Genomic DNA, 54,458 nt, shown 5'->3' on the forward strand with positions numbered 1-54,458 from the left:
CATCTCAAGCGCTTCGGCGCGGTCGACGTGCCGCGCGACAAATACGAGAAGCTGCTGGCCAAGGCGCTGGTCGGCGAAGCCAATTTCGCTCCCTGAAGCGCTAGTTCCTGGCCTTGCTGCCTTCCGGCTGGAGCGGCGCATGGGCGTGGAACATCATTTTCCAGCCTTGCAGGCGATGGACGTAGCCGGTGCTGACAAGCGCCGAATACGGCTCCCCGTTCTCGCGGACGGCCTTGGCCTCATAGGTCAGCACGACGATGTCGCTGCCCGGCTCGACGATGCCTTGCAGCTTGATCTCGAGGTTTCGCCAGCGATTGGGTTTCTTGGCGGTGGCGGCCAGATCGGCATTGCTCATCACGCAAGCCATCTCGGGAAATGCGACGAGGCACTCCCGGTCGGCGTTTTCGGCAAAGAACTGCTCATCGCCGGTCCAGAATTCCCGCTCGAGTTCGAGGAGTTCGTCACGGTTAACGGTCATCACAGCATGATCCTCCGCTGGCGTTGCTCGTGACGACAAACGCCGGGCGGTGGATGCGGTTCCGATAGAGATCAGTTGGTCTTGGCGGCTTCCGGCGCCGGCACGTCCGACTTGCGCTTGCAGGCCTTCAGCCAGACGTCATAGACGGCGTGCTCGACGGCGTTCAGGCCAGGGCTTTCGGCGAACATCCAGCCGGTGAAGATGCGCCTGATCTTGCGGTCGAGCGTGATCTCGTCGACTTCGACGAACGAGTCCGTCTTCGGCTCCTCGTTCTCCGGCCTGGAATAGCAGACGCGCGGCGTCACCTGCAGCGCGCCGAACTGCACGGTCTCGTTGACATAGACGTCGAAAGTGATGATGCGGCCGGTGATCTTGTCGATGCCGGCGAACTCGGCGATCGGATTCTTGATGCGCTGCGGTTGGGCTGCGGCCTGCGGCGCCGGCTGAGGATCGCTCGGGGCAGGCTGGGCTTCGCCGGGCAAAGGCTCGAGATCGATGGCCGGGAGATCGTCGCCCTGCTGGACCTGCTCTTCGAGCGGCAGGCGCTGGATGCTGTCCTGGGCCGTCGCCTGGCCAAGGCCGGCGCACAGCGCGACAGCAGCAAGCAGGGCTTTCGCCTTCGATCGTCCGCTCGACGGAACCCGGCCAGGAAGTGTCATACAGTCGTTACCGCCGTTGCGCCCGGAGTGTTCTGCACTCGGTGATTCCCATGCGCCAAGGCTAAACGCCTGACACCAATGGGCAAGCAGTTAGCCGCCAATTGTGGCGACAAATGTCCGCGCCGAAGAGCTGTCGTCTTACGAGCCGGGCGTCCAGGCGTCGTAGTCGCCGGTAACCTGCGGGCGATGCGTGTTGCCGAGCACCGAACCCTTGGGACGGTATGCGCCGGAGGTGCCGGTAAGATTGGGCTGATGCCCCTTCTGCCACTCGCGCGGAATGTAGTTGTCGCTCGGCGGCGCCACGTCGACGCGGTGATGCATCCAGCCGTGCCAGCCGGGCGGAATCATCGACGCTTCCGACACGCCGTTGTAGATCACCCAGCGGCGCGTGCGGCCCTCGGAATCCTTGCCGCCTTCATAGTAGACGTTGCCGAATTCGTCCTGGCCCACCTTGGTGCCTTTGCGCCAGGTGTGGAAGCGGGTGCCAAGGGTCTGGCCGTTCCACCAAGTGAAAAACTGGACAAGGAATTTCTTCATCGGATCCTCGCGGCAGGCGCGTCGAAAGTCTCCTGCTTATGGCGTCAGGCTGGCGCGAAGGCAAGAGTTTAGAACACCCAACTTGCCTCCTGCGACGATTGGCAGGCGATCAATCACAACCTACTGTTCGTCCCAGGCGTCGGATGGGATGCGACAAATGCCCTTCATGCAAATCCTTGAAATGCTGAGCATGCTGGTGACGATCTTCGGCCTGCCACTGGCTATCTTCATCTTCGTCTTCGAACAGCGCAAGGAAAGGGTCAATGAGGAGGAAGAGATCTACCAGATGCTCTCCGACGGCTACACCAACTTCCTCAAGCTGTCGCTCCAGCACTCCGACCTTCGGCTGCAGTCCGAAAAGGCTACCGTCGGCCTGAACGACGAGCAGCGCGACCGGCTCCTGGCGATGTTCGCCATCCTCATCGCGTTGTTCGAGCGTGCCTATCTCGTGGCCTACGAGCCAGACATGCCGGAGCGCCGGCAGCGGCGTTGGGCATCCTGGGAGGATTTCATGCGCGAATGGTGCCGGCGCGAGGATTTCCGTAACGCCCTACCCCAGTTGCTGCCCGGCGAAGACCCCGAATTCGCCGTCTACATCCGCAGGTTGGCGCAGGAGGAAGCCGCTCGCAACCTGGCGTGACGACGGCCTCATCTCGCACTTGCTCACGGCTTGATCTCGCACTTGCAAAAATATTAGCCGGTCCGTAATGGACTCTGGCCCAATGCGGGCTCACGGACTGGCTTAGGCCGGCACCGGTCGAGGGAGGAAAAGACATGGCTTCTGACGCGCCTGTGGCTGCCAGCCGCATCACGCCTGCCGAGCTGTCGGCCCGCAAGGGCGGCGAACCCATCGTCTGCCTCACCGCCTACACCTATCCGATCGCCCGCCTGCTCGACCCGCATGTCGACCTGCAACTCGTCGGCGACAGTGTCGCCATGGTGTTGCACGGCCACCCGACGACACTCGGCGCGACGATGGACATGATGATCGCCCACGGCCAGGCGGTCATGCGCGGTTCAAGCCGCGCCTGTGTCGTCGTCGACATGCCCGTCGGCAGCTACGAGGACACGGTCGAAAACGCCGTCGCCTGTGCCCAGCGCATCGTGCGCGAGACCGGCTGCCATGCAGTCAAGCTCGAAGGCGGCGTAGCCATCGCAGCGCAGATCGCCGCCATCGTCGTCGCCGGCATCCCCGTCATGGGCCATATCGGCCTGTTGCCGCAGTCGGTCGAGAAGGAAGGCGGCTACAAGATCAAGGGCCGCTCCGAAGCCAATGCCGAGTTGCTCTACACCGACGCCAAGGCAGTCGAGGCCGCCGGCGCATTCTCGGTCGTCATAGAGGGCACTGTAGAGCCCGTGGCCGCCGAAATCACGCGACGCATCGCCATCCCCACCATAGGCATCGGTGCCAGCGCTCAATGCGACGGCCAGATCCTGGTCATCGACGACGCCATCGGCCTCACCGTCGACAGGGTACCGAAATTCGTCAAGGAATATGCGCTGCTGCGGGACACGGTCTCCAAGGCCGCCGAGGACTACGCGCGGGACGTCCGAAGCCGCGCCTTCCCCGGACCCGAGCACCTGTTTTCACTGAGCAAGGACAAGGCATGACCGTTGTCGTCGAAACCATTGCCGCCCTGCGCGCGCAAGTGCAGGCGTGGCGTGCCGAGGGCCTGAAAGTCGCGCTGGTGCCGACCATGGGCGCGCTGCATGACGGCCACGTCTCGCTGATGCGCGCGGCCCTTGAGCGCGCCGACCGCTGCGTCGTCTCGATCTTCGTCAATCCGCGCCAGTTCGCACCGACCGAAGACCTCGACAAGTACCCGCGCCAGCTGGTGCTCGACCTCGACAAGCTGAAGCAGGCAGGCGTCCACCTCGCCTTCACGCCCGGCGTCGACGAAGTCTACCCGCAAGGCTTTGCCACTTCGATCTCGGTCGCTGGCCCGTCGGCCGGTCTTGAAACGGCCTTCCGCCCGGCCTTTTTCGACGGCGTGGCCACAGTCGTCGCCAAGCTGTTCATCCAGGCGGCACCCGACCTCGCCGTGTTTGGCGAGAAGGACTATCAGCAACTCTGCGTGGTCAAGAAGCTGTGCCGCGACCTCGACCTGCCGGTGGAGGTCCTGGGCTCGCCGACGATCCGCGACGCCGAAGGCCTCGCCATGTCGTCACGCAATGCCTATCTCGACGCGGCGGAACTCGACATCGCGCGCAAGCTCAACAAGGTGCTGCGCAAGGCAGCGTCGCTGCTTCGGTCAGGCGCCAACGAGCAGGCGACCATGGCTGCCGCGCGCCAGCAGATCCTCGATGCCGGCTTCGACGTCGTCGACTATGTCGAGGCGCGGGAAAGCGTGATGCTGGCGCCATGGCGGAAGGACCGCGACGGCCGCGTTTTGGTCGCTGCCCGCCTCGGCAAGACACGCCTCATCGACAATATCGAGATATCGGCCAGCTAAACCTGGCCTGCCTCAGCCCAGCGTCTTCTCGAAGATCAGCGCCGGAATGCCGGACTGGTCGGCACCGCAATTGGCGGTCGCGCCCGCATGCACGAAACCATTTGCCCCGTAGAAGGCAATGGCGCCGGCATTCGCCTCCTCCACTTCGAGACGCAAAGTCCGCGCCTCGGGAAAGCTCTGCTCGATCTCTTCGAGCAAGCTGCGGCCAATGCCGGCGCCCTGATTTGCCGGGCGCACATATAGCTGATGGAGCACCACCACCTTTGGATCGCTGGTCGCCGCAGCATATGCCATGCCACCGATCTGCTTGCCGTCGTCCGCAACCAGGAACTCGGAATGCGGCCTTGTCAGCCGCGCCTTGAGCGAAGCCAGCGAATGCCACTCGCCGGTGATCTCGTTGACCCGATCGACGCCGTAGATGGCATCGTAGGTCGCGTGCCACGTCTCGGCGAGCAGCGCCTTGACCGTCTCGAGGTCGCGCTCGCTCGCCGTGCGTACGAACATCTCTATTCCTCGATGCCGAGCTTGGCCTTGACCAGGTCGTTGACGGCCTGCGGGTTGGCCTTGCCACCCGTCGCCTTCATCACCTGGCCGACGAACCAGCCGGCCATGGTCGGCTTGGCGCGGGCCTGGTCGGCCTTGTCGGGGTTGGCGGCAATGACGTCGTCGACGGCCTTTTCGATGGCGCCGGTGTCGGTGACCTGCTTCATGCCGCGGCTTTCGACCAGTTCGCGCGGGTCGCCACCCTCGTTCCAGACGATCTCGAAGAGGTCCTTGGCGATCTTGCCGGAGATAGTGCCTTCCTTGATCAGGTCGATGACCGCACCGAGCTGGTCGGGCGTCACAGGGGCATTTTCAATGTCCTTGCCGGCCTTGTTCAGCGCGCCGAGCAGATCGTTGATGACCCAGTTGGCGGCAAGCTTGCCGTCGCGGCCGGTCGCGACCTTCTCGAAATAGTCGGCGATCGACTTTTCCGAGACCAGGATCGAGGCGTCGTAGACCGACAGGCCGAGCGACTTGACCAGCCGATCCTTCTTGTCGTCGGGCAGTTCGACGATTTCCTTGGCGAGCGCATCGACATAGGCTTGGTCGAATTCGAGCGGCAGAAGGTCCGGATCGGGGAAGTAGCGGTAGTCGTGCGCCTCTTCCTTGGAGCGCATCGAGCGCGTCTCGCCCTTGTTAGGATCGAACAGGCGGGTTTCCTGGTCGATCTTGCCGCCGTCTTCGAGAATGGCGATCTGGCGCCGCGCCTCGTATTCGATGGCCTGGCCGACGAAACGGATCGAGTTGACGTTCTTGATCTCACAGCGGGTACCGAACTCGCCGCCGGGACGACGCACCGAGACGTTGACGTCGGCGCGCATCGAGCCTTCGTCCATGTTGCCGTCGCAGGTGCCGAGATAACGCACGATGGTGCGCAGCTTGGTGACATAGGCCTTGGCCTCGTCGGCCGAGCGCATGTCGGGCTTGGAGACGATCTCCATCAGCGCCACGCCCGAGCGGTTTAGATCGACATAAGACATCGTCGGGTGCTGGTCGTGGATCGACTTGCCCGCGTCCTGCTCGAGATGCAGGCGCTCGATGCCGATCTCGATGTCCTCGAACTCGCCCTTGCGGTCGGGGCCGACCGAGATGGTCATCGTGCCCTCACCGACGATCGGCTGCTTGAACTGCGAGATCTGGTAGCCCTGCGGGAGGTCCGGATAGAAATAGTTCTTCCGGTCGAAGACCGACTTCAGGTTGATTTGCGCCTTCAGGCCGAGGCCGGTGCGGATCGCCTGGCGCACGCATTCCTCGTTGATGACGGGCAGCATGCCGGGCATCGCCGCGTCGACGAGGCTGACATTGGCGTTGGGCTCGGCGCCGAACGCCGTCGAGGCGCCGGAAAAGAGTTTCGCTTCCGACGTCACCTGGGCATGGACCTCCAGGCCGATGATGACTTCCCAGTCACCGGTGGCACCGGGGATGAAGCGCTTGGCGTCGGGCGTGCGGGTGTCGATGAGGGTCATGGTAATCCGAATACGTCCGTGTCTGTTTTGTCGCCTGTCGGCGAACGACAAATCGTCCCGTTTCGCTAGATCAATCGTTGCCGCGTTGCAACTGTCGCCTGCCCATTAGGCGACAAAGCCGCGCCCTGGCTGGCATCCTGAGGACGGTCTGGCTATATAGCTCCTATCCCGATGGAGTGTGGATGTTTAACTCGTCTGAGTCCCGTTAAGGCCCCGACCTTCAGCTGAAGGCGGGGCGTGAAAACCAGAAACCCCGTGCCGTGAGTATTCGCGGCGGCGGCTTTTTGTTTTGGCTGTGCGGCCCACGGGCTGTCCGGCCAGGTTTTCCGGGACTCATCCACACATGGACATATCGCGCATAGAGCAGCGCATCCTGCACCTGCTCGCCCAGGGCGGGCGGATCGAAATCGAGAAAGACGACAACAGGAAGATCGAGGCCGTGATCTGCCTCACCCGCGACGGCTGGCGCTATCCGGGCTTTGATCTCGAACTTTTCAGGAAGCTGAAGCGGAAACGGGCGGTCGCGTCGTCGCAAGGCGGGCCTTACCGCATCACCAAGCGAGGGCTCAAACTCGTCCGCTCCGAACTCGACAACAGGTAGTGCCAGCGACGCCGGGTCCGCACTTTGCGGGTCCGGCGCATCGCCCAGCCGCGTCAGGCGGTGGCGATATAGGCCTTGATCTCCTCCGCCTCACGCTCGACATCCTCGATGCGGCGCTTGACGACGTCGCCGATCGAGACGATGCCGTAGAGATAGCCGTCGCGCTCGACGGGCAGATGGCGGAAGCGGCCGACGGTCATGATCTCCATGACCTGGTTGACGGTGTGGTTTTCGTTGCAGATCTTGACCTTGGGGGTCATCACCTCGCGCACCGTCTTTTCAAGGGCGGCGCCACCTTCCTTGCCGATGATACGGACCACGTCGCGCTCCGACAGGATGCCGACGATCTTGCGGTCGCCGTTGGTCACGACAAGGGCGCCGATGCGATGCTCGGCCAGGATGCTGACTGCCTCCGACAACTGCACGTTGGGCCCAATGGTAAAAACGTCGTGGCCCTTCCGTTCCAGAATAGCCTTCACTGTCATCGGGTCCTCCTGCTGCTGTCGGTCTGCGCAAACACTCCATGCGGCCCACGGAGCCAAGTGCATGGTGCTCTGCATTAGTCAGCATTTCAAGTACAACGCGCTCAGGCGTATTTTGGTCTGCGGTCGAAAAACCGGATGCCGAGGAACCCCGCCAGGAACCCGCCGATATGGGCCTCCCAGGCAATCTGGCTGTTGTCGCCGGGGGCAAGACCGACCAGCCCGGTGACCAGGTTGACCACCATCCAGACCGCCAGGAACGTCACCGTCGCGCGCGAACGGAACACATCGCGGATCGGCAGCGGCGCCCCGGCGAAGGCGGGCTTGCCATGTGAACGGTCGATCTGGAAGCTGAAGCGGGCTGCCGCACCCATCATGCCCGAAATGGCACCGGACGCACCGACCAGCGGCGCCTGATCGAGAGGGTGAAGCACGTAGTGCAACGCCACGGCAGCGAGCGTGGTCGCTGCAAAGAAGAGACAGAACCGCAAGACGCCGAGCCGGTTCGCCAAGGGCGAGCCGAAAGCCGCCAGCCACACCATGTTGATGATCAGATGGGCAAAGCCGCCATGCAGGAATGCGTAGGTCAGCGGCGTCGTAAAAGCATAGATATCGATATCAAACTGCCCCGAATAGCGGATCGGGATGAAAGCTGCGCGGACCAGCAGCCACAGGTCCTGGTCGAGGCTGAGCAGATAGACACGCACCAGGTGAATGGCGACGCAGGCGCCGATGACGGCAACGACGATGGCCGGCAGGTTGAACACCGGTTCGCGCTGCGGCGGCAGCGGCTCGTCCGTGTCGCGGGCATTGTCGATGGGATTGGGCTGTTCGCTCATGCGCCTCTGGTCCGGTGTCGTCGGGCCGATGGCGCCCGGTCCCCATCTAGAACAGCCGGACTGAAAGCGCAAAAAAGAAAGCCGCCCAAGGTTTCCCCTGGACGGCTGGTCGAGCCCCCCTGCCCGTCCCCAATAAACTTTGACTGAAGTGCTGCTGGCCGCGCCTGAGCGGCCACTTCATGGAGTGACTTGAACATCTCACGGATGGCCCGACCCGGCAACGTAAACCCTTTGTTAACCTTACCGACCCCCAAGCGTTAACAACTGTTACTGTGACTGGCACGCGTCCTGCTCCGCGCCTCATGTAGTCCTCAAGATTGAAGCGATTCTGTCCTCGGATGGCACATCAGGCACAGAAGCGCTCGGAGCGGAGCAATATGAAACAGAAAGGATCGCTGGCACTGTTCCAATACTGGAACCGCCTTCGCGACGGCAGACCCGCACCCAAACGCACGGAGGTCGAACCGGCCGACATCAAGGGCCTGCTTGCCGACACTTTCATCCTCGAACGCGACGCCCGCGGCGAAGCCGTCTTCCGCCTCGCCGGCACCCGGCTCTGCGCCACCTTCGGCCGCGAGCTCAAGGGCTTTTCCTTCCCCTCGCTGTGGCGCCAGAAGGACCAGCGGCTGATGGCCCGGCTCGCCTATGGCGTGTTCCAGCAAAAGTCGGTGGTCGTCATCACTTTCGAGGGCTTCACGTCCAGCCGGCGCGCCACGACCTTCGAGATGCTGCTCTTGCCGCTCGACGGCGGCATAGAGAACCCACGCAGCCTGGGCGTCCTGTCGAGCGTCGAGCGGCCGTTCTGGCTCGGTTCCGACCCGCTCACCGACGCCTCGATCGAAAGCGTGCGCGTCGTCGATCCCGACCTCGAGCCGATGTTCCTCAAGAACCGCCCGGCCGTCACCGTGCCGTCGCTCGCGCCGAGCGCCTCGGCGCTGGAGGGCGAGCCGAACCCGCTCGACGGCGCCCGCCGCATCCGCCATCTGTTCGTTCTCGAAGGCGGACGCGAGGAATAGCGCCCGCAACCTGACGCAAGGGTAGAAAACTACGCGTTTTGTTAACCTCTCCGGCGGTATTTTTCCGAGATAGCTCTCCGATGCTGTTCGATGGGAGCCTGCGGATATGAGGTTAGCATGAGGCCAGCGGCGATGGACTACGCGCCGTCACGGGCGGAGCGGCGGAATTTCCAGCGCGTCCGCGTGAAGATCTATGGCCGTTTCATGCTCGAGGATCGCACCGAGCATGCCGGCCAGGTGGTCGACATGTCGCCCGGCAACGTCGCCTTCCGCTCCGACCGTTCGGGTATGCCTGGCGAAAAGGTCATCGCCTATATCGATCACATCGGCCGCGTCGAAGGCGTCGTCACCCGCACCTTGCCGGATGGCTTTGCCATGACGGTCATTGCCTCGGACCGCAAGAAGGACAAGCTGGCAGCCCAGCTCACCTGGCTCGCCAACAAGCATGAGCTCGACCTGCCCGAGGACCGCCGCCACGAACGCGTGGCGCCGCGCAACCCGGTCAGCGTGCTGCAGCTCATCGACGGCCGCCAGTATCCCTGCCGCATCATCGACCTGTCGCTTTCAGGCGCGGCCATCGAGATCGAGGTCAAGCCGGCGATCGGCGTCCAGGTAACGCTGGGAACGATGCGCGGCCAGATCGTCCGCCATTTCGAGGACGGCGTCGCCATCGAATTCGCCGTCGTCCAGCGCCCCGAATCGCTCGACACCGAGTTCAACCGGCCGCGCACCTGACGGCCGACTGCCGCCTTTCCAGACAATAGGATTTTGCCTGACCTGGTCGGAGGTCAGGCTATTTACGTTCGGCCCCGACTAAAGCCGTACTGCACCCTCCGGCGCCGGCATGGCAGCTCGGTGAGCAAGCACTTCCACAAAAGCCAAAACGTGAGCACATCCGCGCACCAGAACGCGGCTGCGCAACCCCGCCAGCCGCTGTTTCATCCTCGGGTCCCTCCAGCCCCCCGAACGGCCAAACAATTGTGCGGCAAACCAACAGCCATGCCACATCGATAAAATTATAATCAAATTTTCTGCAAATTTTATTCTTATTCTCTTCTTTGTTTATAAGAGTTCTCTCCTGTTTTTACTCAACATCTACTTCGTTGCTTTGCGTGAAATAAATCCGACCCTGTCATTGTCCCCTCAAACGGGGAGACTAAAAAATGATCAAGCGTCGGGGATGGCTTCTGCTTCTGGCTGCGACACTTCAAGCCAGCGCCATCGGTAGCGCGCTTGCCGCACCGGTGGCCATGCAGACCAACGGCCGTACCACGCAGCCTGTCGGACACTATGAGCTGTGCAAGCGCTCGCCGATCGAGTGCAATGAAAAGACCGCCAGCAAGGCCCCCGTCGAGCTGACGCGCAGCCTGTGGAAAGAAATCGTCGCGATCAACGACGAGGTCAACACTGCGGTCGCTCCGCGCACCGACATGGAAATGTGGGGCCAGGAAGAGGTCTGGTCATACCCGACCACCGGCGCTGGCGACTGCGAAGACTATGTCCTGGAGAAGCGCCGCCGCCTGATGGCCTTGGGCGTGCCGGCCGGCAACCTGCTGGTCACCGTCGTGCGCCAGCCGAATGGCGAGGGCCACGCCGTGCTGACCGTGCGTACCAGCCTCGGCGAGTTCGTCCTCGACAATCTCGACACCCAGGTCATGGCCTGGAACGAGACGCCATACACCTATCTGAAGCGCCAGTCCGAGCGAAATTCGGGCGTCTGGATTGCCATCAACGATGGCCGCGCCGACGCTGTCGCGTCGGTTCGCTAGGCTTCGGCGAGAAACCCGGTCGCGTCCCCACCCTCCCCGTCCCCAACGACCGGGTCTAGGAGCCGGCCCAAGTCCCCGGGCCGGCTCCGCCTTTTTGCTGTAACCGGATAGTCAAGATGTCTCGGGGCACCGCCGTAGAGCTGAAAAAGCGGCTCAGATCACCCGATGAATTCCGAGCCGAGGATCGGATTGGCTATATCCCCCGCAGTCGCAAACCATGGAAGTTTGCGCTTTCGGTAGCTGTGCTGCTCGTAGTGTCCTTCGCCGCTGGCTACCTAGCCTAGTCCGCGATCTTCTTGAGGCCGGCGTCGAAGCGACGCTGGTTGGCGACATAGTCGTCCGCAGACTTTCGCAGCCGCTGGGCCGCGGCATCGTCGAGCGTGCGGATCACCTTGGCCGGCGAGCCGACGATCAGCGAATTATCCGGAAATTCCTTGCCCTCGGTGACCAGCGCGCCGGCGCCGACCAGGCAGTTGCTGCCGATCTTCGCGCCATTGAGCACGATCGCGCCCATGCCGATCAAAGAATTGTCGCCAATGATGCACCCATGCAGGATGGCGCGGTGACCGACGGTGCATCCCTCGCCGATGGTCAGCGGAAAGCCCGGATCGGTGTGCATCACAGTATGCTCCTGGACATTGGAGCGCGCGCCGATGGTTATCGTCTCGCGGTCGCCGCGAATGGCCGCGCCGAACCAGATGCCGACATCGCGCCCGATCCTGACATCGCCGACCACCGCAGCATCCGGCGCGATCCAATTGCTGGCGCGATCCTCGAACTGCGGCTCGACCCCGTCGAGTGCGTAAAGCGGCATCGTCACAATCCTCATTCGTTGGTGGCGCGCAAACTATTTAGGGAGCGGCTGCAAGGCAAGCGCGCGAAGCCGCTTAACGCGTCGTTAACCATGCTCGCGCAATGTCGGATGGATATAGGCCCATGGATGGCAAGACTTGCGACCCGGTCGCGGCGGCATCCAACCGGACAGATCCGGACGGCCGGCACCCTGGAGACGACGAATGAAACAAGAGGCAGCTGAAAGCTCCGGTTTCGAAATCGTCGATTCGGCGTTGATGATGAAGGTCTTCTGTGGCTTCGCCGTGCTGGCCGCGCTGTCGCTGGCGATCAGCTTCGGCGGCCGCTGGTTCGGCCACACCATCGCCATGGCCGGCTACACCGACGACACGACGACGCGCGAGGTCGTCATCGGCAACGACGTCGTCGCAGCCCCCGCCAACACGATCCGCTTCGAAAAGGCCCGGCGCGACGGCGTTGCCGGCCGCCTGGACCTTTATCTGCGTTGGCCCGAACTGGACGGCTACAGCGAGGCCGCGCGCCTAGCCTTCAACAATCTCGACGGCAACAAGCACATCATCTTCATGAGCCTCGAGCCGCGCGTGATGACGCGCGACATGAGCGGTCGTCTCGCACCGATCTACAACGCACTCACCGTCAAGCCCGGCGTGCCCGGCCCCGAGGGCATGACGCTGTTCGGTTTCAGCGAAACTTCAGGTTATCTCAACGAGGTGCTGGCGGTTGCCGCGCGCAGCGGCGAACCGGCCTTTGTCGCCCGCTGCCTCAATGGTACCGAAGCCGACGAATCCCTGGCACCCTGCGAGCGCGACGTCTTCGTCGGCAACGGCCTGAGCATGACCTACAGGTTTCCGCGGGAGCTTTTGGGAGACTGGCGTGCGCTGGATGCGGCGGTCGTCGCCAAGGCCAATGCCATGCTGCACGTGGAATGACGCCACGCGCGGAGCGCGCGGCGTCAGGCTTGATCAATAATCAGGCCAGGTCGATGTCGAGGATCGCCATCGAGAAATTGTAATCGCCATCGTCTTCGTCCTTGAAGACGATGCCAAGGAACTCGTCACCGATATAGACTTCGGCCGAGTCGTCCTTGCGCGGACGCGCCTTGACCTGAAGCGTGGGGTTCTGGAACTGGCGCTTGAAATAGGCGTCGAGTTTTCGGATTTCTTCCGGCTTCAACTGGCTTCTCCGGCTTGTCGTTAAGAGACGCGCTTCTGACACGCAAAGCATGGCCCTGTAAAGGCAAGGCTTGGCTTACCCCCGCGCAAATCGCGCGCGGCGCCCGTCAAGGGCGCCGGCGTCCAGCCTCAGATATCGAAGCTGACGACGTGATCCATGGTCTGCGACGGCAGGAGCTGGTCCATCTGGCTCGACGGACGGTCGCAGCCGGTTTCGCCGACAACGCGCGCGGGCACACCGGCGACCGTCTTGTTGTGCGGAACGGGCGACAGCACCACCGAGCCAGCCGCGATCTTCGAGCAATGGCCGACCTCGATGTTGCCGAGAATCTTGGCGCCGGCGCCGATCAGCACGCCGTAGCGGATCTTGGGATGGCGGTCGCCGCCGGCCTTGCCGGTGCCGCCGAGCGTCACGCCATGCAGGATCGAGACGTCGTCCTCGATGACAGCGGTTTCGCCGACGACGAGGCCGGTGGCATGGTCGATGAAGATGCCCTTGCCCATGCGCGCGGCCGGATTGATGTCGGTCTGGAAGACCGAGGACGAGCGGCTCTGCAAATAGAGCGCAAAATCCTTGCGGCCACGGTTCCACAGCCAGTGCGCCAAGCGATGCGTCTGGATGGCGTGGAATCCCTTGAAGTACAGCACCGGCATCAGGTAGCGGTCGCAGGCCGGGTCGCGATCGTAATAGGCCTGGATGTCGGTGCGAACGGTGTCGCTCCAGTCAGGGCTGTCCTCAAGCATGGCATAGAATGTCTGGCGGATGAGGTCGGCGCCGAGATCCTGATGCGCCAGCCGCTCGGCCAGGCGATGGATCACCGCCTCCTCAAGCGTGTCCTGGTTGAGGATCGTGGCATACAGGAAAGCCGCCAGCAGCGGGTCGCCCGCGACAGCGTCAGCCGCCTCGTCGCGCACCGACTGCCAAATCGGATCGACCGGCTTCAGCGCGCCGTGGCGCGCTGCGGATATGGTGTTCATCGACGTCTCCGTTCACTGCCGGCTTGTGCAATGCCGCGTCGGACATATAAGCCACATGCTAGCACGATTGAACTCAATTTTCCTTAGTGCTCGTTCAGATGGATTTGGTTCACGGATATTCAAGGCGCCATGGAAACTGAACCCTTGCTGCTCTCAACGAGCGATGGCGTGGCGACCGTCGTCATCAACCGCCCGGCGCGCAAGAACGCCGTCACACAGGCGATGTGGGTCGATCTGGCCGCGCGCGCGAACATCCTTTCGGCCGATCCCGACGTCAGGGTCATCGTCCTGCGCGGCATGGGCGACGATTTTTCCGCCGGCGCCGACATCGGCGAGTTCGACACCCTGCGCGGCGACGCGACAAGCGCGCGCGCCTATGAGGCGACCAACTCTGCGGCCTTCGCCGCCCTGCGCAACTGCACCGTTCCGGTCATCGCGGCGATCCGCGGCATCTGCTTCGGCGGCGGGTTCGGCCTTGCCGCCGCCTGCGACCTGCGCATCGCCACGGCTGATGCACAGTTCGCCGTGCCTGCCGCGCGCCTCGGCCTCGCCTATCCGCAGGACGCCATGGGAGACATCGTCTGGGCCGCCGGGCCGCAGATGGCGCGCTATCTCACCTACACCGCCGGGCGCATCGACGCACGGGCAGCGCTTTCGGCGGGTTTCCTGCTCGAAATCGTCGAAGCCGAACGTTTCGACGCGCGCATCGGCGAGATCGCCCGCACCATTGCCGAAAACGCGCCGCTTTCGGTCCGCGCCTCGAGGGCCGCCATCCGCGCGGCACTGAGCCACGATGCAGAGGAGGCCGCCCTTGCCCAGGCCGCTGGCGATGCCACCTTCCTGAGCGACGACTATGCCGAGGGCCGGGCCGCCTTCGCCGCGCGGCGCACACCGATGTTCAAGGGGCGCTGACGCCATGTCTCTCGTTGACGTTGCAACCAGGGCAGAACTGACCGAACTCTACCAGGCGACAGACCGCCATTATCACGGCATACGCCACATCGAGGCGTTGCTCGCCCTGCTTGAAGAGCATCGCACCACGTTCGCCGACCCCGAGGCGGTCGAGGCCGCCATCTGGTTCCACGATGCGATCTACGACAGCCGCCGCAAGGACAACGAGGCGCTGAGCGGCGCCCTTGCCGCCGACAAGCTCAAAGGTCAGATCGACGCCCGGCGCCTCGCCCGCATCGTCGCAATGATCGAGGCAACGGCGACACATGAGGTGCCGGTCTTCGATGATGCGCCAGCAAGGAACGATGCCGCCCTGCTGCTGGACATGGATCTGTCGATCCTAGGCGCCCCGGATGAGGCGTTCGACGCCTACGAGGCGGCCGTCAGGCGCGAATATGGCTGGGTCAGCGATGCCGACTGGCGCGCCGGCCGCGGAGCTGTGCTGCGCAATTTCCTGGCACGTCCACGCATATTCCACACCGACATTTTCGTGGCGCGCTTCGAGGCGCAGGCGCGCGCGAACATGGAACGGTCGCTGGCTGCGTTGGCCGGCTAGGCTAGCCAATCAGAGCGGGTTTTCTTCCAGGAACTCCAGCACGCGCTTCTTGAACGCCTTGTCGCCGACGGCGAGCATGTGGTCGCGGCCTTCGATGTCGAACGCGACCGCCTTGGGCATCAGCGCGGCCAGTTCCGCCGCCGAGCCGCCGATGTCGTCGGTGGTGCCCACCGCCACCAGCGTCGGCTGGGTGATGCGGGACATGTCGGCTTCCGTCAGCAGTTCGCGCGAGGTTGCAATGCAGGCGGCCAGCGCCAGCTTGTCGCTGCGCGTCTGGTCGGCGAATGCGCGGAACGACTTGCCGCGGCGATGGGTGATCGTCTCCGGATCCTCGGCCAGCAGCGCCGAGGCGATCGGATCCCAGTCGCCGACACCGTCGACCATGCCGATGCCGAGCCCGCCGAACACCAGCGTCGCCACCCGCTCCGGCGCTTCGAGCGCCAGGAAGGCCGAGATGCGCGCGCCCATCGAATAGCCCATGACATGGGCGCGCTCGATGCCGAGATGGTCGAGCAGCGCCAGCGCGTCGCCTGCCATCTTGCTCGGCGTGTAGTCGGCCTCGTCATAGCTCTTCGACGAGCCGCCATGGCCGCGATTGTCGAAGGCGATGGCGCGGTAACCGGCCTCGGTCAGCGTCTTGAACCAACCCGGGGACACCCAGTTGACGAAGTGGCTTGACGCAAAGCCATGAATCATCAGCACCGGGTCGCCGCGACCGCTCGCCGGCGGCAGGTCGAGAAACGCCAGGCCGAAGCCTTCGTGGGAAAAATGATCGATTGCCATCGTCGCTCCGAATGGTCTTTGGCCGAGGTCTCGCCTCAGCCGGGATTGCCGGCCGCGGCGGTGATCGCCCGATGCTTCAGCATGACGCCGTCGGCAATGCCGGTCTTCGCCGCCGTGCCGGCGTTGAGTTCGAGCACGAAGCGAGCCGGTTCGTCAGGCGCGATGACGGCTTCCGAAAACGGTGTGCCCTGCTGGATGTCGAGCACCTTGCCGTCCGGGCCGACGAAGACGAGGTCGAGCGGCAGCGGCGTGTTCTTCATCCAGAAGCCTACCGGCTGCGTCTGCTCGAAGACGAACAGCATGCCCTGGTCGTCGGCAAGGTCCTTGCGGTGCATCAGCCCCATGGCGCGTTCGCCCGGCTCGTCGGCAACCTCGATGCGGAAGGAAACCTCGCCCTTGGCAGTGACTGCGACCAGCGGTTCGGGATCGGCCGGAAGGGCCATCGCCTGCTGGGCATGAACTGGCGAGGCCGAGGAGAGCGAAACGGCAAAGACGGCTGCCGCAAACCATGCGGCGCCGGTCGTGCCAGCCAATAGCGATTTAAGTCTGGTCATAAATTCCCCTGCGGCGGTCTCAGCCTAGTGCGAGACCGGCAAGGTTCCTAGATCGGGGTGAATTTCGGCAGCCATAAGGCCTTTGTCGCCCTTGCCGAAACGGACCAGCACAACCTGCCCCGGACGAAGCTCAGTAACGCCAAAGCGGCGCAGCGTCTCCATGTGGACGAAGATGTCCTCGGTGCCTTCGCCGCGCGTCAGGAAACCAAAGCCCTTGGTGCGGTTGAACCACTTGACCAGCGCCCGCTCCAGCCCGCTTTCGGCAGTCACGGCGACATGGGTGCGCTGCTCCTGCATCTCGGCAGGGTGCACGGCGGTCGAGTTGTCGATGGACAGCACGCGGAAGGCCTGCAGGCCGCGATCGCCCTGCTTGACCAGGCAGACCACGCGGGCGCCTTCGAGGGCGGTCTGGAAACCGTCGCGGCGCAGGCAGGTGACGTGCAGGAGCACGTCGGTGGCACCACCGCCGTCGGGAAGAATGAAGCCGTAGCCCTTGGCTACGTCGAACCATTTTATGGCGCCGGAAAGCTCGACAAGGCCAGCGCTGTCAGCGATGTCATCATGTTCGAAAGCTTCGCGGCCTACGCCGCTCTGCACCAAGAGAGAGGCCTTTTCCCCCATCAGAACGCCCCCTTTCCTTGCAAACGCCACTACTGATTCTTGACATAAGATTAACACTTCCACTTTGGACTTACGCAAGGGCCGTTCTGCCCTTTTTCGACTTGCCCACCAGATAGACACAAGCTTCGCGCCAGTTCCGCAGAAAAGTCACAGCTACGGTTGCCGAGGGCGCGGCACGCGCCCTATGTATCGGCCCGACATCCCCTGAACTTTCTGAGGAACCGAGATGCGCTATCTGCACACCATGGTCCGCGTCAAAGACATCGACGCATCGCTGGACTTCTATTGCAACAAGTTCGGCATGAAGGAGATCCGGCGTTCGACAAACGAGAAGGGCCGCTTTACGCTGATCTTCCTCGCCGCCGCCGAAGACGAAGGCGCCGGCGCCTCCCGGCAGGCCCCGCTTTTGGAGCTCACCTACAACTGGGACCCGGAAGACTATCAGGGCGGCCGCAACTTCGGCCACCTCGCCTACGAGGTCGACGACGTCTACGCCACCTGCCAGGACCTGATGAACAAGGGCGTCACCATCAATCGCCCGCCGCGCGACGGCAACATGGCTTTCATCAAGTCGCCAGACGGCATCTCGATCGAACTGCTGCAGAAGGGTGAGCGGAAGGCGCCGGCAGAGCCCTGGCTATCGATGCCGAACACCGGCACCTGGTAGAGTTTCAGGCGCCGCGCGCCATCTCATGCAATGTCAGCACGGTGCGCCAGTTGCGCGCCGTGCCTGGCACCTTGAGAACCCGCGGCAGGACTTCCGCAAACTTCGACTTTCCGAGACCGTCGGGCGCGTGCAGATAAAGCACGTCGTCCTTGACCACGAAGCGCTCCGGCCCGGTGCAGCGTTCGGTCAGCGGCGCAATTTCCTCAGGCAGCGGCGCGCGCTCCAGCACGTAGGCGTGCAGCTTGGTGTGGTCTTCCGCCACCTCCGGATATGGGTTCCCCGCCACCAGCCTCTCATACCAGGCTGCATCGCGCACCATGATACGCGAGCGAAAGCCCCAGCGTCCTTCAAAAGCCTTTTCCAGCCGCTCGGTCAGTACGGCCCCGTCGCCGTCCCCGGTCCTGAAGACGACATTGCCGCTCTGGATGTAGGTGGCAACACCGGTGAAACCGAGCCCCTCGAAGAATGCCCTCAGTTCAGCCATCTTGACGATGCGATTGCCACCGACATTGATGCCGGAGAACAGCGCAACGAACATGCTCATATGATGAAGCCGCCGAGCGTCTCGTTGTCGGTGATGTCCTGGTACTGCACGCCCTCGACGTCGAAGCGCGCGCGAAGCAGGTCGAAATTGCGCCGGTCCTTGGTCTCGATGCCGATCAGCACCGAGCCGAAATTGCGCGCCGACTTCTTGAGATACTCGAAGCGGGTGATGTCGTCCTCGGGACCCATGATCTCGAGAAAGTCGCGCAGGGCGCCGGGGCGCTGGGGGAAGCGGATGATGAAGTATTTCTTCAGCCCCTCGAAGCGCAAAGCGCGCTCCTTGACGTCGGGCAGGCGCTCGAAGTCGAAATTGCCACCCGACACCACCGCCACCACGGTCTTGCCCTTTAGTTCCTTCTTCGAAAAATCCTTGAGCACATCGATCGCCAGGGCACCCGCCGGCTCCAGAACCACGCCCTCGACATTCAGCATCTCGATCATCGTGGCGCAGAGCCGGTTTTCCGGCACCAGCTTGACCGCATCGGCCGGAAACTCCTTGAGCAGGCGCAGCGGCTCGCGGCCGATCTCGGCGACGGCAGCGCCATCGACGAAATTGTCGACCTTGGCGAGCTTCACGCGCTTGCCGGTGGCCAAGCTGTCGCGCAGGCTCGGTGCTCCGGCCGGTTCGCAGAAGACGAAGCGCGGTGTGCTGCCCGTCTCGGCAAAATAGCGTGTCACGCCGGCCGACAATCCACCGCCGCCGACCGGCAGCAGCACGATGTCGGGAAGCTTGCCGCCCGGCATCTGGGCGGCGATCTCAAGTGCCACCGTTGCCTGGCCCTCGATGATGTCCTTGTGGTCGAAGGGCGGCACCATGTGGCCGCCCGAGCCCTCGGCGAATTCGATGGCGGCGCGGTAGCACTCGTCGAAGAAGTCGCCGACCAGCCTGATCTCGACGAATTCGCCGCCGAACAGCTTTGTCTTGTCGATCTTCTGCTGCGGCGTCGTCACCGGCATGAAGACCACGCCCTTCTTGCCGAAATGCCGGCAGACGAAGGCAAAACCCTGGGCGTGATTGCCAGCCGAGGCGCAGACGAACAGCTCGGCCTGGTTGCCGGCGGCAAGCGCCTTGCGGAAGAAGTTGAACGCGCCGCGTATCTTGTAGGACCGAACCGGCGTCAGGTCTTCGCGCTTGAGCAGCACGCGCGCGCCAGTCTTGCGCGAGAGATAGTCGTTCTCCTGCAGCGGTGTTTCTGGGAAGAGCTGCCTCACCCCCTCCGCCGCCAGCGAAACCCTTTCGGCAAAACTGGTCATGGCAACGGCACTCCTGAAATCGACCGGGCAAATGCTGTGGCCCGCGCCCCCGCGCTATTGCATATTCGGCGCGGCGAAGCCACTGTCCGGCTTCTGCCGTCAGTTCCAAACCGGCTCATTGGCTCGCCGCGATACATTTGGGGATACGTCTCGGTGAACAGAATTGCCGTCCGCGCCGCGATCCACATCGCGGCGGTCTTTGCCATCTACTTATCCGTCGCAATGCTGATCCCGGCGGCCGTCGACCTCTATTACGACAATGATGACTGGCGGTCCTTTGCCTTCACCGCCATGTTCATGGGCGGCCTGGCGCTGGCGGTCGCGCTCGCCACCCAGGGGCGCACCCCACCCGCCAACACCCGTTTCGGCTTCCTTCTGGTCAATTTCCTCTGGATCACGCTGGCGATCGCCGGGGCGGTGCCGTTCATGACCTCGTCGCTGGATCTCAGCGTCACCGATGCGTTCTTCGAGTCGGTCTCGGGGGTCACCACCACCGGCTCAACCGTCATCAACGGCTTGGACAGCGCCCCGCCCGGCATCCTGATCTGGCGCTCGCTGCTGAGCTTCATGGGCGGCCTCGGCGTCATCGCGCTCGGCCTGTTTTTACTGCCGTTCCTCAACATCGGCGGCGTGTCCTACTTCAAGATCGAATCCTCCGACATCGAAGACCGGCCGTTCGAACGCTTCCAGACCTTCACCGTCAGCCTGATCGGCATCTACACGGTGCTGGTGGTGGCCTGCACGATCTCATACGTGGCTGCCGGCATGGACGGCTTCCATGCCATCAACCATGCCATGTCGACGGTGGCGACGGGTGGCTTCTCCACCCACGACACCTCTTTCCTTCGTTACGCCGACAACCCCGCGATCCTGTGGACCGGCATCGTCTTTATGTTCATCGGCGGCCTGCCGTTCTCGATCATGATCCTGTTTGCGGTGCGCGGCCGGCTCGACGCGCTGCGCGATCCGCAGATCCGGGTCTATGCCGGCTACTGCGTCGTCTTCGCGGTTGCGGTCGCGATCTACCTGCGCGTCAGCATGGGCATGCCGTTCTTCACCGCACTGACCCATTCGACATTCAACCTGATGTCGATCATCACCACGGCCGGTTTTGCCAGCGACGACTACAGCCTGTGGGGGCCGTTCGCCATCGGCTGCATCTTCGTCGCAACCTTCCTCGGCGGCTGCTCCGGCTCGACCACCGGCGGCATCAAGGCCTATCGCTTCCTGATCCTGTTCGAACTGCTGTCGAACGGCTTGCGCCGCCTGATCTATCCCAACACGGTCACGCCGGTGCGTTATGGCGACCGCACCGTCGCCCCAGAGATGCAGAGCGCGGTGGTACTGTTCATCGCCTCTTTCATGGTGCTCTGGGCCATCACCATCGTGTTGCTCAGCGCCACCGGGCTCGACTTCATCACGGCGGTCACCGGTTCGCTGACCTCGCTGACCAATGTCGGCCCCGGCCTCGGCCCGGTCATCGGCCCGATGGGCAACTTCTCCTCGCTGCCGGACGCAGCCAAGTGGATCTGCTCGGCGGCGATGCTGCTCGGGCGTCTCGAAATCCTCGCCGTTCTGGTCATTTTCACGCCGACATTCTGGGGTCGCTAGTTCGCTAGCTCAGCCGCCGAAGTACTTGTTTCCGCCACAATTTCGGCAATCGGGCAACAGTCGGCGAGCGACTTCCCCCCGGCTGGTCCTTTTCGGCTGGACCCGACTTACTTCCGCCACTATCAGACGGTCCCGAGGAAGGTACGCTGCACGCCTTGCCCGTCAGAGAGATCATCAAAAGTGTCACCGTCGAAGTACTGCATAGCCCTTGCCGCCCTCCTTTTGTCCGGCTGCATCAACCAGCCCTCGGGCGAGCTTTTGACGGGCGCTGTCGTCAACGTCCCGGTTTCGGAGATCGCCGGCAACCATGCGATTTTCGTGGCGTCCACCCGCGAGCACGCCGCCGATGACAAGCAGGTCTTCGATCGCGGCCGCTCGGCGACGCTGAATTTCGCGCGGGTCAACGTCACCGTGCCGAAGATCCACCAGACCGGCCAGATCGAGCGCCGCAAGAGCGGCAAGGAAGCCGACCCGACCAAGTTCTTCACCGCCACCGACGCAGTCGGCTACGAGACACAGCCGGAATTCTCCAAGGCTCTGACCGCCGACATCGCCGCGCGCGGCGGCCGCGCCATGCTGTTCGTGCATGGCTACAACACCTCGTTCGACGCCGGCGTCTACCGCGCCACGCAGATTGCGCATGATAGCGGCTACACCGGCACGCCGGTGCTGTTCTCCTGGGCTTCTGGCGGCAACACGACCGACTATGTCTACGACAAGGAGAGCGCGGCTGCGGCCCGCGACCAGCTCGAAGTGACGCTGCGCATGCTTGCCCAATCGGGTGCCCGCCGCATCGACATCGTGGCGCATTCGATGGGCACCTGGGTGACCATGGAAGCCTTGCGCCAGCTGGCGTTGACCGGGGATCGCGACCTCGGCGGCAAGCTCGGCGACGTGGTGCTGGCCTCGCCCGACATCGACGTCGACGTGTTCAAGTCCCAGATGCGCCGCTACGGCAAGCCGACCAAGCCGTTCTTCCTGATGACGTCGGGCGACGACCGCGCACTCAAGCTTTCGGGCCTGCTCGCCGGCTCCAAGCCGCGCCTCGGCGACTACAAAAATGCCGGCGACCTTGCCGAGTACGGCGTGATCGTCGTCGACCTGTCCGACGCCAAGGGTGGCGATTCCTTCAACCACACCAAGTTCGCCGACAATCCGCAGATGGTGAAGCTGCTTGGCCAGCGCCTGCGCGCCGACGACGGCTTTGCCAGCGACCGCGAGGTCACCGACCGCATCAACATGCTCAGCGGCGGGCTGCAGTAGACCGACGGGTACACGAACAAAAAGGGGGCGCTTCTGGCGCCCCTTTTTTCATTTCGCAGTCCAACGCCAACCCAGACTGTAGTCGTTTAGCTTATTGAAAAGACTTCCTGAAGCATCCTGCCCGTCTACAGTCGTAGAGCACCGAGATTCAGGGGTATCATGGTCTATTTTCTCAGTCACAAGAGCGAAGAGATTTACGGCTATATCGCTCGCGCCCGGGATGGAGACGTCGACAAGATCCAGCCAGTTGATCTCACGCGGGATGTCGGCGTTCGAATTCGGCCCAACTACGTGTATTGTGGCCGACTGATCGAGGCGACACACCTCCCCCACCAAAATCGAACTCTCAGGGCCGAAGCGCCAGATTCCGGATCTCTACGACGCCTACGCTTTGTTTATCAGCGCGAAGGTCAAGGACGTCATCGAAAGTTTCGAACCTGATGTCCATCAGTTCTTTCCGATCGAGTTTGTATGGGAGGATGGTAGCCATGCCGCCGACCGGTTCTGGTTCGTTCCCTGCAATCGCCTGGACACCGTCGATCGCGCCAAGACGACATTCGAATTTCGCAATCTCAAGAAGGAACTGGTCTTCAACCGGTCGCAGATCGGCAGCCACCACGTCTGGATCGACAAGTTCATCGTGATGCCTACGCCGGCAATCAGCGAGGCATTGAAAGCGGCCCTGGATGCGGCCGGCATCACCGGCGCGCACTATCAGCATTTTCCAGAAACGGACTGACTCAAAGGCAAGCCAGGGCCTGGCTTCAGGCCCCTTGCTCTTCATCTTTTGGCCCGGTCAGAGAAACAGATCGACCTTCTCGAAGGTCGTGACATCGACCAGCCCGACGTCGGAAATCCTGAGTTCGGGGATGACCACCAGCGCCAGCAGCGAATGCTGCATGTAGGCGTTGTTGAGGCTGCAGCCCATGTCGCGCATCGCCTGGACCAGCTTGTCGGCCTTGGCCGCGACGATCTCGGCGCGCTCATCCGACATCAGGCCGGCGATCGGCATCTCGACCAGCGCAAGTTCCTTGCCTTCGGAGAACAGCACCACGCCGCCGCCGACCTGGCCGAGCCGGTTGGCGGCCAGCGCCATGTCGGTCTTGTTGGTGCCGACGACGATCATGTGGTGGCTGTCATGCGCGACCGTCGAGGCAAGCGCGCAGTCCTTCATGTAGCCGAAGCCAGAAACGAAAGCATTGGTCACCGCGCCGGTGGCGCGATGACGCTCGACAAGCGCGATCTGGCAGACGTCGTTGCGGCGGTCCATGGCGACCAGCCCGTCCTCGACGCCGAGATCGGCCTCCAGAGCGCGCGTCGGCGCCTGGTTCTCGATCACGCCGATCACCCGCACCCTGACCTCGTTTGCGCCTTCCGGTGCCTTGATGTCGAAATCGGCCGCCTTCAGCTTCTTGCCGAGCTTCACCGTCTGCTTGGCGTCGGCCGGGTAAGCATAGGCCGGAATGTCGATGTCGAGCTTGCCGGCCTTGGCCACCCGCACGCCGCGGGCATAGACCTCGTCGATCTTGAGTTCGGCCAGGTCGGAGACGATCAGAAGGTCGGCGAGCCTGCCCGGCGTGATCGAGCCGAGTTCGCGCTCGAGGCGGAAATGCTGGGCGGTGTTGATCGTCGCCATCTGGATCGCTGTCACCGGCTTCAGTCCCTGCTGGATGGCATGGCGGACGACGCGGTCCATATGCCCCTCATGAACCAGCGTGCCGGAATGGCTGTCGTCGGTGCACAGGATGAAGCTGCGCGGGTCGATGCCCTGCTCCGTCACCGCCTTGATCTGGCTTGCGACATCGTACCAGGCCGAGCCGAGTCGCAGCATGGCCTTCATGCCCTGGCGGACGCGCGCAATCGCATCCTCGGCCCGCGTGCCTTCATGGTCGTCCTCCGGTCCGCCGGCGACATAGCCGTGGAACGGCAGGCCGAGGTCACGCGAGGCGTAATGCCCGCCCACCGTCTTGCCGGCCTTCACCGTCTCGGCGATCTCGCCCGACATGACAGGGTTGTTGGCGGCGACGCCGGGGAAATTCATCACCTCGCCGAGGCCGATGATGTTTTCCCAGGTCATCGCTTCGGCAACATCGGCAACCGTCAACGCGGCACCGGCATTCTCCAGCCCCGGTGCCGAGGGCACGCAGGACGGCATCTGCACATGCACGTTGATCGGCATGGCAAGTGCCTCGTCGTGCATCAGCCTGACGCCGGGCAGTCCGAGCACATTGGCAATCTCGTGCGGATCGATGAACATCGAGGTCGTGCCATGCGGGATGACCGCGCGGCAGAACTCGGTCACGGTCACCATGCCGCTCTCGACATGCATGTGCGCGTCGCACAGTCCCGGCACGAGATAGCGCCCACCGGCGTCGACCACCTTTGTGCCCTGGCCGATGGCGTGGCTGGCGTTAGGTCCGCAATAGGCGAAGCGCCCTGCAACGATGGCGACATCCGTGCCCGCAATGATCTCACCCGAATGCACATTCACCCAGCGGCCGTTGCGGATGACGAGATCGGCCGGCCGGCGGCCCATGGCGACATCGACCAGCACCGGTGCGGTCTCGGTCCAGGGGCGAGGCTTGGCGAAGGTGGTCTTGCTGGGCATTGCTGGGATTCCTGACTGCTTTGACGCGACTGTAGCGAAAGCGGCGGAGGAAAACAGGGCCTTGGTTGTTTGGCCGCGCCCGCCCGCTATACTCGTCATGCCAAACAGGTCCGGTCCGCTTCGATGCCGCCATTTCTCAAAACACGCCGCTGGTTGTGGCCGGGGCTCGCTGCGGCGGCACTAGCGGCGGCAATCGTGTTTTTCGGCGGTGCCTTCGCCAACCGGATCTATCTCGACGAGGCGGCGTCACGCGGCCAGACCACGCTGCGCCTGGCGGTTGCGGCCCTCTCCGGCCAGATGAACCGCTTCGAGCCATTGCCTGAACTGATCGCCGACAACGACGACATCAAGGAACTGGTCAGCGACCCGGACAACCCGGTCCTGCGCACGCGTGCCAATGAATACCTGAAAGAAATCAACGGACTGCTGAAGTCCTCTGACATCTATGTTCTGATCCCCGGTGGCGACACGATCGCGGCCTCCAACCACGACCTGCCGCTCAGCTTCGTCGGCGAGAATTTTTCCTACCGGCCCTACTACCAGGATGCCATTCGCGGCAATCTCGGCCGCTTCTTCGCGCTCGGCACCACCTCGCTCAAGCGCGGCTACTATTTCTCCTCGCCTGTCCGCATCGGCATGGAGATCCGCGGCGTGGTCGTCTTCAAGGTCGACATCGACGCCATCGAAGCGTCGTGGAAGGGCGGCGACCACGAGATCATCGTCACCGACCCCGAAGGCATCATCTTCATGAGCGGGCGGCCCGACTGGCTCTATGCCAGCCTCAACCCGCTGACCGCCGAACGGCTAGCCCGCACCGAAGCGTCGCGCCGCTATGCTGATGCCATGCTGCGCGAACTGCCGGTGACGAGAAGTGCCGCGGATGACGGCCAGCCATTGCTGCGCATCACGGAGGACGGCAAGTCGCGCGAGTTCCTCGAACTGGCCGAGGAGATGCCCGAGGCACGCTGGACGGTGCGTGTGCTGGCGGACACCGCCTCCGCCCATGCGCAAGCGCTGACGGCCGTGGTCTCGGCGCTGCTCGCGCTCAGCCTTGCCGGCCTCGGTGGCGCCGTCATCCTGCAGCGCCGCGCCCGTCTCGCCGAGCGCATGCAGCTCCAGCAGAGTGCGCAGGTCGAACTGGAACGACGGGTCGAGGAGCGCACCGCCGACCTCGCCCAGGTCAACAGCCGGCTGGAGACCGAGGTCGCGGAGCGCCGCACCGCCGAACAGCAGCTCAGGCAGACGCAGGCGGACCTGATCCAGGCCGGCAAGCTCGCTGCGCTTGGCCAGATGTCGGCCGCACTGTCGCACGAGTTCAACCAGCCGCTGGCAGCGGTGAAGACCTATGCCGACAACGCCGCCACGCTGATCGATCGCGCTCGCATCGACGAGGCGCGCGACAACGTCTCGCGCATTTCGAGCCTCGCCGACCGCATGGCTTCGATCAGCCGGCACCTCAGGAATTTCGCCCGCAAGCCCAACCAGAAGCTTGGCCCGGTGGCGCTCGACGAGGTGGTCCGCGACACTGGGGAGATCGTGGCATGGCGCCTCAAGGCTGCCGATGCGGCGTTGTCGGTCGACCTCGGACCGGCGCCGCTCGCCGTCAAGGCGGGCTCGGTCCGGCTGCAGCAGGTGCTGGTCAACATCATCACCAATGCCGCCGATGCCGTCGAAGGCCTTGCCGACCGGCGCATCGAGCTCGCCGCGCAGCGCAAGGGTTCCAGGGTCACCATCACCATCCGCGACCACGGTCCGGGCGTGCCGGCGGCGATTGCCGAGCGCATCTTCGACCCGTTCTTCTCGACCAAAGGCGTGGGCAAGGGTCTCGGCCTGGGGCTTTCCATTTCCTACAACATAGTCAAAGACTTCGGCGGAACCCTTGCGGTTTTGAATCATCCTGAAGGGGGCGCCTTGTTCACCATCGAACTCGACGCGGCGCGCGCAGCGGTGCGCGAGGCGGCCGAATGAAACCGCCCATCGTGCTCCTTGTCGACGACGAAGACGAGTTGCGGCGCTCCACAGCCCAGTCGCTCGACCTTGCCGGCTTCACTGTCCAGGACGTCTCGTCGGCCGAACGTGCGCTCGACTTCATCACGCAAGGGTTCAACGGCGTCGTCATCACCGACGTGCGCATGCCCGCCATGGACGGCATGACGCTGATGGGCCGCATCCGCGAGATCGACGCCGACATCCCGGTGATCCTGGTCACCGGCCACGGCGACGTGCAGCTCGCTGTCCGCGCCATGCGCGAAGGCGCCTATGATTTTGTCGAAAAGCCCTTTGTCACCCAGCATCTCACCGAGATGGCGGCGCGTGCCATCGACCGGCGCAGCCTGGTGCTGGAAAACCGCGAGCTGCGCGCCGTCGCCGGCAAGCGCGACGACATTGAAGCGCGCCTGCCGGGCCGCAGCCAGGCGATGGTCGACCTGCGCTACAGGCTTCGCGCCATTGCCGCGACCGACGCCGACGTCCTGCTCATCGGCGACACCGGCACCGGCAAGGAGGTGACGGCGCGCGCCCTGCACGACATCAGCGGCCGCGCGACAAAACCGTTCGTCGCCATCAATTGCGCCGCCCTGCCCGAAACGCTGATCGAGAGCGAATTGTTCGGCCACGAGGCCGGCGCCTTTGCCGGTGCCCTGCGCCCCCGCTTCGGCAAGTTCGAGCATGCGCGCGGCGGCACGGTGCTGCTCGACGAGATCGGCTCGATGCCGGCCGACCTCCAGGTCAAGCTGCTGCGCGTCATCCAGGAGCGCGTCATCACCCGCCTCGGCTCCAACGAGCCGATCGCGCTCGATGTCCGCTTCATCGCCACCAGCAAGGTCGACCTCGACGCCGAAGTCGCTGCCGGGCGTTTCCGCGCCGACCTGCTTTATCGGCTCAATGTCGTGACGCTGCGCATGCCCGCCTTGTCGTCGCGGCGCGAGGACGTGCCGCTGCTGTTCCTGCAATTGGCCCGCGAGGCGGCGGCGCGCTACCGCCGCGACGACGTCGACGTGCCGCCCCGGGCCATCGCCGAAGTCGCCCGCCGCGACTGGCCGGGCAACGTGCGCGAACTGCGCAACGCCGCCGACCGCTTCGTGCTGGGGCTCGGGCTGCAGCTGCCCGACGCCGCGACCGAGGCCAACGGCAGCGGCGACCGCCTTGCCGACCGTGTCGCCGACTTCGAGAAGAACGCGATTTCAGCCGCCCTAACCGCCCATGGCGGCAGCCTCAAGCCCGTCTACGAGCAGCTCGGAATCTCGCGCAAGACGCTCTACGAGAAGATGCAGCGCTACGGGCTCGACAAGAATCGCCTGGGTGCGGTGGACGGTGCAGATGACTGACCGCCACGCCGATGTGTGGAAACGCACACACGCCGGAAGGGCGATGTTACCTTTTCCACCCATTCGCCCCGTGTTCGATGATTTTTACCGGCCTGAGGCCACGGCAAGCATTGCAGTGCGCCCGCGCCAACGGTCCTAATCGCCCATCCACCGCCGGCGCAGGGAGGCACCAGGCGCGGGTGGAACCACAGACCAGAATATCCCGGGAGGATTTCATGAAGAGACTGCTCGCCTCGCTCACGGCCGCCGCAACGCTTGCCGTGTTCCCGCTCGCCGCCAATGCGCAGACTTATCCCGAGCGCACCATCACCGTCGTTGTGCCGTTCTCGGCCGGCGGCCCGACCGACACGGTCACGCGCCTCGTCGCCGAATCGATGTCCAAGGATCTCGGCCAGCAGGTCATCGTCGAAAACGTCGGCGGTGCCGGCGGCACGCTCGGTGCCGGCCGCGTCGCTTCCGCCGATCCGGACGGCTACACGCTGCTGCTCCACCACATCGGCATGGCCACCAGCGCCACGCTCTACCGCAAGCTCGCCTACGACACGCTCAATGCCTTCGAATATGTCGGCCTGGTCACCGAAGTGCCGATGACCATCGTCGCCAAGAAGGATCTTGCGCCGACCGACCTCAAGGGCCTCGTCGAATACGCCAAGGCCAACAAGGACACGGTGACCGTCGCCAACGCCGGCATCGGTGCCGCCTCGCATCTGTGCGGCATGCTGTTCATGAGCGCCATCGGCACGCCGCTGGTCACCGTTCCCTACAAGGGCACCGGCCCTGCCATGACCGACCTGCTCGGCGGCCAGGTCGACATCATGTGCGACCAGACCACCAACACCACCAAGCAGATCCAGGGCGGCACCATCAAGGCCTACGCCGTGACCTCGCCAGCGCGCCTCGACGTCCTGAAGGACGTTCCGACCACCAAGGAAGGCGGCCTCGACGGCATGGAAGTCGGCATCTGGCACGGCCTCTATGCGCCCAAGGGCACCCCGGCTGAGGTGACCGAGCGCCTGTCAAAGTCGCTGCAGGCGGCACTCAAGGACCCCAACGTCGTTGCCCGCTTCGCAGAACTCGGCACCGTGCCGTCGCCGGAAGCCGACGCCACGCCGGCAGCGCTGAAGGCCAAGCTCGAAGGCGAGATCGCGCGCTGGAAGCCGATCATCGAGGCTGCCGGCCAGTTCGCCGACTAAGCCTGAGCAACTCGGCCTAGGGGTTGGCCTAGCCAGCCCCCTCACCGGCCTCCGCTTCGCTCGGCCGCCCTCTCCCCGACGGGGAGAGGAGATCGGCAACACCTCAGCCTTCCTCTTCTCCCCAGCGGGGAGAAGGTGGCCCGCAGGGCCGGATGAGGGGCGGCGCCAGGTGAACCCCAAGAGGGAAACCATGAACAAGCTTTCCATCGATCCCACCAACGGCGCCTGCGGAGCGATCTTCGTCGCCACCGGCGCCTTCTTCGCCATCCAGTCGCTGGGTCTCGACCTCGGCACCACCTTCCGCATGGGACCGGGCTATTTCCCCCTCGTCCTGGCCAGCGTGCTGATCGTGCTCGGCCTAGTCGTCATCGTCCAGGCGACCCGCGTCGCCGGCGAGCCGATCGGCCCGATCGCCTGGCGCGGCATGGCCTTCATCCTGCCGGCGCCGATCTTCTTCGGCCTCACCGTGCGCGGACTCGGCTTCGTGCCGTCGATCTTCGTGACCTGCCTGATCGCCGCCTTCGCCTCGACGCGCATGAAACCGCTCGCCGCCGTCGTCCTCGCCGCCGGGGTCACCCTGTTCTCGGTCGTCGTGTTCAGCTACGCGCTCGGCCTGCCGTTCCAGCGCTTCGGCCCCTGGCTGCCGTTCTGAGGGGGAAAAGATGGAACTCTTCGACAATCTCGCGCTCGGTTTCTCGACCGCCTCGACGCTCGCCAATCTCGGCTTTTGCCTGATCGGCGTTCTGCTCGGCACGCTCATCGGTGTGCTCCCCGGCATCGGCGCTACCGCCACCATCGCCATGCTGTTGCCGATCACCTTCCAGATCGGCGATCCTGTCTCGTCGCTGATCATGCTCGCCGGCATCTATTACGGCGCGCAATATGGCGGCTCGACCACCGCCATCCTGATCAACATGCCGGGCGAATCCTCGTCCGCCGTCACCGCCATCGACGGCTACCAGATGGCGCGCAAGGGCCGCGCCGGAGCGGCACTCGCCATCGCGGCCATCGGCTCGTTCTTCGCCGGCACGGTCTCGACCTTCCTGGTCGCGATCTTCGCCCCGCCGCTGACGGCAATCGCCTTGCAGTTCGGCGCGGCCGAATATTTCTCGCTGATGGTCGTCGGCCTCGTCTCGTCGATCGCACTTGCCCATGGCTCGGTCATCAAGGCGCTGGCCATGGTGGTACTGGGCCTGCTGCTCGGCCTCGTCGGCACAGACATCTACACCGGCACGCCACGCTTCACCCTGGGAATCCGCGAATATGCCGACGGGCTCAACTTCGTCGCAGTCGCGGTCGGCGTGTTCGGCGTCGCCGAAATCCTGCGCAACCTCGAAAGCGAAAAGACCCGCGAAGTGCTGATGGCCAAGGTTTCGGGCTTGATGCCGACGCGGCAGGATTTCCGCGAGATGGCAGCGCCCATCCTGCGCGGCACAGCCATCGGCTCGGCGCTCGGCATCCTGCCGGGCGGCGGCGCCATCCTCGCGGCCTTCGCCTCCTACACGGTGGAAAAGCGCGTTTCCAAGCACCCCGAAGAGTTCGGCAAGGGTGCTGTAGCCGGCGTCGCCGGTCCGGAATCGGCCAACAATGCCGGCGCGCAGACCTCGTTCATCCCGATGCTGACGCTCGGCATTCCGGCCAACCCTGTCATGGCGCTGATGATCGGCGCGATGATCATCCAGGGCATCGTGCCTGGCCCCAATGTCGCGACCGAACAGCCGGCCTTGTTCTGGGGCATCATCGCCTCGATGTGGATCGGCAATTTGATGCTGATCGTGCTCAACCTGCCGCTGATCGGGCTGTGGGTGAAGCTCTTGACCGTGCCCTACTACGTGCTGTTCCCGATCATCATGGCGTTCTGTGCCATCGGCGTCTACAGCGTCAACTCCAACGTCTTCGACCTCTATGCCGTCGCCTTCTTCGGCCTGATCGGCTACGCGCTGGTCAAGCTGCGCTGCGAACCAGCGCCGCTGCTGCTCGGCTTCGTGCTCGGGCCGCTGCTGGAGGAAAACCTGCGCCGCGCCATGATCCTGTCGCGCGGCGATCCGACCACCTTCGTCACCCGCCCGATCAGCGCGCTGCTGCTTGGGTTGGCTGCCTGCGTGCTGATCGTCGTGCTGTTGCCGGCGGTGCGCAAGAAGCGCGACGAGGTTTTTGTCGAAGAGGAATAGGCAGGCCAGAACTTCTAAACACGGCAACGGGCGGAATTTCCGCCCGTTGGCATTTTCGGCGGGGCCGATCGAAATTCCGCCTTCGTGGCTCAAACGGTTGTTCACGCAATTAGCCGCGCCTCCCCGCCCCTCAGCCGTCAAATCATGTATGGAGAACCAAAGCCGCCGACTCGCGCGCGGCCGTGAAAATGGCGGATCCTCATCATGGCAATCAAATTCACCGAAAAGGCGACCAGCGCCGCGGCAAAGCCTGCGGCTGCCAAGGCAGTGTCACCAGCGCCCGCTGTTACGCAGGAAGCGGCGAAAGCCGCGACTGAAGCTACCAAGAAACCCGCCAGGAAAACGGCCCGCAAGAAACCAGATGCGGCGATGCAATCCCCATTGCTTGATTTCAGCGAGACGAAGTAGCGGCAGGCAGTTGCAGGGGCTTGCAATATCGCCCGGCTGCCTTGCCGGCTGCGCGCAATTGGACAACTCGGGTGGACAGTTGAACTGACGCCAATGCAGTGGCTATCTGGCTGATGTGGCCTTTGAGCCGCAAGCTGCAGAAAATTCGACCTTACAGATGTTTTGGTATTTCTAACCCGAACGGGTGATGTTGCTGCTTGGCTACACCAACATCGACTTAAATTGCCTGCATGTGCACGGACTATTATTGCCACCTCTAATCTGCGTATTACCTCGGACTGATTTGAGGACAGGGCATTGAAACAGATTCTGCTTGTATCGGCTGTTTATTTCGCGTTCGCCGGCGCCGCGCTTGCCGCTGACGCGGTTGTGACAGAGCCAACGTCTGATCTCGCTCCGGCCGGGTTTGTCTGGGCCGGCGGATATGTTGGCCTTCATGTTGGCTACGGTCGCGGCAACGGCAATGCGGTTGATCTCGACGACAGCTTCTTTGACGAGAGCATTGGCCAGACCCATGACGTCGATACCGAGGGTTTTGTCGGCGGCGTTCAGGCCGGCCACAATTGGCAAACCGGCTCGTTCGTCTATGGCCTGGAGGCGGATATAGGCTATTTGGGTTTGGATGGTGTCAACGAAATTCTCGACGAACCCGACAATTACGGTTCCGCGAAACTGGGCCTTTACGGTGATTTGACCGCCCGGCTGGGCTTTGCAGCTGATCGACTGCTGATCTATGTCAAGGGTGGTGTCGCGGCCACACGTTACGACGTTACTTTCGGCGACATCAACGACATCAACGGCACTCTGGACGGAAACAGTAGTGAATCTCGAAGCGGCGGTCGCGTCGGCTACACGATCGGCGGTGGCGTCGAATTGGCCCTGTCCGAAAAATGGACCACTAAGCTTGAGTACCAGTATTTCGACTTTGGCACGGTTGGCTTGACCGACATTCAGGGTGACAAGGCCGAAGTCGACATCGACGCCCACACGATAAAGGTCGGGCTGAATTACCGATTCTGATCGCCCTCAAGCCCCGGCCTCGTGTCGGGACTTTTTGTTTCCGGCTAGGCATCCAGCGCCAATCTCCGGCGAACGGCTCGGCGAAGGAAAACCGAACACGATTTGCACAATGGATTTTTCGACCTGCACAACGCCAGTTGACGAAATCGCCTAACTAGTTGAAACGACAAGCAAGCGGACGTGGCGGAACTGGTAGACGCAAGGGACTTAAAATCCCTCAGCCTCGGCTATGCGGGTTCGATCCCCGCCGTCCGCACCAGGCAAGAATCTCCCGATCCTGATGCCAGAACAGTGGCAACCGTGCGTTCGCGCCACCAGCGGCAAGCTTTCCGTGACATAATTGCCACTCCCGCGTGCTTTCGTAGCGTCAATACCACACCGGAAAATTGCAGAATATTTCACACTGAAATACAACTTCACCGGGTGGGGTGAGTGGGGAGTTGCGTATGCAGTACAATTGGGAACGCGCGCCATACTTTTGGGAAAAGCATCGTAACGCCTGTTTCGGCCTTTGCGCGGCCATCTGCGGCGCCTGGGTGATACTGGCTATCGTGCCGCTCTGACAGCAAAAGTCGCCGGACGGAGCCACCGGCCGCGAAGCGTCATGCAACCAAATGCGGTCGTCAACGTTTGAGCCGGCATGGCCGCCTCGACATCCTTTGCGCGCCCGGTCATCGTTGAACTCGGCCGCGCCGGAAACTACCGCCGCATCGCAAGTGCGGGCGACGCCGCCGAATGCCTGGCGACGACCTGGCCGCTGAGCCGCGGCCCTCGTCACCGCAACGCCGTCCAGACATGCCTGAAGGTGCTCGAGGGGCAACGCCCTTCCGAGGATGCGCGGCGCGCCTTCGTCGAGGCAGCGATGGAAGCCGAGGTGCCGATAGCGGCATCGTCATCCAGCGAGGAAAAATAATGGCAAAGCTCGTCTATGAAGTCGTCCAGCACGACGGTGGCTGGGCCTACAAGGTCGGCGACACCTTCTCCGAGACCTTCCCCACGCACGAACACGCCCTTCGCGCCGCAGAGACGGCGGCGGCAGAGCAGCGTGTCTCCGGCTCTACCGACGGCATCCAGTACGAGGACAAGGAAGGCCGTTGGCATGACGAACTCGCCAAGGGCGACGACAGGCCCGATACCGAGGTTTCCGACTAGCGGCCATCGCCCCGGCGCGAACAGGATCGCCGGACGAGCAGTTCCCGCCTCTACCTGGCCGCCTTGTCGACCGGTTGGGCAAATGTCTTTGCCGCAATGCGCCGGACCAGCTCTGCGACCCGCTTCGGCTCGACGAATTGCGGCATATGCCCCATGCCCTCGACCAGATCGAGTTCCAGGTCTTTGATCCTGTCGGCCAGAGGCTCGCCATGCAGTCGGTAGTCGAGCACACGGTCGGCGGTGCCGAACATCATCCCTACCGGCAGCTTCAGTTCCTCGTACCTGGCCTCGACCGCGCCAAGATCGCTCTCGATCGCCACCATGTCGGCCGATGTCGCGTAGAAATGGCTCGGCCGCAGTCCGGCGAAACCGCCGCCTGCCGTACCGTAGTCCTTTGGCGCTTCCTGCGGCGAAAACAGGAAGGCCAGGGTCTGCGGCGCATATTTCAGGCTGGTCGGTATCGCCACCGTCTCGGCCATCAGGCGGCGGCGTAGCGGCGACTTGATATAGAGCGACCTGAATTCGGGCCGCAACTCGTCCTCCAGATGCGTCAGCGGCGACAGCAGCACCAAACCGGAAACCGCCTCCGGGTGGTTTTCCGCCAGCGCCAGCGCCACGGCGCCGCCGAGCGAATGGCCGACGACCAGCGGCCGCTCCAGCCCGAGTTCGGCGATGAAGCGCGCGATCAGATCTGCCTGTTCGGTCAGGCTGCCCGAAAACCCGGGCGGACGCGTGGAATAGCCCGAGCCGGGCCGGTCGAGCGCGATCAGCCGGAAATCGGCAAGTTCCGGAAACAGCGGGTGGCGGAAATGGTGCAGTTGCGCGCCGAGACCGTGGACGAACAGGATCGGACGGCCCTCGCCCTGCTCGACATAGTGGATGCGATGCCGGCCAAGTGCTGCAAACTTGCCGATTGCAGGCACTGCGCGTGCGGCCTGGGTCGAGATCTTGCGCGTCGCCAGCACGAAATAGCCGCCGACGAGAACCACGGCCAGGAAGATGATGCTGGCGATCCAGCCAAAAATCGTTGTCGCGGTCGCCATCGAACCTCCTGCAGGCAATGCCCGCAACTTAGCGGCACGAGACGCAGGCTCAAGCCCGTGACATGCAAAACGGGCGGCCTTGCGACCGCCCGTTCACTAAAATCATAGCAATTCGAAGCTGTTATGCAACTTCCTTGACAGCGTTCGAGCCCTTGCCGTGCAGGCGGATGGCGATCTCGGCCACGCGCTTGCCCTGGAAGTGGGCGCCTTCGAGTTCCTGCGCCGAAGGCTGGCGCGAGCCGTCGCCGTCGGAGGTGGTGGTCATGCCGTAAGGCGCGCCGCCGCGAACCACGTCGTTGCCCATCTGGCCCTGGTAGGCATAGGACAGCGGCACAATGACCATGCCGTGGTGCTGCAGGTGGATCTGCGCGTTGATCAGCGCGAGCTCGGCGCCGCCGTGCTGGGTCGCGGTCGAAACCATCACCGAACCGACCTTGTCGAGCAGTGCGCCCTTGGCCCAGAGCGGGCCGGTCTGGTCGAGGAAGTTCTTCATCTGCGAAGCCATGGTGCCGTAACGGGTGGCCGTGCCGATGATGATGCCGTCATAGTCGGCCAGTTCGAGCGGATCGGCGATCTGCGCTTCCTGGTCGAGCTTGTAATAGGCAGCCTTGGCGACAGCCTCGGGAACCAGCTCGGGAACGCGCTTGATGGTCACGTCGGCACCGGCTGCGCGGGCGCCTTCGGCAGCGGCCTTGGCCATCTGCTCCATGTGACCCCAGCTCGAATAGTAGAGAACAAGAATCTTAGCCATATCAAACTCCAGCGGGGGGAAAATCTCGCGACACCATCTTGGGTTGGCGTCTGGGAGAGATGTAATGCAAAGCCCGTTCAATGAAAGCAGGCCAATACGTGACGCATCGTTCACAAAACGGCGACTATTGCTCGCCTGCCCCGGCGGCTGTATCTGACCTTGGTCTAAAAGGAGCTTCTGAAATGGCCGACATCGTCACCGCAGCTATGGTCGTCATCGGCGACGAGATTCTGTCCGGCCGCACCAAGGACAAGAACATCGGCCACCTCGCCGACATGATGACGGCCTCAGGCATCGACCTCAGGGAAGTGCGCATCGTGCCCGACGACGAGGACGAGATCGTCGCCGCCGTCAACGCCGTGCGCGCACGCTACGATTATGTCTTCACGACAGGCGGCATCGGCCCGACGCATGACGACATCACCGCCGACTCGATCTCCAAGGCCTTTGGCGTGCCGTGCGAATACGAGCCGCGCGCCTATGCCATTCTGGAGGCCAACTATGCCACGCGCGGCCTGGAATTCTCCGAAGCACGCAAGCGCATGGCGCGCATGCCGCGCGGCGCCGGGCTGATCGAAAACCCGGTCTCGGTGGCGCCGGGCTTCCGCATCGGCAACGTCCATGTCATGGCCGGCGTGCCGTCGATCTTCCAGGCCATGCTCGACAACGTCATGCCGACGCTGAAGACCGGCGCCAAGCTTCTGTCGACCACGGTCCAGTGTCCCTATGGCGAAGGCACCATCGGCGGCCCGCTGGGCGAGATCCAGAAGGCGCATCCCGACACCATCATCGGTTCCTACCCGAAATATCTCGACGGCAAGTTCTGGACCGAACTCGTCGTCCGCTCGCGCTCGCAAGAAGCGATGGATCGCGCCCGCGACGCGATCGAGGCAATGCTTGGGGGCATAACAAAAGCCGCCTGAACGACTTGATGCCAAACACTTGATCCCAAACACTTGATCCAGGTCACATGGGAACAAGTACGGGCATGATAGTGTTTCTTTGCTGAGCAGATTTCTGTCCGTGCAAAGGAGGGTGCCATGCCGTTCAAGACAATCGTTGCCATCATCCAGAGCGAGCGCGACGCCGCCCGCGTCCTCGATGTGGCCATCCCGTTTGCCGACCGGCACGAAAGCCATCTGATCGGCGTTCATGCCGAAGCCCTGGCGATGCCCTACACCACGGCCGTCGGCTTTCCCGACACCGAGTTCATCCAGGCCAATTCCGATCTCTGCAAGGAGCGCGCCGAAAAGGTGCAGAAGGCGTTCCTCGCCCGCATCGAGACCGCCGGCGTGTCGTTCGAATGGCGCAGCTTCGAGAGCTTTTCCGGCGACAGCGCCCTTTCGGGGGTCGAAAGCGCGCGTTGCGCCGACCTAGTCATCGTTTCGCAGGGATCGCAAGAGGCCAAGGACTCGATTGCCGCCGACGTCGACTCCCTGATCTACGAGGCCGGCCGCCCGGTGCTGGTGGTGCCGCATGCGGCACCGTTGATCTCGACCTTCCGCCGCGTCCTGGTCGCCTGGAACGGCAGCCGCGAAGCCGCCCGCGCCGCCTTCGATGCCCTGCCCTTCATCCTCGAGGCCGACCAGACCGAAATCCTGGTCATCGACCCCATCGAGACGGCAGCCCAGAGCGCCGACGCCGCCGGCGCCGAGATCGCCTCTGCCTTTGCCCGCCACGGCGCCAAGGTATCGGTCAGCGTCGAGGCGTCGCGCGGCCACACCGTCGATGCCGTCATCCACAACAAGGTGGTTGAAACAGGCGCCGACCTGCTGGTGATGGGCGCCTACAGCCATTCCTGGCTGCGCGAGTTCCTGTTCGGCGGCGTCACGCGCAGCGTCCTGCAGGCCGGCGACACCGCGATCCTGCTGTCGCGGTAAGATTACCGCACAACTGTGCAGCCCCGCCCTTGCCAAGAGCGGGGCTTTCCGGCTAATTCCGCCTGCATTCCCCTATTTTCGCGCCATCTGGCGCGCCGAGCCGGAGTGCGCGTCGAATGTCCCTTCCCGAAAAAGCCTTTCCCGTATCCTGGGATCAGTTCCACCGCGACGCCCGGGCGCTCGCCTGGCGTCTCGCCGGCGTCAATCCGCAGTGGAAGGCGATCGTCTGCATCACCCGCGGCGGCCTAGTGCCTGCCGCCATCATTTCGCGCGAACTCGGCATCCGCCTGATCGAGACGATCTGCATCGCCTCCTATCACGACTACACCTCGCAGGGTCAGTTGCAGGTGCTGAAGGAGATCACGCCGTCGCTGCTCGAGGGCGAAGGCGCAAACGTGCTGATCGTCGACGACCTGACCGACACCGGCAAGACCGCAGCCATCGTGCGCGCCATGATGCCGAAGGCGCATTTCGCCACGGTCTATGCCAAGCCCAAGGGCCGTCCGCTGGTCGACACCTTCGTCACCGAGGTGTCGCAGGACACCTGGATCTATTTCCCCTGGGACCTCGGCTTCACATACCAAAAGCCGATCGCGGAAGATCACATGGGTTGATCGCAGCGCCCTCCGGCCCAACCCGACCTGTTCGACGCCCGGCCTCTGCGCCGGGCGCTTTCATTATCAATCTATTTACTTTTGTTACGGAGGATTAACCGTACAATTCGTAACACGGCAACTGAGTCTGCTTCTGGGTAGGACTGCCGATGCTGATGAAGCCTGTCTATCACAGCCACCTCGTCGAGCGCATACGCCGGCTGTTCGGCGCTCCCGCCTGCAGGCTGCAGGTCGCCGCCCTGCCCTGGCAGCGCACCGCCTCCGGCGCCATCGAGATCATGCTGATCACCAGCCGCGACACCGGGCGCTGGGTCCTGCCCAAGGGCTGGCCGGAAGAATCCGAACGGCTGTGCGAGACTGCCGCTCGCGAGGCGAGCGAAGAAGCCGGCCTGAGCGGCTCGGTCGATATCCATGAGGCGGGCCGCTATTTCTACTCCAAGGAACTGGCGAGCGGCGAACAGGTCGCCTGCGAGGTGCTGGTCTATCCGCTCGAAGTGCGCAAGGTCGCCGAGAAGTGGAAGGAGCGGCGCCAGCGCACGCGCAAGTGGGTGTCGCCTGCCGAGGCCGCGCGCATGGTCAACGAACCAGACCTTTGCCGGCTGATCTCGTCCTTCGGCGCAGCCCACGGAAAAGTCGCCGCCTGAAGCGCGAGACGCCGCCAAGCGGGTATCTTGCCGGCTTCGTTCACGGAGCCGGTTCTCCCCGTTATCCACACAAGTGACACACAAGATGTTGGGGTCACAAAATCTGCATAAACGACTTCTTGACGTTACCCCCCGAGTCGCTTTTTATGACTCAAGCGCGCTTGTTGAGTGCGTGACCGGAAAGTTCAGAGCCCGGTCCTTTCTCCAGATCTAGTGAGTTGCCGCTCGCATTTGCACCCGCACAGGCGGGGCGCCGTCGCGCGTGGTTTCGGTGTGTCCGAGGGGTTGACGGGTAAAAATTGGGGACTGGCAGAAATCTTCTGTTAACACTATATTTAGTGTTTGCAGGCAGCCTGGACGCTAGATAGTGTGAGTTCTCCCTCAGCGAGGGAATCGCAACAAAGTTTCAGTTTCAAGGACCCGAAGCGGTCCGCAGGCTGACGGGAAGGCGCTCCGCAAGGAGGATTTCCGGTCTGGCGGCGGCTTCTTCGGCAATGGTGACCGGTCGTTCGGGCGGCCGGCAAGATCGGCATTGCGTCTTTCGTTTCAGCAATGGGAAATTTCCCGCGAAAGACGCTATATATAGACAAAAGGAAATCGACCGATGCGCATCGAGCGGCGTTTCACCAAGGATGGACAATCGGCCTATGCGGAGATCGAGTTCCGCAAGGCGCTCTCCGAGATCAAGAATCCGGACGGCTCGGTGGTCTTCCGGCTCGACAACATCGATGTGCCGGCGCAGTTCTCCCAGGTCGCGGCCGACATCCTGGCGCAGAAGTATTTCCGCAAGGCCGGCGTGCCCGCCCGCCTGAAGAAGGTCGAGGAGAACGACGTCCCCTCCTTCCTGTGGCGTTCGGTTCCCGACGAGGCCGAACTTGCCAAGCTGCCCGAAAACGAACGCTACGGCTCCGAGATCGACGCCCGCCAGGTCTTCGACCGTCTCGCCGGCACCTGGACCTATTGGGGCTGGAAGGGCGGCTACTTCAAGAGCGAAGACGACGCCCGCGCCTTCAAGGACGAGCTGTCCTACATGCTCGCCACCCAGCGCGTGGCGCCGAACTCGCCGCAGTGGTTCAACACCGGCCTGCACTGGGCCTATGGCATCGACGGTCCTGGCCAGGGCCACTTTTATGTCGACCCCTTCACCGGCAAGCTGACCAAGTCGAAGTCGGCTTACGAACACCCGCAGCCGCATGCCTGCTTCATCCAGTCGGTCGCCGACGACCTCGTCAACGAGGGCGGCATCATGGACCTGTGGGTGCGCGAGGCGCGCCTGTTCAAATACGGCTCGGGCACCGGCTCGAACTTCAGCCACCTGCGCGGCGAAGGCGAAAAGCTGTCCGGCGGCGGCCGTTCGTCCGGCCTGATGAGCTTCCTCAAGATCGGCGACCGTGCTGCGGGCGCCATCAAGTCGGGCGGCACCACCCGCCGTGCGGCCAAGATGGTGGTGGTCGACGCCGACCATCCCGATATCGAGGCCTATATCGACTGGAAGGTGAAGGAAGAGCAGAAGGTGGCGGCCCTCGTCACCGGTTCCAAGATCGTGCGCCAGCACCTCAGCAAGATCATGGCGGCCTGCGTCAACTGCGAAGGCCAGGATGACGACTGCTTCGACCCGGCCGTCAACACCGCGCTCAAGCGCGAGATCAAGGCCGCCAAGAAGAACGCGGTGCCGGAGAACTACATCTACCGCGTCATCCAGTTCGCCAAGCAGGGCTACAGCTCGATCGAGTTCAAGACCTACGACACCGACTGGGATTCGGAGGCCTACCTCACCGTTTCGGGGCAGAACTCCAACAATTCGGTCTCGCTCAAGGACGACTTCCTGCGCGCTGTCGAGGGCGACGGCGAATGGCACCTGACCGCCCGCAAGGACGGCAAGGTGCTCAAGACGCTCAAGGCGCGCGATCTGTGGGAAAAGATCGGCTACGCCGCCTGGGCCTCGGCAGATCCCGGCCTGCACTTCAACACCACGATGAACGACTGGCACACCTGCGCCTCCGCAGGCGCCATCCGTGCGTCGAACCCGTGCTCGGAATACATGTTCCTCGACGACACGGCCTGCAACCTCGCCTCGATCAACCTGCTGCCCTACCGCAACACCGACGGCACCATCGACATCGCGGCCTACGAGCACACCGTGCGCCTGTGGACCGTCGTGCTCGAAATCTCGGTGATGATGGCGCAGTTCCCGTCCAAGGAAATCGCCAAGCTCTCCTACGAGTACCGCACGCTCGGCCTCGGCTATGCCAATATCGGCGGCCTGCTGATGACGTCCGGCATTCCCTATGACTCCGACGAGGGCCGCGCCATCGGCGGCGCGCTGACGGCGATCATGACCGGCGTGGCTTACGCCACCTCGGCCGAGATGGCCTCCGAACTCGGCGCCTTCCCCGACTATGACCGCAACGCCGCAAACATGCTGCGCGTCATGCGCAACCATCGCCGCGCCGCCTATGGCGACAAGGACGGCTACGAGAAGCTGTCGGTGCATCCGGTGCCGCTGGTCGCTTCCGACCTCAAGCAGCAGGAACTGGTGACCCATGCCCGCGCCGCCTGGGACCGCGCCATCGAGCTCGGCGAGGAACATGGCTACCGCAACGCCCAGGCAACCGTGATCGCGCCCACCGGCACGATCGGCCTTGTCATGGATTGCGACACCACTGGCATCGAGCCGGACTTTGCGCTGGTCAAGTTCAAGAAGCTCGCCGGCGGCGGCTACTTCAAGATCATCAACCGTGCAGTGCCCGAGGCGCTGCGTACCCTCGGCTATAGCGAAGCCCAGATCGCCGAGATCGAGGCCTATGCCGTCGGCCACGGCAATCTCAACCAGGCGCCCGGCATCAACCCCGGTTCGCTGCGCTCCAAGGGCTTCAGCGACGAGAAGATCGAGGCACTGAACGCCGCCCTCAAGAGCGCCTTCGACATCAAGTTCGTATTCAACAAGTGGACGCTGGGCGAAGACTTCTGCAAGGACGTGCTCGGCCTGACCGAGGCGCAGCTCAACGACTTCTCGTTCGAGATGCTGCCGGCGCTCGGCTTTTCCAAGCGCGACATCGAAGCCGCCAACATCCATGTCTGCGGTGCAATGACGCTGGAAGGCACGCCGTTCCTCAAGGACGAGCACCTGCCCGTGTTCGACTGCGCCAATCCCTGCGGCAAGATCGGCAAGCGCTATCTTAGCGTCGAGAGCCACATCCGCATGATGGCGGCGGCCCAGCCCTTCATCTCGGGCGCCATCTCCAAGACCATCAACATGCCCAACGAGGCGACGGTCGAGGACTGCAAGAGCGCCTACATGCTGTCGTGGAAGCTGGCGCTCAAGGCCAACGCGCTCTACCGCGACGGCTCCAAGCTGTCGCAGCCGCTGAACGCCTCGCTGATCGCCGACGAGGACGAGGACGAAGACGATGCCGTCGAGGCGCTGATCGCGGCACCCGCCGCCGCCAAGGCGGTGCAGGTCACCGAAAAGATCGTCGAGCGCGTCATCGAGCGGCTCTACCGCGAGCGGGAAAAGCTGCCGAACCGCCGCAAGGGCTACACCCAGAAGGCCGTCGTCGGCGGCCACAAGGTCTACCTGCGCACCGGCGAATTCGACGACGGCCGCCTCGGCGAGATTTTCATCGACATGCACAAGGAAGGCGCTGCCTTCCGCGCGATGATGAACAATTTCGCCATCTCGATCTCGCTCGGCCTGCAGTACGGCGTGCCGCTCGACGAATATGTCGAGGCCTTCACCTTCACCAAGTTCGAGCCGGCCGGCATGGTCGTCGGCAACGACGCCATCAAGAACGCCACCTCGATCCTCGACTATGTCTTCCGCGAGCTCGCCGTCAGCTATCTCGGCCGCCACGACCTCGCTCATGTCGACCAGTCGGATTTCGACAAGACGGCGCTCGGCAAAGGCATCACCGAAGGCAAGGCCCTGCCCTTTTCCAAGGGCCTGACCCGCGGCGCCTCCCCGCTCAAGGTCGTCTCCGGTGTCGCCGGCAACGACCCCAAGGGCTCGGCGGCTACCGCAAGTCCAGCGCGCGTGACGCCTGTGACCGCCTTCTCCGGCTCCAACGTGCTGGCGCTCGCCCCCAAGGCGGCGATCTCGGCGGAGGAATCGACCGCCTACAAGCGCGACTACGAGGAGCGGGCCAAGGAACTGGTCGAAGAAGTCACGACCGAAGAGACCGTCGAGGAAACATCGGTCACGACGTCGCTGTTCACCGACGCCGCAGCCCAGGAAGCAGCAGAGGCCAAGAAACTCGCCGCCGACCGCCGCGCCAAGTCGATGCTGCAGGGCTACACCGGCAATTCCTGCTCGGAGTGCCAGAACTTCACCATGGTGCGAAACGGCACCTGCGAGAAGTGCGACACCTGCGGCGCGACGAGCGGGTGCAGCTGAGGCGTGGTCCCACTGGTAAAGTAATAGCGAAAAGACAGTAGGCCGCCACAGTGCGGCCTACTCTTTTAGTAACTGGGCAGGCAACGACTCGCTTCCGCGACTACTCGCACTGGATGACGCGCGGATGTCGATATGCTCCTCGTACCAAACGAGCCGATGCACACCATATCGCGCGGTGAAGCCTGTACCCTCACCCGACTTGTGCTCCGGCAAACGACGGGCCAGGTCATTGGTCACGCCGATATAGATCGTGCCATCCTTCTGGCTAGCAGTCATGTGACGTAGCCGCTCATGACCTGCGCAAGTCCTCCCCGACGATTGGCGCGAACGCCCCCTCCCTTCGTCGTCCTAGGGCGGAGCAGGAGCGAAGCGACGTCGCGGAGACCCTAGGATCAATGCCGTGACCTTGCGGCAACCCCCAAACGGTTCAGAACGCTCGCCTTTTCTTGCCCCGCTCCGCATTCCTCACGCTCACGGCATGGATCCTCGGGTCAAGCCCGAGGATGACGAAACGGAAGAGACCGCTCCCACCAATTCCCCTCACCATCCAAGTCCGCGAAACAGCTCGTGCCACTCGGGATTGCTCGTCTCGATCAACTCGATCTTCCATTGGCGCGGCCAGCGCTTCAGCGATTTCTCGCGCTGGATGGCGTCGCGGATATCGAAATGCTCCTCGTACCAAACGAGGCGATGCACGCCATATCGCGCGGTGAAGCCTGTACCCTCACCCGACTTGTGCTCCGGCAAACGACGCGCCAGGTCATTGGTCACGCCGATATAGATCGTGCCACCCTTCTGGCTGGCGGTCATGTAGACGTAGCCGGTCATGACCAGAGACTAGTCGCGGCAAAGTTGTGTGCAAGCCCTCCACACCTGCCGATGCCTTAATGCATGTAGTCTTGTGTGAGGAGCGGCCACCGCTTCGTCATCCTAGGGCGGAGCAGGAGCGCAGCGACGTCGCGGAGACCCTAGGATCCATGCCGTGACCTTGCGGCAACGCCAAGCGGTCCAGAACGCCCACCTTTCATCTCCCGTTCCGCATTCCTCACCCTCACGGCATGGATCCTCGGGTCAAGCCCGAGGATGACGAAGGCAGGGAGGCCAGCGGCCATTTTCGAAGGCCGTCGATTTGCGGACAAGCGGGGGCAACTGGCCGCTCGATCCAGCGAACGATGAGCCGACATAACGAGTGGTAAGTCCGTGCCAAGTAAAGCGCCCGCCGTTTGAGTTCCGTTTCCAGCTACCCCTCATCCGCATTGGCTGCGGCCCGGAATCTCGCCTCGAACTCCCGCCGCAGTTCGCGGCGCAGCTCGGCGGCGCGGTGGCGGCGGCGGTCGATCTCGGTCGCCGGCACGAAAGCCGGAATCTCGGTCGGGCGGCCGTCTTCGTCCACCGCCACCATGGTGAAATAGCAGGAATTGGTGTGGCGCCGCTGGCCGGAGCGGATGTTTTCGGCTTCGACATGGATGCCGATTTCCATCGAGGTGCGGCCGGCATAGTTGACCGACGCCCGGAAGGTGACCAGTTCGCCGACATTGATCGGCTCCCTGAACACCACCTGGTCGACCGACAGCGTGACCGCGTATTTGTTGGAATAGCGCGAGGCGCATGAAAAGGCGACGCGGTCGAGCAGGTTGAGCAAGGCACCGCCATGCACCTTGCCGCTGAAATTCGCCATCTCGGGCGTCATCAGCACGACCATCTCGAGCCGACGCGTGTCCCTGTCTTCCACCTATGGACCCTTCCCCTGACGATGTCGGCACAGCATTCGATGTGATGCGACGCTATCCGGGATGCGGTTGGAACGCCAGTTTCAGCCGGTGCCGCATGACGGAAACCCAGCGCTCCCGTCAGCGCATGAAGATCAACGCCATGCCGGCGACGACCAGTGCCGCCCCGGCCCAGGCGCCGCCGGCGGGGCGTTCGCCGGTCCGCGCCCACAGCATGGGCAGGATGATCACCGGCGAGGTTGCCGACAGCGTCGAGACGATGCCCACCTTGCCGCCGGAAAGCGCAAATAACAGCAGCGTCATGCCGATGCCGAGCGCGATGATGCCGGTCAACGCCGTCAGTGCCGCGACCTTGAATGTCAGCGGCGCCCGCGGTTTTACGGCCGGTATCGGCAGTTGGATCAGCACGCTGAGGCAAAAAGCGGCGATGCCGACACGCAGCATCGACGCCACGAACGGGTCGATGCCCGTCGCCATCACCGGCCTTGCTATGATCGAGCCGATCGCCTGGCCGGCCGCCGCCCCCAGTCCGAGCGTCACGCCGACCCACAACGGCCCCTTCACCGTCTCCCAGGCGTGCAGCTGGTCGCGACGCTTGCCGAACAGGATCGCCAGCAACACGCCGGCGACCGTCAGGCCGATACCCGCGGCAGCTTTCGGCGCGAGGTCTTCGCCCAGCATCAGCCAGCCGAGAACGGCGGCCATCGGGGCGTTCAGCGCAAACAGGATGCCCGATCGCCGGGGCCCGAGCCGGTTCAGCGCCGCAAACAGCAGCGTGTCGCCGGCGAAGATGCCGACCAGGCCGGACAGCAGCAGGGGCCCGGCACTGCCGGCGTCGAGTTCGCGCCAGGTGCCGGTGAACAGCACGTAGAGCGCCAGCAGCCCGGTGACGAAGACCTGCCGCAAGCGGTTGAATGCCGGCGCGCCGAGATAGCCGGCGGGTCCGGCCGAGATCAATCCCGTGACGGCCCAGCATGTCGCGGCCCCGATTGCTGCGATCTCGTGAACAGGCATCTTCGTTCCGGTTGGCAAGAGGACTGAAAAGACGAAGGACACGACCGCGTCATCCGGCGCACCGCTATAGACGCGCTGGATATTTCGTCCAGTGGCACGGCATGGGCTGAACAGGGCCACCGGAAAACCAATCGATTCATTCGAACGATTCAAGCATTATTACGCGTTGGATCGATCAGACGGGCAACAATAGCTTGTACCTGAAAAGGACCAAGCCATGAACGCCCACACCCGAGCCGAAGCCCAAGACGCCGTCGCCATCAGCCCGCGTCAGGCGCGCCATGAAAGCCGCTGCAACCTGCTGCCCGGCGTTGCGCTGACCGTGGCCATCGCCGGCATCGCCTTCGCGCTCCGGCTTATTCCCGGCCTCTCGGCCTTCAGCCCGATGATCATCGCCATCGTCCTCGGCATGGCGGTCCACAATCTCTGGGGCACGCCGGCCGCGGCCAAGGCCGGGGTGACTTTCGCCATGCGCCGGCTGCTGCGTTTCGCCATCATCCTGCTCGGCCTGCAACTCACTGCGAGCCAGGTTGCGGAGGTGGGTGCTGCGGGCATCGCCATCATCGCCACGACGCTCGTCGCCACCTTCGCCTTCACGCTTTGGCTGGGAAAGGCGATCGGTGTCGACCGCAAGCTTGCAGAGCTGATCGCCGCCGGCACCTCGATCTGCGGCGCCTCGGCGGTCATCGCCACCAACACGGTGACCAGGGCGCCCGACGAGGACGTCGCCTATGCGGTCGCGTGTGTCACCGTCTTCGGCTCGGTGGCGATGTTTGCCTATCCACTGCTGCCCGGCCTGTTCCACCTCGACGCTCACGCCTATGGCCTGTGGGCCGGCGCCTCGATCCACGAGATCGCCCAGGTGGTCGCGGCAAGCTTCCAGGACGGCCAGCAGGCCGGCGAGTTCGGCACGGTGTCCAAGCTCACCCGTGTCATGATGCTGGCGCCGGTGGTGATCGCGCTCGGTGTTGCTGCCAGGCAGCGCGCCAGGTCGGCGGGAAGGTCCCGGGACGGTGCCCCTGCCCCGATGCCCTGGTTCGTGCTCGGCTTCGTCGCCATGGTCGGCCTCAACAGCCTGATCGACATTCCGTCCGAGGCAAAGGCGTGGATCGTCACGCTGACCACCTTCCTTCTGGCCACCGCGCTCGCCGCCATGGGGCTCGACACCGACATCGCCAGGCTCTGGGCCCGTGGCGCCCGTCCACTGCTGCTTGGCCTCGGCGCATTCCTTTTCATTGCGGTTTTCAGTCTGATACTGGTCAAGCTTGCGGGCTGACGACTGAAAGGAACACCGTGACCCTCGAACAGCTCAGGATCTTCGTCGCGGTGGCCGAGCGCGAACACGTCACCCGCGCCGCCGAAGCACTCAACCTGACGCAATCGGCGACGAGTGCCGCCGTGTCGGTGCTCGAAGCGCACTACCAGACCCAGCTCTTCGACCGTGTCGGTCGCCGCATCGTGCTGACCGATGCAGGGCGGATCTTCCTATCCGAGGCGCGCGCGGTGCTCGCCCGCGCCCGCTCCGCCGAGATCGTGCTTGCAGATCTTGCCGGCCTCAAGCGCGGCACGCTCAAGCTCGCCGGCAGCCAGACGGTCGCCAACTACTGGCTGCCCGGCATCGCCCACCGTTTCCGGTCCAGCTATCCCGGCATCGAGCTCGACGTGACCATCGGCAACACCGAAACGGTCGCGGCCCAGGTCCGAGACGGCATTGCCGATCTCGGCTTCGTCGAGGGCGAAGTCGACGACCCGGCCCTTGCCATCGAGCCGGTCGCCGACGACGAACTGGTTCTCGTCGCTGCGCCCGGCCATCCCTGGACCAGCAACGCCGCCTTCACCCCGCGCGATCTCCAGGCAGCGCGGTGGGTCCTGCGCGAGCCGGGTTCGGGCACGCGGGCGCATTTCGAGGCCGTGCGCGCCGCCCGCGGCATCGAGCCCGGCAGCCTCGACATCGCGCTGGAACTGCCGTCGAACGAGGCTGTCCGGGCCGCGGTAGAGGCCGGCGCCGGCGTCGCCGTGATGTCGCGACTCGTCGCCGAAGCCTCGCTCAAGGCCGGCACGCTGGCCGCCATCGATTTCGACCTGCCCAAGCGCCGCTTCTTCTCGCTCCGCCACAAGGAGCGTCATGCGACGCGGGCAACCCGCGAATTCCTTGCCCTTGTGGCGCGGCCGGCAATCGGCGCCTGACGATAGCGGCTCAGTTACCGAACTTCAGCACGGCGCTGGCGCGGTTCATTTCGCCCGCTAACAACGCGCGAATACTTTCCCCAATATCCGCGGCCAAGGCCCATGGCCGCGGATGCTGTTCGATGCCTAGAAGCTGACCGCCAGCTTGGCATCGACACCGTGGTCGGAAGCACCGTTGCTCACCCGCCCGGCATAGCTGATGCCGAGCCTCGTCTTCGGCGCGACGGCGAAGTCGATGCCGGCACCCAGCACCGCCGCGTCCCTGGCGATCGCTGAACCGGTGATGTCGAAGCCGCCGCTGCCGTCGAAGGCGAAGGACGAGGTCGCAGCGACGTCGCCGAAGGCGTGGCGCCAGCCGAGCGTGCCGTGCAGCGTGGCGTCGACTGCGCCCAGCGCCACCTCGGTCGAGCCGCGCACGCCGAGCGTGGTGAAGGTCACGTCGCTGCTCGACGCTTCGCTGGACAGCGCTGCCGCCCCGCCCGCTTCGGTGAAGGCATCGATGCGCAGGTTGACATAGGTCAGGTTGGAGAAGCCCTCGACGGTGAAGCGCCCGGCATCGACCTTGTAGCTCGCCTCGCCGAACACCTGCGCTGTGCCGCCATCATATTTGGCCGACAGCGCGTCCGCGAAGCCCGCGAAAGCGACCTGGCGCGCCGTGTCGAAGCGGTGCCAGGTGTAGCCGGCGCCGACGGTCAGCCCAAAGGGACCGGCCCGCGTGCCGGCATTGACGCCGACATGATAGTTGTCGGCGCTGCCGCTCGAGCTGCCATTGGCGCTATTGAATGACGAACGGCTGTAGCCCGCGATCACGCCGGCGCGCCAGCTGTCGCCGACCATGGCATCGCCACCCGCCAGCAGCCCGCCCGTGCTGCGGTCGAAGCCGACATTGGTCGCATCGGCCTTGCTGTCGCCCCATGAGCCGAAGGCCCGCGTCCACAGCGCGAAGCGGTCGGTGTCGGCAGGCACAAGTTCCAGCCCGTCGTCGCCATAGGACATGACAGGCATGCTGGCCGCTGCGTTGTCGCCAAAAGCCTGGTCGATGCGGCTGGTGGCAGCGTCCAGCATGACGCCGCCATCCTGCATCATCATGCCCCTGGCCGAGGCATGGACTTCGCCCGAAAGCTGCTCGAACGCCTGCTGTGCGCCGGCCTCATCAAGATTGGCCACGGCGGCGTAAGCGGCGTTGTCGAAGCCCAGGCTTTCCAGGGCTGCGGCGGTCGCCTTCTGGTTGCCGTTGGCGCCGACCTCGGCAAAGCTGATGTCGTTGCGGCTGAGCGTCAGCGTCACGTCGTTGGCGCCATAGGCCAGTGTCGGGTCGAGGAAGGCAAGGTTCGAGCTGACGTCGGCAAAGGTGCCGGACACGCCGCCGCCTGCCGTGAGGATCTTGTAGCTGGTCTGCGGCGCATAATTGTTGCCACTGGCCAACGTCAGCACCGAGCCGCCCTTGAGCATGGCCTCGCCTGATGCCGCGACCTTGTCGCTCTCGCCCTTGTCGTTGGCCTCGACCTCGAACTTCGAGCCGGCCTCGAAGGTGATGTCGCCGGCGACATTGATGGTGCCGATCGAATTGCCCGGCGCCAGCACGCCACCCGAGGCGACTACCGTATTGCCGAGCGTGCCGATGCCGCCAAGCGTGCCGCCGGCGCCGATCGTCGTCAGCGTCGAGGAGGCGATCGAGCCCTGGAGGGAGAGCACGCCGGCCCCGACGACGGTCTCGCCGGTGTAGCTGTGGGTGCCGTCGAGCACCAGCGCACCGAGGCCGAGCTTGGTCAGGTTGCCGGTGCCCGAGATCTCCTTGTTGATGCCGACGATATTGGTTGCATCGGCGATGTCGATCGAGCCGCCGCCTGCCTCCAGCACGACGTTGCGGCCCAGCACATGCATGTCGGTGCCGGCAATCCTGAGGCTGCCGCCATCGAGGCGGAGCTTCGCCTGTTCGGTGCCGAGGGCCGCGTCCTCCTCTACGACGACGGTACCGCCGTCGGCGACCTTGAGTTCGCCGATGAAAGTATGGTCGTCGATGCAGTAGTCGACAATCGCCTGCTGGAAGCGCGCATCGGTGCTCTTGCAGTCGAGCAGCGTCTTCTTCTCGGCCTCCGTCAGTCCGGCCAGGATCGGCAGGCCGTTGGCGTCGGAGATCTGGCCGAGATAGACGTCGTCGCGCATGTTGTTGCGCGAGAGGAAAAACTCCTTGCCGCGCTCGGCGAAGGTCGAGGCGTCCTTGCCCCAGACGACGCGCGTCCTGGCGGTGCCGCCGTCGTCATAGGTTTCAAGCTGCGGCCCGACCCAGCGCACATTGTGCGCCACCGGCTCGTGGTCGGAGAGCGGCGTCTTCGAACCATTGGCGTTTGTCACGTAGCTGACATCGGTGATGACGCCGAGATAGGAGTCGTTCTGGTCGTCGTCGATCTGCCACCACTTGCCGAATGGCCGCGACGCCAGGAAATGGTCGATCTTGACGCGGTGCCAGCTCCCCCAGGTGTTGGTCGCGTCCTCGCCATGCGAGGGCCAGGTCACCGAACCGTCGTTCAGCGCATGCGGCGAGAACTGCTCGCGCTCGTTGGGCAGTTGCAGGACCTGGTACTGCTTCTTCAGGATGTTCATGGTCTGCGGCAGGTTGCCGGCGACCGGATACATCTCGTCGGCGAACAGGCCCGCAGGGATCGGCGCACCGTCGATCGCCGCATTTCCCTTGCCCTTCCACTGGGCGATGAAGGCGTCGAGCTGCGGCTGATCCTTGGCATACTGCTTCAGCAGGTCGAGATAGAACGCGTTGGTTGGGTTCTTGGTGTAGATCCTGAGCAGCCGCTCCTGCTGGCTGATCGAGTGCAGGCCGCGTTCCGAGACGTCGCCGGCGTTGAAATCTCCGGTCATGATGATCGGGGCCGTCGCCGAGGCCGCCCACTGGTTCAGCCCCTTGGCTTCATTGATGCGGTTGGTGGAGGGGTCGTAGTAGTTGAGATGAGTCGTCGCGACGTAGCTCTGCGGCCGGCTCGAAGTGGCGTCGAGCAAGGTGTAGGTGGCGGTGTCGCCAATCTTGTTGGCGCCGTATGTGCCCGGCAGGCGCGAGAACACACCGACGTCGCCGTCCTGGCGCTTGCCGAAGGCGCCAAGCCCCGCTCCGCTCAGAATCCCGGGAATGTCGCGCACATAGGTACTGTTGGCCTGCAGTTCCTGGAAGGTCAGGACATCGTAATTGCCCTTGACGAAGAATTCCGACATCACGCTCGGATTGGCCTTGAACCTGTCGAGCCAGGTGTTGAGCGTCAGGATCCGGATCGAATCCTCGGCCGCCTGTGCGGCAACCGCCGAGACGGCCAGCGCTGTGCCGCACAGCAGCGCGGCTGCTGCGGCGCGCAGGCGCCTGTCGGGGCGGGTTTGGGCAGGCGCATCCTCGGCGCCATGTTGGAAAGTCGTCATCGCGTAACTCCTGTGTGCGACGCGACCGCGCATTGTCACAAAACCGCCAGGGCTGGCGTGCGAATGACATGTTGCGGTCACTGAAAAGTACGGATTCGGACATTAGTTGCGGTAGATGTCACTTTTACAACATTCCTGGATACAGTCCCAAAACCCCGCGCACGTCACCGAGTTGCTGGATGAACCCGGCATACGAATTTGCTAGCTAGGATTGTGGAGACCGGATCGCAGATGGCCAGAACGAACGGACCCGGCATGGACAAGGACGACAAGAAATCGAGGCGCCAGGCCCAGATCTTGAGCTATCTGGAGAAAAACCACTACGTCTCGATCGAGGAGATCACCACGCTTTACGGGGTAACGACACAGACCGCGCGTCGCGACATCATGGCTCTCGAACAGGACGGCAAGGTGCGCCGCCTGCACGGCGGAGCTACCATTTCGACACCGGTCGAGCCGTCGGTGCTGCGCCAGCGTCGGGTCGACAATGCCGCGCAGAAGGAAAAGATCGGCCGCCTCGCCGCCGAACTCATCCCGGACGGCGCTGCCGTGTTCATCGACACCGGCACCACCTGCGAGGCGGTGGCACGGGCGCTGATCGGCCGCCGCGACCTGCGCGTCGTCACCTACTCGCTGCGGGTAGCCACGACGCTCAGCGAAAGCACCAATTTCGCCATAGCCGTCCCCGGCGGCTTCGTCCGCCAGGTCGACGGCGGCGTGTTCCGCGAGGAGACATCAGACTATATCAGGAGGTTCAAGTTCGACGTCGCCGTCATTTCGGTCAGCGGTGTCGACCATGACGGCGACATCGGCGACGACGACCATGCCGAGGTCGCCGCGGTCTCCGCCGCCATGGGCCAAGCCGGACGCACCATCATGGCCGTCGACAGCTCAAAATTCGGGCGCCGCGCGCTCGTTCGGCTCGGTTCGTTGTGCGACATCCACACGCTCGTTACCGATACGCTGCCCGAAGAGCGCTTGCTCAACAAGCTGCGCGACAGTGGCGTCGAAATCCGCGTCTAGGCGTTGCGATAGAGCGGCGTCCTTTCGGAAATGGCCTGGTCTAGGGCCTGAATGGCCCTAGGGGCACAGCGGCAGCGTCGCGCAGGCCGAAGGCATCGGACGAAACAGCCTGCTCTTCCGGCGGGCGCTTGCACTGGACGACACGCTTTCCCATCCCTGGGTACCTGCCACGGCATGGCGCGCGAGCATGCGGATGTCGTCGGCGCTGTATCCATCACGCTCCATGAGCTTCAGGATGATCGGGTCGTGCAACAGTTCCTCAAGCGTCAGTTCCGGCTGATCGCCCATAGTCGCCTCCGTTCGTGACCAATAGACTAGACACAACATAATCCCGAACCGTGACCGGCAAATGGCGGTTGCGTGACACGAAACGGGCTTTTCGTCGGCTGGCGGCCATTGGAGGTGGCCGCCTCGCTGGATTTGCGTATTGCGCTTGCTACCAGCTGATGCGGGCCTGCGGCATGCCATACATCAGGCGCGAAAACTCGTCGCCGGAGACATGCACCAGCGTGCGGTGGTCGCCGCCCTCGAAATAGACATCGCTGCCGCGGCGCAGCTGCTCGTCGACCACGCAAGCCACCCTGTAGGGCACGCCGAGGATCGGGACAGCCCCCTCGTCGCAGTCGGGAAACAGCGAGCTCGCCTCCTCTTCGGTGGCGAGCCGCACCTTGTCGCCGATGATCTCGCGCATCCTGGCGAGGTCGACATGGCGCGAGGCCGGCAGCACGGCGAGCACATAGCCGTCCTCCCATCTCAGCACCACACCCTTGGCAAGGGCATTGCCGGGCACGTGGCTCGCCTCGGCAGTCATCATCGAGCAGCCGGTCCGCGCATGTTTGGCGGCGTCGTAGCGGATGTGATTGTCCTCTAGATATTCTTGCATCGTCAATGAGATAGCCATGACCGTTCCTCCGGTGGGCGTACATCGGACGCTATGGACCGGAACAGGCGGAGCAGGCGGCTGGCACCCAAGCGATGGTATCGGACAGTCCGATCCCGCCATGGCCAACTCATTGCCGGTTTGCCGGTATGCCGAAGTTTCGAGGCCCCAACTGGGGTATTTCGAACGCGCGGGAAAGATACACTGCGCGGCCGCCGACAGCAACAAAAGAGACCGCCGCGCGCCCCATTTCGAAGCGCGCGGCGACTGTGTCGGCCAGGCTTGCGGCGCCCTCGCCTACTGCGCTGCCTTGACCTGCTCGTCCCAGGTTTTCACCTTGGTCTCGCCGTTGAGGAAGGGCAGCGCCATCGCTGCCAGTTCGGGCGCGAAGA

At 63.9% G+C, this 54,458-nt stretch carries 58 protein-coding genes and 1 tRNA gene (2 of these 59 running past the window's edge); 33 read left to right on the top strand and 26 right to left on the bottom strand.

Annotated features, from left to right (window positions below; genetic code table 11):
• On the top strand, window positions 1–96 hold the 3' end of the coding sequence (aat, locus tag GGQ99_RS07045; RefSeq protein WP_183261625.1) for a leucyl/phenylalanyl-tRNA--protein transferase. Its footprint begins 522 nt before the window's first position; 96 of the gene's 618 nt are visible here — the last part of the coding sequence; its start codon lies beyond the left edge, outside the window; the stop codon is at window positions 94–96.
• 4 nt (window positions 97–100) lie between these two features.
• Here the strand turns inward: aat and GGQ99_RS07050 are convergent, their stop codons facing one another.
• From GGQ99_RS07050 to GGQ99_RS07060, 3 genes are all read right to left on the bottom strand, one after another.
• Entirely contained in the window at window positions 101–478 is a 378-nt protein-coding gene (locus GGQ99_RS07050) for a hypothetical protein (protein WP_108608341.1), read from the bottom strand.
• A gap of 71 nt (window positions 479–549) precedes the next feature.
• On the bottom strand, window positions 550–960 hold the full coding sequence (locus GGQ99_RS07055; protein WP_245439921.1) for a DUF2155 domain-containing protein: 411 nt from the start codon (window positions 958–960) through the stop codon (window positions 550–552).
• 315 nt (window positions 961–1,275) lie between these two features.
• Window positions 1,276–1,674, bottom strand: a complete 399-nt coding sequence (locus GGQ99_RS07060) for an NADH:ubiquinone oxidoreductase subunit NDUFA12 (protein ID WP_108608342.1) — start codon at window positions 1,672–1,674, stop codon at window positions 1,276–1,278.
• A 157-nt stretch (window positions 1,675–1,831) separates the two neighbouring features.
• Between GGQ99_RS07060 and GGQ99_RS07065 the strand changes: the two genes are divergently transcribed.
• The 3 genes from GGQ99_RS07065 to panC all read left to right on the top strand — a co-directional run bounded on the left by GGQ99_RS07065 (window position 1,832) and on the right by panC (window position 4,127).
• Window positions 1,832–2,314 (top strand): hypothetical protein, encoded by a 483-nt coding sequence (locus GGQ99_RS07065; RefSeq protein ID WP_108608343.1) that lies wholly within the window; start codon window positions 1,832–1,834, stop codon window positions 2,312–2,314.
• 134 nt (window positions 2,315–2,448) lie between these two features.
• Complete coding sequence (gene panB, locus GGQ99_RS07070) at window positions 2,449–3,285, top strand: 3-methyl-2-oxobutanoate hydroxymethyltransferase (protein WP_183261627.1); 837 nt, start codon at window positions 2,449–2,451, stop codon at window positions 3,283–3,285.
• Entirely contained in the window at window positions 3,282–4,127 is an 846-nt protein-coding gene (gene panC, locus GGQ99_RS07075; protein WP_183261629.1) for a pantoate--beta-alanine ligase, read from the top strand. Before panB ends, panC begins: the two co-directional genes overlap by 4 nt.
• Before the next feature lie 12 nt (window positions 4,128–4,139).
• Here the strand turns inward: panC and GGQ99_RS07080 are convergent, their stop codons facing one another.
• Complete coding sequence (locus tag GGQ99_RS07080; protein ID WP_183261631.1) at window positions 4,140–4,631, bottom strand: GNAT family N-acetyltransferase; 492 nt, start codon at window positions 4,629–4,631, stop codon at window positions 4,140–4,142.
• Between the two features lie 2 nt (window positions 4,632–4,633).
• On the bottom strand, window positions 4,634–6,136 hold the full coding sequence (gene gatB / locus GGQ99_RS07085; protein WP_183261633.1) for an Asp-tRNA(Asn)/Glu-tRNA(Gln) amidotransferase subunit GatB: 1,503 nt from the start codon (window positions 6,134–6,136) through the stop codon (window positions 4,634–4,636).
• A gap of 343 nt (window positions 6,137–6,479) precedes the next feature.
• On the opposite strand from gatB, the gene GGQ99_RS07090 reads away from it, so the two are divergent.
• On the top strand, window positions 6,480–6,737 hold the full coding sequence (locus GGQ99_RS07090) for a YjhX family toxin (protein ID WP_183261635.1): 258 nt from the start codon (window positions 6,480–6,482) through the stop codon (window positions 6,735–6,737).
• Between the two features lie 53 nt (window positions 6,738–6,790).
• On the opposite strand, the gene GGQ99_RS07095 is transcribed toward GGQ99_RS07090, so the two are convergent.
• On the bottom strand, window positions 6,791–7,222 hold the full coding sequence (locus tag GGQ99_RS07095) for a CBS domain-containing protein (RefSeq protein ID WP_055970721.1): 432 nt from the start codon (window positions 7,220–7,222) through the stop codon (window positions 6,791–6,793).
• Window positions 7,223–7,323: 101 nt separating this feature from the next.
• Window positions 7,324–8,058, bottom strand: a complete 735-nt coding sequence (locus tag GGQ99_RS07100; protein ID WP_183261637.1) for a rhomboid family intramembrane serine protease — start codon at window positions 8,056–8,058, stop codon at window positions 7,324–7,326.
• Between the two features lie 377 nt (window positions 8,059–8,435).
• Here GGQ99_RS07100 and GGQ99_RS07105 point away from each other — a divergent pair, with 377 nt between their 5' ends.
• From GGQ99_RS07105 to GGQ99_RS07115, 3 genes are all read left to right on the top strand, one after another.
• Window positions 8,436–9,074 (top strand): PAS domain-containing protein, encoded by a 639-nt coding sequence (locus GGQ99_RS07105; protein ID WP_108609927.1) that lies wholly within the window; start codon window positions 8,436–8,438, stop codon window positions 9,072–9,074.
• Between the two features lie 117 nt (window positions 9,075–9,191).
• On the top strand, window positions 9,192–9,809 hold the full coding sequence (locus tag GGQ99_RS07110) for a PilZ domain-containing protein (RefSeq protein WP_108608350.1): 618 nt from the start codon (window positions 9,192–9,194) through the stop codon (window positions 9,807–9,809).
• Between the two features lie 428 nt (window positions 9,810–10,237).
• Window positions 10,238–10,843, top strand: a complete 606-nt coding sequence (locus tag GGQ99_RS07115) for a transglutaminase-like cysteine peptidase (protein WP_183261638.1) — start codon at window positions 10,238–10,240, stop codon at window positions 10,841–10,843.
• A 280-nt stretch (window positions 10,844–11,123) separates the two neighbouring features.
• Here GGQ99_RS07115 and GGQ99_RS07120 read toward each other — a convergent pair whose 3' ends face one another.
• Entirely contained in the window at window positions 11,124–11,657 is a 534-nt protein-coding gene (locus tag GGQ99_RS07120; protein ID WP_183261640.1) for a gamma carbonic anhydrase family protein, read from the bottom strand.
• A gap of 202 nt (window positions 11,658–11,859) precedes the next feature.
• Here GGQ99_RS07120 and GGQ99_RS07125 point away from each other — a divergent pair, with 202 nt between their 5' ends.
• Entirely contained in the window at window positions 11,860–12,585 is a 726-nt protein-coding gene (locus tag GGQ99_RS07125; RefSeq protein WP_183261642.1) for a hypothetical protein, read from the top strand.
• A gap of 40 nt (window positions 12,586–12,625) precedes the next feature.
• On the opposite strand, the gene GGQ99_RS07130 is transcribed toward GGQ99_RS07125, so the two are convergent.
• Window positions 12,626–12,829: a DUF3126 family protein gene (locus tag GGQ99_RS07130; RefSeq protein ID WP_055970710.1), complete on the bottom strand. Its 204-nt coding sequence runs from the start codon at window positions 12,827–12,829 to the stop codon at window positions 12,626–12,628.
• Between the two features lie 128 nt (window positions 12,830–12,957).
• Window positions 12,958–13,806 (bottom strand): serine O-acetyltransferase, encoded by an 849-nt coding sequence (gene cysE, locus GGQ99_RS07135; protein ID WP_108608354.1) that lies wholly within the window; start codon window positions 13,804–13,806, stop codon window positions 12,958–12,960.
• Window positions 13,807–13,935: 129 nt separating this feature from the next.
• Between cysE and GGQ99_RS07140 the strand changes: the two genes are divergently transcribed.
• Both GGQ99_RS07140 and GGQ99_RS07145 read left to right on the top strand, forming a co-directional pair.
• Window positions 13,936–14,718 carry an enoyl-CoA hydratase-related protein gene (locus GGQ99_RS07140; protein ID WP_183261644.1) on the top strand — a complete coding sequence of 261 codons (783 nt, stop codon included), beginning with the start codon at window positions 13,936–13,938 and terminating at the stop codon, window positions 14,716–14,718.
• 4 nt (window positions 14,719–14,722) lie between these two features.
• Window positions 14,723–15,313, top strand: a complete 591-nt coding sequence (locus GGQ99_RS07145; protein ID WP_108608356.1) for an HD domain-containing protein — start codon at window positions 14,723–14,725, stop codon at window positions 15,311–15,313.
• A 9-nt stretch (window positions 15,314–15,322) separates the two neighbouring features.
• Here GGQ99_RS07145 and GGQ99_RS07150 read toward each other — a convergent pair whose 3' ends face one another.
• Genes GGQ99_RS07150 through GGQ99_RS07160 form a run of 3 tightly spaced genes read right to left on the bottom strand, consistent with a single transcriptional unit; the run spans window position 15,323 to window position 17,271 of the window.
• Entirely contained in the window at window positions 15,323–16,096 is a 774-nt protein-coding gene (locus tag GGQ99_RS07150; RefSeq protein WP_108608357.1) for an alpha/beta fold hydrolase, read from the bottom strand.
• A 35-nt stretch (window positions 16,097–16,131) separates the two neighbouring features.
• Entirely contained in the window at window positions 16,132–16,650 is a 519-nt protein-coding gene (locus GGQ99_RS07155; RefSeq protein WP_183261646.1) for a DUF192 domain-containing protein, read from the bottom strand.
• A gap of 24 nt (window positions 16,651–16,674) precedes the next feature.
• Complete coding sequence (locus GGQ99_RS07160) at window positions 16,675–17,271, bottom strand: cold-shock protein (protein WP_108608359.1); 597 nt, start codon at window positions 17,269–17,271, stop codon at window positions 16,675–16,677.
• Between the two features lie 226 nt (window positions 17,272–17,497).
• Here GGQ99_RS07160 and gloA point away from each other — a divergent pair, with 226 nt between their 5' ends.
• Window positions 17,498–17,938 carry a lactoylglutathione lyase gene (gloA, locus tag GGQ99_RS07165; protein WP_183261648.1) on the top strand — a complete coding sequence of 147 codons (441 nt, stop codon included), beginning with the start codon at window positions 17,498–17,500 and terminating at the stop codon, window positions 17,936–17,938.
• A gap of 4 nt (window positions 17,939–17,942) precedes the next feature.
• Here the strand turns inward: gloA and GGQ99_RS07170 are convergent, their stop codons facing one another.
• Complete coding sequence (locus GGQ99_RS07170; protein ID WP_108608361.1) at window positions 17,943–18,482, bottom strand: DUF1697 domain-containing protein; 540 nt, start codon at window positions 18,480–18,482, stop codon at window positions 17,943–17,945.
• Window positions 18,479–19,735, bottom strand: a complete 1,257-nt coding sequence (gene ilvA, locus GGQ99_RS07175) for a threonine ammonia-lyase IlvA (protein ID WP_183261649.1) — start codon at window positions 19,733–19,735, stop codon at window positions 18,479–18,481. The genes GGQ99_RS07170 and ilvA overlap by 4 nt, the downstream gene beginning before the upstream one ends.
• 153 nt (window positions 19,736–19,888) lie before the next feature.
• Between ilvA and GGQ99_RS07180 the strand changes: the two genes are divergently transcribed.
• The 3 genes from GGQ99_RS07180 to GGQ99_RS07190 all read left to right on the top strand — a co-directional run bounded on the left by GGQ99_RS07180 (window position 19,889) and on the right by GGQ99_RS07190 (window position 23,348).
• Window positions 19,889–21,346 carry a TrkH family potassium uptake protein gene (locus tag GGQ99_RS07180; protein WP_183261650.1) on the top strand — a complete coding sequence of 486 codons (1,458 nt, stop codon included), beginning with the start codon at window positions 19,889–19,891 and terminating at the stop codon, window positions 21,344–21,346.
• A 201-nt stretch (window positions 21,347–21,547) separates the two neighbouring features.
• The gene (locus GGQ99_RS07185) at window positions 21,548–22,609 is read left to right on the top strand and encodes an alpha/beta hydrolase (protein ID WP_404801287.1); all 1,062 of its coding nucleotides are present in this window, start codon (window positions 21,548–21,550) and stop codon (window positions 22,607–22,609) included.
• Between the two features lie 391 nt (window positions 22,610–23,000).
• Entirely contained in the window at window positions 23,001–23,348 is a 348-nt protein-coding gene (locus tag GGQ99_RS07190; protein WP_183261652.1) for an imm11 family protein, read from the top strand.
• A gap of 57 nt (window positions 23,349–23,405) precedes the next feature.
• Here GGQ99_RS07190 and ade read toward each other — a convergent pair whose 3' ends face one another.
• Window positions 23,406–25,217 (bottom strand): adenine deaminase, encoded by a 1,812-nt coding sequence (ade, locus tag GGQ99_RS07195; RefSeq protein ID WP_183261654.1) that lies wholly within the window; start codon window positions 25,215–25,217, stop codon window positions 23,406–23,408.
• Between the two features lie 123 nt (window positions 25,218–25,340).
• On the opposite strand from ade, the gene GGQ99_RS07200 reads away from it, so the two are divergent.
• From GGQ99_RS07200 to GGQ99_RS07245, 10 genes are all read left to right on the top strand, one after another.
• Window positions 25,341–27,185 (top strand): sensor histidine kinase, encoded by a 1,845-nt coding sequence (locus GGQ99_RS07200; protein WP_183261656.1) that lies wholly within the window; start codon window positions 25,341–25,343, stop codon window positions 27,183–27,185.
• Window positions 27,182–28,543, top strand: coding sequence for a sigma-54-dependent transcriptional regulator (locus GGQ99_RS07205; RefSeq protein WP_183261658.1), 1,362 nt, complete (start codon window positions 27,182–27,184; stop codon window positions 28,541–28,543). The genes GGQ99_RS07200 and GGQ99_RS07205 overlap by 4 nt, the downstream gene beginning before the upstream one ends.
• A 215-nt stretch (window positions 28,544–28,758) precedes the next feature.
• Complete coding sequence (locus tag GGQ99_RS07210; protein WP_108608369.1) at window positions 28,759–29,736, top strand: tripartite tricarboxylate transporter substrate-binding protein; 978 nt, start codon at window positions 28,759–28,761, stop codon at window positions 29,734–29,736.
• Between the two features lie 190 nt (window positions 29,737–29,926).
• Window positions 29,927–30,388, top strand: a complete 462-nt coding sequence (locus GGQ99_RS07215; RefSeq protein ID WP_108608370.1) for a tripartite tricarboxylate transporter TctB family protein — start codon at window positions 29,927–29,929, stop codon at window positions 30,386–30,388.
• A 10-nt stretch (window positions 30,389–30,398) separates the two neighbouring features.
• On the top strand, window positions 30,399–31,907 hold the full coding sequence (locus GGQ99_RS07220) for a tripartite tricarboxylate transporter permease (protein WP_108608371.1): 1,509 nt from the start codon (window positions 30,399–30,401) through the stop codon (window positions 31,905–31,907).
• Between the two features lie 204 nt (window positions 31,908–32,111).
• A complete protein-coding gene (locus GGQ99_RS07225) occupies window positions 32,112–32,315 on the top strand; it encodes a hypothetical protein (protein ID WP_183261660.1) in 204 nt (67 codons plus the stop codon).
• 297 nt (window positions 32,316–32,612) lie between these two features.
• A complete protein-coding gene (locus tag GGQ99_RS07230; RefSeq protein ID WP_183261661.1) occupies window positions 32,613–33,335 on the top strand; it encodes an outer membrane protein in 723 nt (240 codons plus the stop codon).
• 174 nt (window positions 33,336–33,509) lie between these two features.
• Window positions 33,510–33,594, top strand: a tRNA-Leu gene (locus GGQ99_RS07235).
• Between the two features lie 381 nt (window positions 33,595–33,975).
• On the top strand, window positions 33,976–34,248 hold the full coding sequence (locus GGQ99_RS07240) for a DUF982 domain-containing protein (protein ID WP_108608374.1): 273 nt from the start codon (window positions 33,976–33,978) through the stop codon (window positions 34,246–34,248).
• Entirely contained in the window at window positions 34,248–34,487 is a 240-nt protein-coding gene (locus tag GGQ99_RS07245) for a DUF2188 domain-containing protein (RefSeq protein WP_108608375.1), read from the top strand. Before GGQ99_RS07240 ends, GGQ99_RS07245 begins: the two co-directional genes overlap by 1 nt.
• A gap of 50 nt (window positions 34,488–34,537) precedes the next feature.
• On the opposite strand, the gene GGQ99_RS07250 is transcribed toward GGQ99_RS07245, so the two are convergent.
• Both GGQ99_RS07250 and wrbA read right to left on the bottom strand, forming a co-directional pair.
• A complete protein-coding gene (locus GGQ99_RS07250) occupies window positions 34,538–35,530 on the bottom strand; it encodes an alpha/beta fold hydrolase (protein ID WP_108608376.1) in 993 nt (330 codons plus the stop codon).
• Between the two features lie 121 nt (window positions 35,531–35,651).
• Window positions 35,652–36,281 carry an NAD(P)H:quinone oxidoreductase gene (gene wrbA / locus GGQ99_RS07255; protein ID WP_108608377.1) on the bottom strand — a complete coding sequence of 210 codons (630 nt, stop codon included), beginning with the start codon at window positions 36,279–36,281 and terminating at the stop codon, window positions 35,652–35,654.
• 182 nt (window positions 36,282–36,463) lie between these two features.
• Between wrbA and GGQ99_RS07260 the strand changes: the two genes are divergently transcribed.
• The 5 genes from GGQ99_RS07260 to GGQ99_RS07280 all read left to right on the top strand — a co-directional run bounded on the left by GGQ99_RS07260 (window position 36,464) and on the right by GGQ99_RS07280 (window position 43,812).
• The gene (locus GGQ99_RS07260) at window positions 36,464–37,204 is read left to right on the top strand and encodes a competence/damage-inducible protein A (protein WP_183261664.1); all 741 of its coding nucleotides are present in this window, start codon (window positions 36,464–36,466) and stop codon (window positions 37,202–37,204) included.
• 117 nt (window positions 37,205–37,321) lie between these two features.
• Window positions 37,322–38,161 carry a universal stress protein gene (locus GGQ99_RS07265; RefSeq protein ID WP_108608379.1) on the top strand — a complete coding sequence of 280 codons (840 nt, stop codon included), beginning with the start codon at window positions 37,322–37,324 and terminating at the stop codon, window positions 38,159–38,161.
• A 116-nt stretch (window positions 38,162–38,277) separates the two neighbouring features.
• A complete protein-coding gene (gene gpt / locus GGQ99_RS07270; protein ID WP_183261666.1) occupies window positions 38,278–38,775 on the top strand; it encodes a xanthine phosphoribosyltransferase in 498 nt (165 codons plus the stop codon).
• Window positions 38,776–38,924: 149 nt separating this feature from the next.
• Window positions 38,925–39,419, top strand: coding sequence for an NUDIX hydrolase (locus tag GGQ99_RS07275; RefSeq protein ID WP_183261668.1), 495 nt, complete (start codon window positions 38,925–38,927; stop codon window positions 39,417–39,419).
• Between the two features lie 604 nt (window positions 39,420–40,023).
• A complete protein-coding gene (locus GGQ99_RS07280) occupies window positions 40,024–43,812 on the top strand; it encodes a vitamin B12-dependent ribonucleotide reductase (RefSeq protein WP_183261671.1) in 3,789 nt (1,262 codons plus the stop codon).
• A gap of 57 nt (window positions 43,813–43,869) precedes the next feature.
• On the opposite strand, the gene GGQ99_RS07285 is transcribed toward GGQ99_RS07280, so the two are convergent.
• The 4 genes from GGQ99_RS07285 to GGQ99_RS07300 all read right to left on the bottom strand — a co-directional run bounded on the left by GGQ99_RS07285 (window position 43,870) and on the right by GGQ99_RS07300 (window position 46,556).
• A complete protein-coding gene (locus tag GGQ99_RS07285) occupies window positions 43,870–44,088 on the bottom strand; it encodes a GIY-YIG nuclease family protein (protein WP_183261672.1) in 219 nt (72 codons plus the stop codon).
• Between the two features lie 264 nt (window positions 44,089–44,352).
• Window positions 44,353–44,640, bottom strand: coding sequence for a GIY-YIG nuclease family protein (locus tag GGQ99_RS07290; RefSeq protein WP_183261675.1), 288 nt, complete (start codon window positions 44,638–44,640; stop codon window positions 44,353–44,355).
• A 412-nt stretch (window positions 44,641–45,052) separates the two neighbouring features.
• Window positions 45,053–45,514: an acyl-CoA thioesterase gene (locus GGQ99_RS07295; RefSeq protein WP_183262380.1), complete on the bottom strand. Its 462-nt coding sequence runs from the start codon at window positions 45,512–45,514 to the stop codon at window positions 45,053–45,055.
• A gap of 148 nt (window positions 45,515–45,662) precedes the next feature.
• Window positions 45,663–46,556, bottom strand: coding sequence for a DMT family transporter (locus tag GGQ99_RS07300; protein WP_183261676.1), 894 nt, complete (start codon window positions 46,554–46,556; stop codon window positions 45,663–45,665).
• Between the two features lie 301 nt (window positions 46,557–46,857).
• On the opposite strand from GGQ99_RS07300, the gene GGQ99_RS07305 reads away from it, so the two are divergent.
• Both GGQ99_RS07305 and GGQ99_RS07310 read left to right on the top strand, forming a co-directional pair.
• Entirely contained in the window at window positions 46,858–47,832 is a 975-nt protein-coding gene (locus GGQ99_RS07305; RefSeq protein ID WP_425486792.1) for a YeiH family protein, read from the top strand.
• 17 nt (window positions 47,833–47,849) lie between these two features.
• On the top strand, window positions 47,850–48,743 hold the full coding sequence (locus tag GGQ99_RS07310; protein ID WP_183261682.1) for a LysR substrate-binding domain-containing protein: 894 nt from the start codon (window positions 47,850–47,852) through the stop codon (window positions 48,741–48,743).
• Between the two features lie 126 nt (window positions 48,744–48,869).
• On the opposite strand, the gene GGQ99_RS07315 is transcribed toward GGQ99_RS07310, so the two are convergent.
• On the bottom strand, window positions 48,870–52,163 hold the full coding sequence (locus tag GGQ99_RS07315; protein ID WP_183261685.1) for an autotransporter domain-containing protein: 3,294 nt from the start codon (window positions 52,161–52,163) through the stop codon (window positions 48,870–48,872).
• 231 nt (window positions 52,164–52,394) lie between these two features.
• Here GGQ99_RS07315 and GGQ99_RS07320 point away from each other — a divergent pair, with 231 nt between their 5' ends.
• On the top strand, window positions 52,395–53,186 hold the full coding sequence (locus GGQ99_RS07320; protein WP_246389439.1) for a DeoR/GlpR family DNA-binding transcription regulator: 792 nt from the start codon (window positions 52,395–52,397) through the stop codon (window positions 53,184–53,186).
• Window positions 53,187–53,243: 57 nt separating this feature from the next.
• On the opposite strand, the gene GGQ99_RS07325 is transcribed toward GGQ99_RS07320, so the two are convergent.
• From GGQ99_RS07325 to GGQ99_RS07335, 3 genes are all read right to left on the bottom strand, one after another.
• Window positions 53,244–53,474, bottom strand: coding sequence for a phosphoheptose isomerase family protein (locus tag GGQ99_RS07325; protein WP_108608388.1), 231 nt, complete (start codon window positions 53,472–53,474; stop codon window positions 53,244–53,246).
• 148 nt (window positions 53,475–53,622) lie between these two features.
• Complete coding sequence (locus GGQ99_RS07330) at window positions 53,623–54,087, bottom strand: aminoacyl-tRNA deacylase (protein WP_055970666.1); 465 nt, start codon at window positions 54,085–54,087, stop codon at window positions 53,623–53,625.
• 276 nt (window positions 54,088–54,363) lie between these two features.
• Window positions 54,364–54,458: the 3' end of an alpha/beta fold hydrolase gene (locus tag GGQ99_RS07335; RefSeq protein WP_183261687.1), read on the bottom strand. 838 nt of this gene lie beyond the right edge of the window; only the last 95 of its 933 coding nucleotides appear in the window; the start codon falls outside the window, past its right edge; the stop codon is at window positions 54,364–54,366.

Origin of the sequence: Aminobacter niigataensis (assembly GCF_014200015.1) — a bacterium.
Classification (GTDB): Bacteria; Pseudomonadota; Alphaproteobacteria; order Rhizobiales; family Rhizobiaceae; genus Aminobacter; species Aminobacter niigataensis.

Excerpts from the sequence above, each read along its gene's own strand:
- GGQ99_RS07050 (WP_108608341.1), bottom strand. The coding sequence starts at position 478 with ATGACCGTTAACCGTGACGAACTCCTCGAACTCGAGCGGGAATTCTGG.
- GGQ99_RS07060 (WP_108608342.1), bottom strand. The coding sequence starts at position 1,674 with ATGAAGAAATTCCTTGTCCAGTTTTTCACTTGGTGGAACGGCCAGACC.
- GGQ99_RS07065 (WP_108608343.1), top strand. The coding sequence starts at position 1,832 with ATGCCCTTCATGCAAATCCTTGAAATGCTGAGCATGCTGGTGACGATC.
- panB (WP_183261627.1), top strand. The coding sequence starts at position 2,449 with ATGGCTTCTGACGCGCCTGTGGCTGCCAGCCGCATCACGCCTGCCGAG.
- panC (WP_183261629.1), top strand. The coding sequence starts at position 3,282 with ATGACCGTTGTCGTCGAAACCATTGCCGCCCTGCGCGCGCAAGTGCAG.
- GGQ99_RS07080 (WP_183261631.1), bottom strand. The coding sequence starts at position 4,631 with ATGTTCGTACGCACGGCGAGCGAGCGCGACCTCGAGACGGTCAAGGCG.
- gatB (WP_183261633.1), bottom strand. The coding sequence starts at position 6,136 with ATGACCCTCATCGACACCCGCACGCCCGACGCCAAGCGCTTCATCCCC.
- GGQ99_RS07090 (WP_183261635.1), top strand. The coding sequence starts at position 6,480 with ATGGACATATCGCGCATAGAGCAGCGCATCCTGCACCTGCTCGCCCAG.
- GGQ99_RS07095 (WP_055970721.1), bottom strand. The coding sequence starts at position 7,222 with ATGACAGTGAAGGCTATTCTGGAACGGAAGGGCCACGACGTTTTTACC.
- GGQ99_RS07100 (WP_183261637.1), bottom strand. The coding sequence starts at position 8,058 with ATGAGCGAACAGCCCAATCCCATCGACAATGCCCGCGACACGGACGAG.
- GGQ99_RS07105 (WP_108609927.1), top strand. The coding sequence starts at position 8,436 with ATGAAACAGAAAGGATCGCTGGCACTGTTCCAATACTGGAACCGCCTT.
- GGQ99_RS07110 (WP_108608350.1), top strand. The coding sequence starts at position 9,192 with ATGAGGCCAGCGGCGATGGACTACGCGCCGTCACGGGCGGAGCGGCGG.
- GGQ99_RS07115 (WP_183261638.1), top strand. The coding sequence starts at position 10,238 with ATGATCAAGCGTCGGGGATGGCTTCTGCTTCTGGCTGCGACACTTCAA.
- GGQ99_RS07120 (WP_183261640.1), bottom strand. The coding sequence starts at position 11,657 with ATGCCGCTTTACGCACTCGACGGGGTCGAGCCGCAGTTCGAGGATCGC.
- GGQ99_RS07125 (WP_183261642.1), top strand. The coding sequence starts at position 11,860 with ATGAAACAAGAGGCAGCTGAAAGCTCCGGTTTCGAAATCGTCGATTCG.
- cysE (WP_108608354.1), bottom strand. The coding sequence starts at position 13,806 with ATGAACACCATATCCGCAGCGCGCCACGGCGCGCTGAAGCCGGTCGAT.
- GGQ99_RS07140 (WP_183261644.1), top strand. The coding sequence starts at position 13,936 with ATGGAAACTGAACCCTTGCTGCTCTCAACGAGCGATGGCGTGGCGACC.
- GGQ99_RS07145 (WP_108608356.1), top strand. The coding sequence starts at position 14,723 with ATGTCTCTCGTTGACGTTGCAACCAGGGCAGAACTGACCGAACTCTAC.
- GGQ99_RS07150 (WP_108608357.1), bottom strand. The coding sequence starts at position 16,096 with ATGGCAATCGATCATTTTTCCCACGAAGGCTTCGGCCTGGCGTTTCTC.
- GGQ99_RS07155 (WP_183261646.1), bottom strand. The coding sequence starts at position 16,650 with ATGACCAGACTTAAATCGCTATTGGCTGGCACGACCGGCGCCGCATGG.
- GGQ99_RS07160 (WP_108608359.1), bottom strand. The coding sequence starts at position 17,271 with ATGGGGGAAAAGGCCTCTCTCTTGGTGCAGAGCGGCGTAGGCCGCGAA.
- gloA (WP_183261648.1), top strand. The coding sequence starts at position 17,498 with ATGCGCTATCTGCACACCATGGTCCGCGTCAAAGACATCGACGCATCG.
- GGQ99_RS07170 (WP_108608361.1), bottom strand. The coding sequence starts at position 18,482 with ATGAGCATGTTCGTTGCGCTGTTCTCCGGCATCAATGTCGGTGGCAAT.
- ilvA (WP_183261649.1), bottom strand. The coding sequence starts at position 19,735 with ATGACCAGTTTTGCCGAAAGGGTTTCGCTGGCGGCGGAGGGGGTGAGG.
- ade (WP_183261654.1), bottom strand. The coding sequence starts at position 25,217 with ATGCCCAGCAAGACCACCTTCGCCAAGCCTCGCCCCTGGACCGAGACC.
- GGQ99_RS07200 (WP_183261656.1), top strand. The coding sequence starts at position 25,341 with ATGCCGCCATTTCTCAAAACACGCCGCTGGTTGTGGCCGGGGCTCGCT.
- GGQ99_RS07205 (WP_183261658.1), top strand. The coding sequence starts at position 27,182 with ATGAAACCGCCCATCGTGCTCCTTGTCGACGACGAAGACGAGTTGCGG.
- GGQ99_RS07210 (WP_108608369.1), top strand. The coding sequence starts at position 28,759 with ATGAAGAGACTGCTCGCCTCGCTCACGGCCGCCGCAACGCTTGCCGTG.
- GGQ99_RS07215 (WP_108608370.1), top strand. The coding sequence starts at position 29,927 with ATGAACAAGCTTTCCATCGATCCCACCAACGGCGCCTGCGGAGCGATC.
- GGQ99_RS07220 (WP_108608371.1), top strand. The coding sequence starts at position 30,399 with ATGGAACTCTTCGACAATCTCGCGCTCGGTTTCTCGACCGCCTCGACG.
- GGQ99_RS07225 (WP_183261660.1), top strand. The coding sequence starts at position 32,112 with ATGGCAATCAAATTCACCGAAAAGGCGACCAGCGCCGCGGCAAAGCCT.
- GGQ99_RS07240 (WP_108608374.1), top strand. The coding sequence starts at position 33,976 with ATGGCCGCCTCGACATCCTTTGCGCGCCCGGTCATCGTTGAACTCGGC.
- GGQ99_RS07245 (WP_108608375.1), top strand. The coding sequence starts at position 34,248 with ATGGCAAAGCTCGTCTATGAAGTCGTCCAGCACGACGGTGGCTGGGCC.
- GGQ99_RS07250 (WP_108608376.1), bottom strand. The coding sequence starts at position 35,530 with ATGGCGACCGCGACAACGATTTTTGGCTGGATCGCCAGCATCATCTTC.
- wrbA (WP_108608377.1), bottom strand. The coding sequence starts at position 36,281 with ATGGCTAAGATTCTTGTTCTCTACTATTCGAGCTGGGGTCACATGGAG.
- GGQ99_RS07260 (WP_183261664.1), top strand. The coding sequence starts at position 36,464 with ATGGCCGACATCGTCACCGCAGCTATGGTCGTCATCGGCGACGAGATT.
- GGQ99_RS07265 (WP_108608379.1), top strand. The coding sequence starts at position 37,322 with ATGCCGTTCAAGACAATCGTTGCCATCATCCAGAGCGAGCGCGACGCC.
- gpt (WP_183261666.1), top strand. The coding sequence starts at position 38,278 with ATGTCCCTTCCCGAAAAAGCCTTTCCCGTATCCTGGGATCAGTTCCAC.
- GGQ99_RS07275 (WP_183261668.1), top strand. The coding sequence starts at position 38,925 with ATGCTGATGAAGCCTGTCTATCACAGCCACCTCGTCGAGCGCATACGC.
- GGQ99_RS07280 (WP_183261671.1), top strand. The coding sequence starts at position 40,024 with ATGCGCATCGAGCGGCGTTTCACCAAGGATGGACAATCGGCCTATGCG.
- GGQ99_RS07285 (WP_183261672.1), bottom strand. The coding sequence starts at position 44,088 with ATGACTGCTAGCCAGAAGGATGGCACGATCTATATCGGCGTGACCAAT.
- GGQ99_RS07290 (WP_183261675.1), bottom strand. The coding sequence starts at position 44,640 with ATGACCGGCTACGTCTACATGACCGCCAGCCAGAAGGGTGGCACGATC.
- GGQ99_RS07295 (WP_183262380.1), bottom strand. The coding sequence starts at position 45,514 with ATGGTCGTGCTGATGACGCCCGAGATGGCGAATTTCAGCGGCAAGGTG.
- GGQ99_RS07300 (WP_183261676.1), bottom strand. The coding sequence starts at position 46,556 with ATGCCTGTTCACGAGATCGCAGCAATCGGGGCCGCGACATGCTGGGCC.
- GGQ99_RS07315 (WP_183261685.1), bottom strand. The coding sequence starts at position 52,163 with ATGACGACTTTCCAACATGGCGCCGAGGATGCGCCTGCCCAAACCCGC.
- GGQ99_RS07320 (WP_246389439.1), top strand. The coding sequence starts at position 52,395 with ATGGCCAGAACGAACGGACCCGGCATGGACAAGGACGACAAGAAATCG.
- GGQ99_RS07325 (WP_108608388.1), bottom strand. The coding sequence starts at position 53,474 with ATGGGCGATCAGCCGGAACTGACGCTTGAGGAACTGTTGCACGACCCG.
- GGQ99_RS07330 (WP_055970666.1), bottom strand. The coding sequence starts at position 54,087 with ATGGCTATCTCATTGACGATGCAAGAATATCTAGAGGACAATCACATC.